At 72.7% G+C, this 56,060-nt stretch carries 53 protein-coding genes (1 of these 53 running past the window's edge); 25 read left to right on the top strand and 28 right to left on the bottom strand.

Translation table 11 applies throughout. From position 1 onward, the window contains the following. Nucleotides 1–141, top strand: the 3' end of a protein-coding gene (locus tag C7C46_RS02335; protein ID WP_110665069.1) for a VOC family protein. 474 nt of this gene lie to the left of the window's left edge; the window shows 141 of its 615 coding nt (coding positions 475–615); its start codon lies off the left edge, out of view; it ends in the stop codon at nt 139–141. An 87-nt stretch (nt 142–228) separates the two neighbouring features. Here C7C46_RS02335 and C7C46_RS02330 read toward each other — a convergent pair whose 3' ends face one another. From C7C46_RS02330 to C7C46_RS02320, 3 genes are read right to left on the bottom strand one after another with little or no spacing between them, the layout of a single operon-like run. After that, the gene (locus C7C46_RS02330; RefSeq protein ID WP_110665068.1) at nt 229–429 is read right to left on the bottom strand and encodes a DUF397 domain-containing protein; all 201 of its coding nucleotides are present in this window, start codon (nt 427–429) and stop codon (nt 229–231) included. A gap of 33 nt (nt 430–462) precedes the next feature. Continuing rightward, the gene (locus tag C7C46_RS02325; RefSeq protein ID WP_110665066.1) at nt 463–675 is read right to left on the bottom strand and encodes a DUF397 domain-containing protein; all 213 of its coding nucleotides are present in this window, start codon (nt 673–675) and stop codon (nt 463–465) included. Continuing rightward, a complete protein-coding gene (locus C7C46_RS02320) occupies nt 672–1,496 on the bottom strand; it encodes a helix-turn-helix domain-containing protein (protein ID WP_110665064.1) in 825 nt (274 codons plus the stop codon). Before C7C46_RS02320 ends, C7C46_RS02325 begins: the two co-directional genes overlap by 4 nt. Before the next feature lie 121 nt (nt 1,497–1,617). Between C7C46_RS02320 and C7C46_RS02315 the strand changes: the two genes are divergently transcribed. The 3 genes from C7C46_RS02315 to C7C46_RS34150 all read left to right on the top strand — a co-directional run bounded on the left by C7C46_RS02315 (nt 1,618) and on the right by C7C46_RS34150 (nt 2,329). Next, on the top strand, nt 1,618–1,857 hold the full coding sequence (locus C7C46_RS02315; RefSeq protein WP_110665062.1) for a hypothetical protein: 240 nt from the start codon (nt 1,618–1,620) through the stop codon (nt 1,855–1,857). Nucleotides 1,858–1,949: 92 nt separating this feature from the next. Then, nucleotides 1,950–2,141, top strand: coding sequence for a hypothetical protein (locus tag C7C46_RS34155; protein ID WP_146258965.1), 192 nt, complete (start codon nt 1,950–1,952; stop codon nt 2,139–2,141). Between the two features lie 8 nt (nt 2,142–2,149). Beyond that, nucleotides 2,150–2,329 (top strand): hypothetical protein, encoded by a 180-nt coding sequence (locus C7C46_RS34150; protein ID WP_146258964.1) that lies wholly within the window; start codon nt 2,150–2,152, stop codon nt 2,327–2,329. Here C7C46_RS34150 and C7C46_RS02310 read toward each other — a convergent pair. After that, the gene (locus C7C46_RS02310; protein WP_110665060.1) at nt 2,310–2,861 is read right to left on the bottom strand and encodes a hypothetical protein; all 552 of its coding nucleotides are present in this window, start codon (nt 2,859–2,861) and stop codon (nt 2,310–2,312) included. The two genes, C7C46_RS34150 and C7C46_RS02310, sit on opposite strands and share 20 nt — an antisense overlap. A gap of 342 nt (nt 2,862–3,203) precedes the next feature. Between C7C46_RS02310 and C7C46_RS02305 the strand changes: the two genes are divergently transcribed. After that, complete coding sequence (locus C7C46_RS02305; protein ID WP_110665058.1) at nt 3,204–5,099, top strand: RICIN domain-containing protein; 1,896 nt, start codon at nt 3,204–3,206, stop codon at nt 5,097–5,099. Here C7C46_RS02305 and C7C46_RS02300 read toward each other — a convergent pair whose 3' ends face one another. Beyond that, entirely contained in the window at nt 5,100–6,050 is a 951-nt protein-coding gene (locus C7C46_RS02300; RefSeq protein WP_110665056.1) for a helix-turn-helix domain-containing protein, read from the bottom strand. It lies immediately after the preceding gene. Nucleotides 6,051–6,223: 173 nt separating this feature from the next. On the opposite strand from C7C46_RS02300, the gene C7C46_RS37185 reads away from it, so the two are divergent. Next, nucleotides 6,224–7,996, top strand: coding sequence for a glycoside hydrolase family 35 protein (locus C7C46_RS37185; RefSeq protein ID WP_110665055.1), 1,773 nt, complete (start codon nt 6,224–6,226; stop codon nt 7,994–7,996). Nucleotides 7,997–8,015: 19 nt separating this feature from the next. Here the strand turns inward: C7C46_RS37185 and C7C46_RS02290 are convergent, their stop codons facing one another. Beyond that, the gene (locus tag C7C46_RS02290) at nt 8,016–8,777 is read right to left on the bottom strand and encodes an SDR family oxidoreductase (protein ID WP_110665052.1); all 762 of its coding nucleotides are present in this window, start codon (nt 8,775–8,777) and stop codon (nt 8,016–8,018) included. Nucleotides 8,778–8,928: 151 nt separating this feature from the next. Between C7C46_RS02290 and C7C46_RS02285 the strand changes: the two genes are divergently transcribed. From C7C46_RS02285 to C7C46_RS02270, 4 genes are all read left to right on the top strand, one after another. Further along, nucleotides 8,929–9,486 carry a methylated-DNA--[protein]-cysteine S-methyltransferase gene (locus C7C46_RS02285; RefSeq protein ID WP_245984037.1) on the top strand — a complete coding sequence of 186 codons (558 nt, stop codon included), beginning with the start codon at nt 8,929–8,931 and terminating at the stop codon, nt 9,484–9,486. Nucleotides 9,487–9,695: 209 nt separating this feature from the next. Next, on the top strand, nt 9,696–11,129 hold the full coding sequence (locus tag C7C46_RS02280) for a family 2B encapsulin nanocompartment shell protein (RefSeq protein WP_110665050.1): 1,434 nt from the start codon (nt 9,696–9,698) through the stop codon (nt 11,127–11,129). A 298-nt stretch (nt 11,130–11,427) separates the two neighbouring features. Continuing rightward, nucleotides 11,428–12,528, top strand: a complete 1,101-nt coding sequence (locus C7C46_RS02275) for a family 2 encapsulin nanocompartment cargo protein polyprenyl transferase (protein WP_281278512.1) — start codon at nt 11,428–11,430, stop codon at nt 12,526–12,528. Between the two features lie 101 nt (nt 12,529–12,629). Then, the gene (locus C7C46_RS02270) at nt 12,630–13,391 is read left to right on the top strand and encodes a bestrophin-like domain (protein ID WP_110665045.1); all 762 of its coding nucleotides are present in this window, start codon (nt 12,630–12,632) and stop codon (nt 13,389–13,391) included. Nucleotides 13,392–13,460: 69 nt separating this feature from the next. Here C7C46_RS02270 and C7C46_RS02265 read toward each other — a convergent pair whose 3' ends face one another. Both C7C46_RS02265 and C7C46_RS02260 read right to left on the bottom strand, forming a co-directional pair. Continuing rightward, the gene (locus C7C46_RS02265) at nt 13,461–14,486 is read right to left on the bottom strand and encodes a Rossmann-fold NAD(P)-binding domain-containing protein (RefSeq protein ID WP_110665043.1); all 1,026 of its coding nucleotides are present in this window, start codon (nt 14,484–14,486) and stop codon (nt 13,461–13,463) included. 243 nt (nt 14,487–14,729) lie between these two features. Further along, complete coding sequence (locus C7C46_RS02260; protein ID WP_146258963.1) at nt 14,730–16,523, bottom strand: BACON domain-containing protein; 1,794 nt, start codon at nt 16,521–16,523, stop codon at nt 14,730–14,732. 139 nt (nt 16,524–16,662) lie between these two features. Here C7C46_RS02260 and radA point away from each other — a divergent pair, with 139 nt between their 5' ends. Continuing rightward, the gene (gene radA, locus C7C46_RS02255) at nt 16,663–18,168 is read left to right on the top strand and encodes a DNA repair protein RadA (protein ID WP_110665038.1); all 1,506 of its coding nucleotides are present in this window, start codon (nt 16,663–16,665) and stop codon (nt 18,166–18,168) included. A 168-nt stretch (nt 18,169–18,336) separates the two neighbouring features. After that, nucleotides 18,337–19,395: a DNA integrity scanning diadenylate cyclase DisA gene (disA, locus tag C7C46_RS02250; RefSeq protein ID WP_181442152.1), complete on the top strand. Its 1,059-nt coding sequence runs from the start codon at nt 18,337–18,339 to the stop codon at nt 19,393–19,395. Nucleotides 19,396–19,507: 112 nt separating this feature from the next. Here disA and C7C46_RS34700 read toward each other — a convergent pair whose 3' ends face one another. After that, nucleotides 19,508–20,404, bottom strand: a complete 897-nt coding sequence (locus C7C46_RS34700) for a hypothetical protein (protein WP_181442146.1) — start codon at nt 20,402–20,404, stop codon at nt 19,508–19,510. 128 nt (nt 20,405–20,532) lie between these two features. Between C7C46_RS34700 and C7C46_RS02235 the strand changes: the two genes are divergently transcribed. Next, a complete protein-coding gene (locus C7C46_RS02235) occupies nt 20,533–21,429 on the top strand; it encodes an HhH-GPD family protein (RefSeq protein WP_110665031.1) in 897 nt (298 codons plus the stop codon). Between the two features lie 119 nt (nt 21,430–21,548). Here C7C46_RS02235 and C7C46_RS02230 read toward each other — a convergent pair whose 3' ends face one another. After that, complete coding sequence (locus C7C46_RS02230) at nt 21,549–23,147, bottom strand: MDR family MFS transporter (protein ID WP_110665029.1); 1,599 nt, start codon at nt 23,145–23,147, stop codon at nt 21,549–21,551. A gap of 176 nt (nt 23,148–23,323) precedes the next feature. Between C7C46_RS02230 and C7C46_RS02225 the strand changes: the two genes are divergently transcribed. The 3 genes from C7C46_RS02225 to C7C46_RS02215 all read left to right on the top strand — a co-directional run bounded on the left by C7C46_RS02225 (nt 23,324) and on the right by C7C46_RS02215 (nt 26,208). After that, nucleotides 23,324–23,938 (top strand): TetR/AcrR family transcriptional regulator, encoded by a 615-nt coding sequence (locus C7C46_RS02225; protein WP_110665027.1) that lies wholly within the window; start codon nt 23,324–23,326, stop codon nt 23,936–23,938. 39 nt (nt 23,939–23,977) lie between these two features. Then, on the top strand, nt 23,978–25,174 hold the full coding sequence (locus tag C7C46_RS02220; protein WP_110665025.1) for a threonine aldolase family protein: 1,197 nt from the start codon (nt 23,978–23,980) through the stop codon (nt 25,172–25,174). Between the two features lie 173 nt (nt 25,175–25,347). Then, entirely contained in the window at nt 25,348–26,208 is an 861-nt protein-coding gene (locus C7C46_RS02215) for a hypothetical protein (protein ID WP_146258962.1), read from the top strand. A gap of 52 nt (nt 26,209–26,260) precedes the next feature. On the opposite strand, the gene C7C46_RS02210 is transcribed toward C7C46_RS02215, so the two are convergent. Then, on the bottom strand, nt 26,261–27,022 hold the full coding sequence (locus C7C46_RS02210) for an AfsR/SARP family transcriptional regulator (RefSeq protein ID WP_110665021.1): 762 nt from the start codon (nt 27,020–27,022) through the stop codon (nt 26,261–26,263). 418 nt (nt 27,023–27,440) lie between these two features. Here C7C46_RS02210 and C7C46_RS02205 point away from each other — a divergent pair, with 418 nt between their 5' ends. Both C7C46_RS02205 and C7C46_RS02200 read left to right on the top strand, forming a co-directional pair. Continuing rightward, on the top strand, nt 27,441–30,410 hold the full coding sequence (locus C7C46_RS02205; RefSeq protein WP_146258961.1) for an AfsR/SARP family transcriptional regulator: 2,970 nt from the start codon (nt 27,441–27,443) through the stop codon (nt 30,408–30,410). Nucleotides 30,411–30,578: 168 nt separating this feature from the next. Then, a complete protein-coding gene (locus C7C46_RS02200) occupies nt 30,579–30,761 on the top strand; it encodes a hypothetical protein (RefSeq protein WP_110665017.1) in 183 nt (60 codons plus the stop codon). Between the two features lie 86 nt (nt 30,762–30,847). On the opposite strand, the gene C7C46_RS02195 is transcribed toward C7C46_RS02200, so the two are convergent. The 14 genes from C7C46_RS02195 to C7C46_RS02130 form a co-directional block, all read right to left on the bottom strand. Beyond that, nucleotides 30,848–33,364 carry an ATP-dependent Clp protease ATP-binding subunit gene (locus C7C46_RS02195; RefSeq protein WP_110665014.1) on the bottom strand — a complete coding sequence of 839 codons (2,517 nt, stop codon included), beginning with the start codon at nt 33,362–33,364 and terminating at the stop codon, nt 30,848–30,850. Between the two features lie 630 nt (nt 33,365–33,994). Beyond that, the gene (locus tag C7C46_RS02185) at nt 33,995–34,345 is read right to left on the bottom strand and encodes a histone-like nucleoid-structuring protein Lsr2 (RefSeq protein WP_110665012.1); all 351 of its coding nucleotides are present in this window, start codon (nt 34,343–34,345) and stop codon (nt 33,995–33,997) included. Between the two features lie 137 nt (nt 34,346–34,482). Next, a complete protein-coding gene (locus C7C46_RS02180) occupies nt 34,483–35,010 on the bottom strand; it encodes an amino-acid N-acetyltransferase (protein ID WP_110665011.1) in 528 nt (175 codons plus the stop codon). Nucleotides 35,011–35,132: 122 nt separating this feature from the next. Beyond that, nucleotides 35,133–35,291, bottom strand: coding sequence for a hypothetical protein (locus C7C46_RS34695; protein WP_181442145.1), 159 nt, complete (start codon nt 35,289–35,291; stop codon nt 35,133–35,135). A 7-nt stretch (nt 35,292–35,298) separates the two neighbouring features. Next, entirely contained in the window at nt 35,299–36,885 is a 1,587-nt protein-coding gene (gene lysX / locus C7C46_RS02175; RefSeq protein WP_110665009.1) for a bifunctional lysylphosphatidylglycerol synthetase/lysine--tRNA ligase LysX, read from the bottom strand. A gap of 77 nt (nt 36,886–36,962) precedes the next feature. Continuing rightward, a complete protein-coding gene (locus C7C46_RS02170) occupies nt 36,963–37,622 on the bottom strand; it encodes a hypothetical protein (RefSeq protein ID WP_110665007.1) in 660 nt (219 codons plus the stop codon). A gap of 126 nt (nt 37,623–37,748) precedes the next feature. After that, nucleotides 37,749–38,525 carry a type III pantothenate kinase gene (locus tag C7C46_RS02165; RefSeq protein ID WP_110665005.1) on the bottom strand — a complete coding sequence of 259 codons (777 nt, stop codon included), beginning with the start codon at nt 38,523–38,525 and terminating at the stop codon, nt 37,749–37,751. Nucleotides 38,526–38,565: 40 nt separating this feature from the next. After that, the gene (gene nadC, locus C7C46_RS02160; RefSeq protein WP_110665003.1) at nt 38,566–39,534 is read right to left on the bottom strand and encodes a carboxylating nicotinate-nucleotide diphosphorylase; all 969 of its coding nucleotides are present in this window, start codon (nt 39,532–39,534) and stop codon (nt 38,566–38,568) included. Further along, complete coding sequence (locus tag C7C46_RS02155) at nt 39,534–41,222, bottom strand: L-aspartate oxidase (RefSeq protein ID WP_110665001.1); 1,689 nt, start codon at nt 41,220–41,222, stop codon at nt 39,534–39,536. The genes nadC and C7C46_RS02155 overlap by 1 nt, the downstream gene beginning before the upstream one ends. Before the next feature lie 9 nt (nt 41,223–41,231). Continuing rightward, on the bottom strand, nt 41,232–41,651 hold the full coding sequence (gene panD / locus C7C46_RS02150) for an aspartate 1-decarboxylase (protein WP_110664998.1): 420 nt from the start codon (nt 41,649–41,651) through the stop codon (nt 41,232–41,234). A 66-nt stretch (nt 41,652–41,717) separates the two neighbouring features. Next, a complete protein-coding gene (gene panC, locus C7C46_RS02145; RefSeq protein ID WP_110664996.1) occupies nt 41,718–42,614 on the bottom strand; it encodes a pantoate--beta-alanine ligase in 897 nt (298 codons plus the stop codon). Then, complete coding sequence (locus C7C46_RS02140) at nt 42,614–43,546, bottom strand: Rossmann-like and DUF2520 domain-containing protein (RefSeq protein ID WP_110664993.1); 933 nt, start codon at nt 43,544–43,546, stop codon at nt 42,614–42,616. Before C7C46_RS02140 ends, panC begins: the two co-directional genes overlap by 1 nt. 80 nt (nt 43,547–43,626) lie before the next feature. Next, on the bottom strand, nt 43,627–44,316 hold the full coding sequence (locus tag C7C46_RS02135) for a response regulator (RefSeq protein ID WP_110664991.1): 690 nt from the start codon (nt 44,314–44,316) through the stop codon (nt 43,627–43,629). Nucleotides 44,317–44,331: 15 nt separating this feature from the next. After that, complete coding sequence (locus tag C7C46_RS02130) at nt 44,332–45,540, bottom strand: sensor histidine kinase (RefSeq protein ID WP_110664988.1); 1,209 nt, start codon at nt 45,538–45,540, stop codon at nt 44,332–44,334. Between the two features lie 92 nt (nt 45,541–45,632). Here C7C46_RS02130 and C7C46_RS02125 point away from each other — a divergent pair, with 92 nt between their 5' ends. Together C7C46_RS02125 and C7C46_RS02120 are read left to right on the top strand one after the other, a co-directional pair. Next, nucleotides 45,633–46,622, top strand: a complete 990-nt coding sequence (locus C7C46_RS02125) for an SAM-dependent methyltransferase (protein ID WP_110664986.1) — start codon at nt 45,633–45,635, stop codon at nt 46,620–46,622. A 5-nt stretch (nt 46,623–46,627) separates the two neighbouring features. Beyond that, nucleotides 46,628–47,791, top strand: coding sequence for an NADH-quinone oxidoreductase subunit D (locus C7C46_RS02120; RefSeq protein ID WP_110665211.1), 1,164 nt, complete (start codon nt 46,628–46,630; stop codon nt 47,789–47,791). A 7-nt stretch (nt 47,792–47,798) separates the two neighbouring features. Here C7C46_RS02120 and C7C46_RS02115 read toward each other — a convergent pair whose 3' ends face one another. Both C7C46_RS02115 and C7C46_RS02110 read right to left on the bottom strand, forming a co-directional pair. After that, a complete protein-coding gene (locus C7C46_RS02115) occupies nt 47,799–48,659 on the bottom strand; it encodes a DUF3109 family protein (protein WP_110664984.1) in 861 nt (286 codons plus the stop codon). Between the two features lie 16 nt (nt 48,660–48,675). Beyond that, nucleotides 48,676–49,431: an alpha/beta fold hydrolase gene (locus C7C46_RS02110; RefSeq protein ID WP_110664982.1), complete on the bottom strand. Its 756-nt coding sequence runs from the start codon at nt 49,429–49,431 to the stop codon at nt 48,676–48,678. A gap of 117 nt (nt 49,432–49,548) precedes the next feature. Between C7C46_RS02110 and C7C46_RS02105 the strand changes: the two genes are divergently transcribed. The 5 genes from C7C46_RS02105 to C7C46_RS02085 all read left to right on the top strand — a co-directional run bounded on the left by C7C46_RS02105 (nt 49,549) and on the right by C7C46_RS02085 (nt 54,683). After that, nucleotides 49,549–50,490 carry a Ppx/GppA family phosphatase gene (locus tag C7C46_RS02105; RefSeq protein ID WP_110664980.1) on the top strand — a complete coding sequence of 314 codons (942 nt, stop codon included), beginning with the start codon at nt 49,549–49,551 and terminating at the stop codon, nt 50,488–50,490. 152 nt (nt 50,491–50,642) lie between these two features. Further along, complete coding sequence (locus C7C46_RS02100) at nt 50,643–51,446, top strand: sugar phosphate isomerase/epimerase family protein (protein WP_245984048.1); 804 nt, start codon at nt 50,643–50,645, stop codon at nt 51,444–51,446. A gap of 31 nt (nt 51,447–51,477) precedes the next feature. Then, on the top strand, nt 51,478–52,242 hold the full coding sequence (locus C7C46_RS02095) for a class I SAM-dependent methyltransferase (protein WP_110664976.1): 765 nt from the start codon (nt 51,478–51,480) through the stop codon (nt 52,240–52,242). Between the two features lie 103 nt (nt 52,243–52,345). After that, nucleotides 52,346–54,190 (top strand): dihydroxy-acid dehydratase, encoded by a 1,845-nt coding sequence (gene ilvD, locus C7C46_RS02090; RefSeq protein ID WP_110664975.1) that lies wholly within the window; start codon nt 52,346–52,348, stop codon nt 54,188–54,190. Between the two features lie 13 nt (nt 54,191–54,203). Continuing rightward, on the top strand, nt 54,204–54,683 hold the full coding sequence (locus C7C46_RS02085; protein WP_110664973.1) for a hypothetical protein: 480 nt from the start codon (nt 54,204–54,206) through the stop codon (nt 54,681–54,683). Nucleotides 54,684–54,690: 7 nt separating this feature from the next. Here C7C46_RS02085 and C7C46_RS34145 read toward each other — a convergent pair whose 3' ends face one another. Next, nucleotides 54,691–55,953, bottom strand: coding sequence for an SCO2583/SCO2584 N-terminal domain-containing protein (locus tag C7C46_RS34145; RefSeq protein ID WP_146258960.1), 1,263 nt, complete (start codon nt 55,951–55,953; stop codon nt 54,691–54,693). Nucleotides 55,954–56,060 lie beyond the last annotated feature (107 nt).

Here is a 56,060-nt window from a genome sequence, read left to right as displayed (position 1 = left end):
CTGGGCCTGTACCGCCGCAAGGCGCTGGCCAAGGACGCGGGCGTGCCCGCCGCCGGGGCCGGCTCGCACCGGATCACCATCGGCGGCGGCACGGCCGGGTTCACCGACCTGGACGGCTTCGCCTGGCAGGCGGCGGCGTAGTACCGCGTAGTGCTACCTGGGCCGGGGCGAGCACCAGGAAGCCGGCGGCCTGCCGGACGGGCCGGACCGCCGCCGCGTAGGACCAGGTCAGCTGAGGGCGCGCAACCTGAGAGCGGTGAGGAAGGCGGCGAAGGAGGGGCCGGGGAAGGCGAGCGACGGACCGTCAGGGTCTTTGGAATCGCGGACGGGGGTGAGGCCCGCGAGGTTGTCGGCGATCTCGACGCATTGGCCGCCGTTGGTGCTGTGGGTGGACTTGCGCCAGTGTGCGCTGGTCAGGTCGGTGCTCATGCCTTCCCCGGCCTCCTTCAGGAGCGAGCGGAATCAGATGGAGCCGAACTCGCCCATCTTTACCCCGGAGACGAAGGCCGCGAACGCGGTGGCGGTGAAGACGAGGGCGGGGCCCTCCGGGTCCTTGGAGTCGCGGACCGGGGTGACGCCGGGGAAATCGGGGGCGACCTCGATACAGGTGCCGCCGTTGTTGCTGTAGCTCGACTTGAACCAGGAGGCGCCGGACAGGTCCACGCGGGAGGTCATGGAGAGAGTTCCTTTCGTGCCTTGCGGATCAGTTCCAGGGAGGCCGTCTTCGACAGCGCCTCCACCTGGAGCTGATGGTAGTCCCTCTCCCAGGACCGGACCTTGGTCAATTCGCGGTCCAGGAACCCGCGCGCTTGAGCCTCCGAGTAGGCCACAACAGAGCGGTCAGGAAGTGCCAACAGCTCCACGACCATCGTGAACGGGACGTGCTCACCCAGGCTGTAGGGAGCCACCTGGAGGGTCACGTTCGGCCGGGCCGCCATCTCCTCCAGGTGGTCGAACTGGCGGGACATCACCTCCGGTCCTCCTACCGGCCGGCGGATGCAACTCTCGTCGAGCACGGCGTGCAGCAGCGGCGAGCGCTCCAGGAGCTGCTGCCGCGCCGCGTGGAACTCCAGCCGCTGCTCGGCCTGCTCCTTGCTGATGCTGCCGCGCTGTACCGCAGCGGTGACCAGGGCCCGCGCGTACTCGGTGGTCTGCAGCAGGCCCGGGATGATGCCCAGCTCGAAGAGCCGGATCTCCAGGGCTTTGCGCTCCAGGGCCGCGAACTCCGGGAAGCCCTGCAGCAGCGCGGTGTGGTTGATGGCCCACCACATCAGCTCCAGGGTGCCGCCGGTCTCCAGGATCTCGTCGCACGCGATGGCGAAGTCCAGTGTGGGATTGCGTGTCGCTCGTTCGACGCACGAGATGAAGCTGTCGCTGAACTTGATCAGCACGCCCAGCGCGACCTGCGTGAGCCTCTTCGACTCACGGGACCTGCGGAGTTGCACGCCGAATGCGGCGAGCGGAGATGACGAGGGGTCAAGTTTCGTTCGGCGCATGTTCGAACGTCCTTAGGTGCATGAGTCCCACCACGCCCAAGTGCCCAGTTGGGATGCTTTCGATCGTAACTCGGAAGGAGCATTCTGTGTAGCGGAACGACTACACAGAGGAGTCGAAAATATGTCCAGGCTCAGCGACGCCGTCGCCGCCTCACGCAGCCAAGCAACCGCAGCCGAATGCAAGTTGCGCGCCGCACTCGCGCGCGCCGGGGTGGTGCTCCCGTCGCTGTGCGTGGACCGCACCGGGATGGTGACGGGGGTGACCTTGGTCGAACTCGGCCGGGCCACCGCCGAGACCACCGAGGTGCTCGCGGACCTGATCCTCGAAGGGGTGAATGCCCGCAATGGACGGACGAATTGAGCCGCGGATGGTGGCCGGTCCGCCGCCGTCCCGTCCGGGCCTGCCCGCTGGGCTGGCCGAACTGCCCTCTGTGCGCGACGAGCTGAGGGGCCATGGCGAGCACGCGTAGGCGCCCCAGCGCGCTCACCATCAGGGTCTACCGTCTCACCGAGGACGGCCGCCGCCAGGAGCTCAGCCGGGTCCGGGTGAAGTCCGGCGAGCCGTACCACGGTCCGATCGGCGGCGAGTGGCCCGCCTGCCGCTGCCCGCGCCACCAAGTGCCGCCCGCCCGGGGGCCGCGATGACGACGGCCATGACCCTCCGGGTCTACCGGATCGCGGCGGCCACCGGTGAGCGGACCGAGCTGCGGCCGCGCGCCGAGGTGGCGTCCAGCACCTTCTGGGAGATCCACACGGCGCTGGACTGGCCGCCCTGCCGCTGTCCGCGCTGCTCTCCGCCCCTGGTTCGGCGGCTCAGCCCAGCGGCAGAGTGACCTTCGAGGTTTCCAAGGCCGTCAGGGTGCCGTTGCCGGCGGTCTCGCACAAGCTCCGTACCGGCAGCAGGCCCTGGACCAGCACCTCGACGCCCGCGCCGCTCGGGTACTCGAAGTACAGCTCGCCGAGCAGCTCGCCGTCCGGCCTGATCGCGGGGCAGCCGCCGCTGTGCGGTGCCTGATCCAACGCGGTGACCAGGGAGGCGAGTTCGGCGCCCCGGACCTCGACGGAGTCGCGCAGTTTCCAGTCGTCGGGGCGGGTCGGCTCGTCGTAGCGGCAGAAGGTGGCGACTGCCGGGTGGTCGGGGACCAGGTGGTTCGTCACTCCGCGCCGGCTCGACGGGGCGGCGGCCACCTTGAACGGCCGGGTCGCCGGGCAGGGGTGTGCCGCCACGTCCGCCGGATTCTTCGCGGATGGCTCGCTGGCCCGCACCGCGAACGCCGTGCCCGCCGCGGCGAGCACCAGCACTCCGGCGACGATGAACAGGGCGCGGCGTCTCGACGTGGGGCGCTGCTGGGACTGTTGGAGCATCGGGCTCTCCTGACGGTTCGACGGCTTGGGCCGAGCGGGGCCAACTGGCCGGGGTAGGAGAGCCGCGTTGGCGGTACGAGTGCGGGGCTCCCAGGTGGAGCGGCGCAAGAGAGCTCAGGTTGCTGCCCGTCAGCTGTACGTGAACAGACGGGGTGCCAGGTAGCGGTAAGAGGCGTGGCTTCCCCTTCGCGGGTTCCGGTTCGGGTTGCCGCCGGCCGCGGGCCGGCGCGCGGTGCCCGAAAAAATCTCCGCGACCGGGGCAACCTTTCCGGGGGCGGCGACAACTGAGGGGTGTCCGGACAGGCGGTCTGGTCAAGGTACCGGTTGAAAGAGAGCACCGACATGTTCCCTCGCCCATCCACGTCGCAGGAGGCCTCGCCCGGCGGCCGCGGCCGCCGTGGTCGCGCCTCGTCCCGCTCGGCCGCAGCGGGGCAGCGGACGCACCGCAGCCGCAAGGTCTACCAGCGCCGGGGCTTCTGGGCGGCCGTCGGCCTGACGGTCCTGGGCGGCTCCGTGGTCGCGGTCAACACGGCCTCGGCAGGAACCGTGGCCGTGGACACGAGCTCCTGGTACCTCCTGGTCAACCGCAACACCGGTGAGGTGCTGGACAACCTCGAGTACGGCACCGCCGACGGTGCTCCGGTGGTGCAGTGGACCCGCAACGGCGGGGACAACCAGCAGTGGAAGTTCGTCGACTCGGGTGACGGGAACTACCGGCTGCAGAACCGGAGTTCCGGCAAGGTCCTCGACGACTTCAACTGGTCGAAGAACGAGGGTGCCGAACTGGTGCAGTGGCACGACCTGAACGGCGCCAACCAGCAGTTCCACCTGGAGAAGTCGTCGGACGGCTACGTCCGTCTGATCAACCGCTCGAACGGCAAGGCCGTCGAGGTCCCGCTCGGTTCCAAGTCCGACGGGGGCCGCATCGCCCAGTACCACGACTGGAACGGTGCCAACCAGCAGTGGCAGCTCGTCCCGGTCGGCAGTGCCGGCGGCACCGGGAACGCGGGCGCCTCCGGCGGCAGCGCGGCGCCCACCACGTCCGCCAAGCCGGGCAGCAGCGCTGCGCCGAGCCAGACCCCGAGCGGCAACCACCCGACGTCGGCGGCGCCGACGTCGCCCCCTGCTCCGGTGCCTGCGGCCGGCGGCGGCAGCAGCTCGGGGAAGACCTTCATGGGCAGCACCACGGTGCTCATCGGCGGCTCGGTGTCCGACGCCTCGGCCGGCGCCGCGCCGTTCGACGCGCAGTACGCCTACGTGCACAGCCAGCCCGCACCCTCCTCGGACTACTACACGGCGGCCCGCTGCCAGGACGCGTGGACAGGCTGGTGGGGATGTTGGAACGGCAGCACCACGGCGCCCGGCACGTACGTGACCTGGCGGGACGCCAAGGCGGCCCAGGAGACCTACCAGGGCAAGCCTCGCCCGCAGAAGTTCCTCTGGACCTGGTACTCGCTGCGCGACCTCGGCGACGCGGCGGGCCAGGGCGACGGTCCGGGCGAGGTCAAGGCCATCAACCGGGCCGACCTGCTCACCCGGTACCTGAACGACTACCGCTTCTTCCTCCAGAAGATCGGCACGTCGCACGACATGATCGACCTCGAGCCCGACTTCTGGGGCTACGTCCGGTCGCTCGGTGACCCGCACCAGGTCGCCGCGCAGGTCAAGGCCGCGAATCCGACGGACTGCGGCTCGCAGGAGAACAGCGCCGCCGGACTCGCCCAGTGCCTGATCTCGATGGGGCACAAGTACGCACCGAACGCCGCCGTCGGAATGCACCTGTCCTGCTTCGACTGGCAGCAGAACACCCCGCAGTGCGTCAAGGACTACGCGAGCCTCGGCGCGCAGAACGCCGACTTCCTGGCCACCGACGTGTCGGACCGCGATGCGGGCTGGTACGCGCAGCCCGCCCACGGCGGCCTCGACAAGTTCTGGAACGACCAGTCGGCCGCCGCCCAGATGGGGTTCTACAAGACGATGGCCGAGTCCGTGGGCAAGCCGGTGGTCCTGTGGCAGATCCCCGTGGGCAACATGGCGCAGAACAACACCCTCAACCACTACAAGGACGACAAGGTCGACTGGTTCTTCGCCCACATGGACCAGGTGGCGAACGCGCACATCGCCGGCCTGATGTTCGGCCCGGGGCAGCAGGAACAGACCTCGGCCGAGACGGACGGCGGAAACCTGATCAACAAGACGACCGCGTACCACAACTCGGGCGGCACGCCGCTCAAGTAGTCACCCGCCGGAAGTGAGTCCCGGGCCGCCGGTCCGGGACTCACCGGCAACTGGCGCCCCGTCAACTGCCGCCCGTTCAGCAGCCCGCCTCCCGAACCCGCCCCCGCCCCCGCCCGAGGAACCCGCTCCGGCCTCGCGAACCCCTCCGGCAGAGCGCCGGAACTCGGTCGGCGCCGCCCCGACCCGCCGGGTGAACAGCCGGGTGAAGTAGGCCGGATCGCCGTACCCGACCGCCTGGGCCACCTCCTGCACCGGGCGGTCCGTGGTGGAGAGCAGCCGCTTGGCGCGGGAGAGCCGGGCCCGCAGCACGTACTCCTTGGGCGTGGACCCGGTGGCCCGCTGCACCTCGTCCCGGAGCGCGGCCTCGGTCAGGCCCAGGCGGCGGGCGTGGTCGCCCACGGTGAGCGGCTCGACCGCGTGCTCGTCCAGGTAGCGGACCACCCGGGACAGGTCCGCGTCGACCCGGCCGACCAGCAGCTCGGCGAGCAGCTGCTGCACCAGCGCGGCGGCCACCACGTCGCGGTGCGGGGCGCCGGGCTCCACGGCGGCGCCGAGCCGGTCGAAGAGCCGGACCAGCGACTGCACCGCCGGACCGAGCGGGACCACCGGCGCGTTCCGGTCCAGGCCGCCGAGCCGCTCGTGGGCGGCCGCCGCGGGGCCGTCGAAGAGCACCCAGCGCTCGCTCCAGCCCTGCGGGTCGGGCTGGTACGCGTGGTAGAGCCCGGGGAAGACCACGAAGGCGGCCGGCGCCCGGACCGGCAGCCGGCGGCGCGGCCGGTCGCCCCATTCCAGCCAGCCGCCGCCGCGGGTCACCAGCATCAGCCCGTAGCAGGCCAGCACCCGCCCGTCGAAGCTCACCCGGCGCACCTGCTGCGCGCCCGTGCCCAGGCAGACCAGGCCCAGCTGCCGGTGCTCCGGAGCGGGGGTGAGGTAGCGCGCGAAGCCGGCCACGGATGCCTCGGAAAGTCCAATCGACGGTCTGCGGAGCCAAAACTGTACAGCTCAGCGCGCCCTCGGCAGCCCGTGGAAAAGTCCATGTTCTGCTGGAGAGGAGTTCAACCGCGTGGGGGCCCGGTCGCGGACGATGGGCGGACCCCACCCCGAGGAAGAAGGAGCACCCCGCGATGTCCAGCCTGACCCACGACCGTGACGGTTTCGCCCTGGACGGCCGGCCGCTGCGGATCCTCTCCGGCGCGCTGCACTACTTCCGGGTGGTCCCCGAGTACTGGGAGCACCGGCTCGGCCTGCTGCGCGCGATGGGCCTCAACACGGTGGAGACCTACCTGCCGTGGAACCTGCACGAGCCGAGCCCGGGCGAGTTCGACTTCACCGGGCGGCTCGACCTGGTGGCCTTCGTCCGGGCCGCCGAGCGGGCGGGGCTCCAGGTGCTGCTGCGGCCCGGCCCGTACATCTGCGCCGAGTGGGAGTTCGGCGGGCTGCCGGCCTGGCTGCTCAAGGACCGCAACCTGCGGCTGCGCTGCGCCGACCCGGCCTACCTGGCCGCCGTGGACCGCTGGTTGGACGCGGTGCTGCCGCTGGTGGTGCCGCTGCTGGCCGAGCAGGGCGGGCCGGTGCTCGCGCTCCAGGTGGAGAACGAGTACGGCTCCTACGGCACCGACACCGCCTACCTGCGCCACCTCGCCCAGGGTCTGCGCCGGCGCGGCGCCGACTGCCTGCTCTTCACCTCGGACGGGCCGACCGACGCCATGATGCAGGGCGGCACTCTGGCCGGGGTGCTGCCGACCGCCAACTTCGGCGACCGGGCCGGCGAGGCCTTCGAGGTGCTGCGCGGCTACTCGCCGGACGGGCCGCCGGTCTGCATGGAGTACTGGAACGGCTGGTTCGACCGCTGGGGCGCGCCGCACCACACCCGGGACGCGGCGGACGCGGCCCGGGCGCTGGAGGAGATGCTGGCGGCCGGCGGCTCGGTCAACCTCTACATGGCGCACGGCGGCACCAACTTCGGCCTGCTGAACGGCGCCAACCTGGTGGACGGGCTGCTCCAGCCCACCGTCACCAGCTACGACTACGACGCGGCGATCAGCGAGGACGGGCAGCTCACCGAGAAGTACTGGGCGTTCCGCGAGATCCTCGGCAAGTACACCGAACTGCCGCCCGCGCCGGCGGACCTGCGGCTGCCGGTGCTGGCCCCGCGCCGGCTCGAACTCGGCCAGCCGGTACCGCTGCTGGACCTGGTGGACGACCTGGCGGAGCCGGTCTGCGCCCCCGCCCCGCTGAGCATGGAGGAGCTGGACCAGTCCTACGGCTTCGTGCTCTACCGGACCTGGCTCACCGGGCCGCGGGAGTCGGCCGAGCTGGTGGTGGAGGGGCTCGGCGACCGGGCCCAGGTGTTCCTGGACGGGCAGCCGGTCGGCATCCTGGACCGCACCGGGCTGTCCGGCGGGCCGGTCGAGCTGGCGGTGCCGGCCGGCGGGGCCCGGCTGGAGCTGCTGGTGGAGAACCTGGGGCGGATCAACTACGGCCCGCAGCTGGCCGACCGCAAGGGGATCGCGGGCGGGGTCCGGCTCGGCGACCAGCTGCTGCACGGCTGGCAGATGCACTCGCTGCCGCTCGACGAGGTGGGTGAACTGCCTTTCGTCGGCGGGGCGCTGCCCGGTGCCGCGGCGGGGCGGCCGGTCTTCCGGCGGGCCGAGTTCGAGGTCGAGGAGCCGGCCGACACCTTCGTGCTGACCGAGGGGCTGGGCAAGGGGCTCTGCTGGATCAACGGGTTCCTGCTCGGGCGGTTCTGGGAGATCGGGCCGCAGCAGACGCTCTACCTGCCCGGGCCGCTGCTGCGGTCGGGCGGCAACGAGCTGCTGGTGCTGCAACTGGACGGGCCGCGGCGGGAGTCGGTGGAGCTGGTGGGCGAGGCGGTGCTGGACCGGATCCGGGACTGACGGCGCGTCAGAACCCCGGTCAGGCCTGGCGGGTCGGCAGCAGCACGGCCTGGCGCAGGTTGACGCCCCGGCGGCGGCTGGCGGTCCAGGCGATCAGGTCGGCGACGTCCTCGGCGGCCAGCGGCGGGATCAGCCGGAACATCCCGGCCAGCTGCTCGGCCAGCTCGGGGTTGTCGATCTGCCGGCCCAACTCGGTCTCGGTCAGGCCCGGTTCGACGTTGGTCACCCGGACGTCCAGCGGGCCGAACTCGGTCCGCAGGCCGGCCGAGAGCTGGGTGACGGCGGCCTTGGTGGCGCCGTAGACCGCGTAGGACGGGAAGGGGACGTGCGCGCCGATCGAGGAGACGTTGACCAGGTCGGCGGTGCGGCCCGCCGCGGCGGCTGCCACCAGGTCGGCGCGGAACGCGTCGATCACCCGCAACAGGCCGGTGAGGTTGGTGTCCACCATCTTGGCCCACTCGTCCGCGCGGCCGGCGGCCAGCGGGTTGGGCAGCATCACGCCGGCCGCGTTGACCAGCAGGTCCACCGGGCCGGCCCAGTCGCGTACCTGGTCGGCGGCCCGGGTGAGGGCGGCGGCGTCGGTCACGTCCACCGGCACCGGCAGGGCCTGCCCGCCGGCCGCCGCGATCTCCTCGGCCAGCCCTGCCAGCCGCTCCGCCCGGCGGGCCAGCAGCGCCACCCTGGCACCGTTGGCGGCCAGCAGCCGGGCGGTCGCGGCACCCATGCCGGAGGCGGCGCCGGTGACCGCGGCGGTACGGGTGGCCAGAGCGGGGTAACTCACGGGGGGCTCCTCGGTGGGGACTTAGGCTGGGGGTTGTGGAGATCAGGCTGCTGGACGGTGCGCGGCGGGGCCCGGAGCGGCGCGCCGGGGTCGCTGGAGCGGGTGACGGGGGCGGGCGGCACTGTGGCAGGTCGTCCGAGGGCGGGGAGGGGTGAGCGCGGTGGACCGGATCGAGTGGCTGGCGGTGCCCAGCCCGCTGCCCAGCGGCCCGCTCGCGGTCGGGGTCACCGGGCAGGGGGTGGCGGCGGTGCAGTTCCTGGCGGCGGAGGTGCCGGCGGGCGCGCCGCGCTGCGCGGACCCGCACCGGGCGGACGCCGTGACGCAGGCCTTCGCGGCGTACTTCGCCGGGCACAGCCGCGGCTGGACGCTGCCGCTGGACTGGCGGCTGGTCGGCACCGAGGGGCAGCGCACGGTGCTGGAGACGCTGTACCGGACGGTGGGGTACGGGGAGACGGTGACGTACGGGCGGCTGGCCGAGCGCAGCGGGGCCTTCGCGGACCTGGCCGGGAGCCCGGGGCTGGCCGCCCGGGCGGTGGGCCAGATGATGGGGAACAACCCGCTGCCGGTGGTGGTGCCGTGCCACCGGGTGGTGGCGGCGGACGGGCTGGGGGGCTTCGGCAGCGGGCGGGTCGGGCTGGACGTGAAGCGGTGGCTGCTGACCCTGGAGGGGTGGCTGGCGCCGACGCTGGACTGGGACGGGCCGGGCTGAGCCACCGTCAGCCGGGAAAGCCTTGGTGAAATCCCTGAGACGGGATCGAATCTGCCCGGAAATGCCCCGAACAGAAATCGAATGAGGACGCTAAATATTCTCATGGACCCACTGCTCCAATCACCCGTCCGAGTGATTGCGCGGCGGGTCTGCGGGGCCCCACTCTGATTGCAGTACTTCCGAATCATTGTGTGGGGGAGGGCCCTGTTATGACCACCGAGACCGCTGTCGGTATTCCGGCGCCGAGCGCCGGTCCTGATGCCCAGTCCGATCAGCGGCAGAGCCTCGGCACTGCCGCGGCCCGCAATCTTGCGACCACCACCAAGTCCGCGCCGCAGATGCAGGGCATCAGCTCGCGCTGGCTGCTGCGGATGCTGCCCTGGGTCCAGGTCTCCGGTGGCACCTACCGGGTCAACCGCCGCCTCAGCTATGCCGTCGGCCGCGGCCGGGTCTCCTTCGTGAAGACGGGTGCCGAGGTCAGGGTCTTCGGCCCCTCGCTGACCGAGGTCCCCTCGCTGCGCGGCTTCGAGGACGAGGCGCTGCTCACCGAGCTCGCCGGCCGCTTCGTCCAGCGCGACTTCGCCGCGGGGGAGACGTTGGTCGAGGCCGGCCGGCCGATCGCCGAGGTCTTCCTGATCGCGCACGGCAAGGTCAACAAGATCGGCACCAGCAAGTACGGCGAGTCCTCGGTGGTCGGCACCCTGGCCGACGGCGACCACATCGGCGACGAGGCGCTGTTCGTCGAGGACGGCCGCTGGCCCTACACGGTGAAGGCCGCCACCGCCGGTACCGCGATGGTGCTGGCCTGGCCCGCCTTCCAGGAGCTGGTGGACCGCTCCCCGGCCCTGCAGGCGCAGATCACCCAGTTCATCGCCGATTCGCAGCTGCCGCAGTCCAAGCACGGCGAGGCCGCGATCGAGCTGGCCGCCGGCCACGAGGGCGAGTTCGACCTGCCCGGCACCTTCGTCGACTACGAGGTCTCCCCCCGCGAGTACGAGCTCAGCGTCGCGCAGACGGTGCTGCGGGTGCACAGCCGCGTCGCCGACCTCTACAACGAGCCGATGAACCAGATCGAGCAGCAGCTCAAGCTCACCGTCGAGGCGCTGAAGGAGCGCCAGGAGCACGAGCTGGTCAACAACCCCGAGTTCGGCCTGCTGCAGAACGCCGAGTACGAGCAGCGGATCCAGACCCACTCCGGCGCCCCCACCCCGGACGACATGGACGATCTGCTCAGCCGCCGCCGCGGCACCAAGTTCTTCCTGGCCCACCCGCGGGCGATCGCCGCCTTCAACCGGGAGTGCAGCGCCCGCGGCATCTACCCGACCCCGGTGGAGGCGGACGGGCAGACGGTGCCCGGCTGGCGCGGGGTCCCCATCCTGTCCTGCAACAAGATCCCGATCGTCGACGGCCACACCACCTCGATCCTCGCCATGCGCACCGGCGAGGACAAGCAGGGTGTGGTGGGTCTGCGTCAGGCCGGCATCCCGGACGAGATCGAGCCCAGCCTCTCGGTGCGGTTCATGGGGATCAACGACAAGGCCATCATCTCCTACCTGGTGAGCGCCTACTACTCGGCTGCCATTCTGGTGCCGGATGCCATTGGTGTGCTGGAGAACGTGGAAATCTCCCGTCCTCGAAGCTGAAAATCTGATTATCGCTTTTGCGCTGCTCCGGGATTCACGGATCCCGGAGCAGCCACCGGGGGATTCCGTGCCGCACGACCCGAACTCGCGCACGACCCGAATCTGGGGGGCCTACACCGTGGGTATCGAGACGCTCAGCCGAGGTAGCCAGGAGAACCAACCCGACCAGCCGGAGCACTGCCAGGATCCCGGCTATCAGGACCCCGGCCACCAGGACTCTGACTACCAGAAGCCCGACTACCAGCAGCCCGAGTACCAGGAACCCAGCGCCGACAGCTTCGACGAACTCGCCGCCGAGCTGCTGATCCGCTCGCGCAACGCCGTCGATCCGGTGCTGCGGGCCGCCGTCGACTCCATGCCCGAGTCGATGGCCCGGATCGCCGCCTACCACTTCGGCTGGCGGGAGGCCGACGGTTCGCCGGTCGCCGCCGACTCCGGCAAGGCGATCCGGCCCGCCATGGTGCTGGCCGCCGCCCGGGCCTGTGCCGCGGAGCCCGCCGTCCCGGCCCCGCGCTCCGGCTCCGGGCCGGGCCCCGGCGCTCCCCTGGCTCCTGGCGCTGTTCCGGCGCCCGGGTCGGCCGCCGTCCCGGCCGACCCGGCCAGGGCGGTGCTGGCCGCGGCCGCCGCCGTCGAGCTGGTGCACAACTTCACCCTGCTGCACGACGATGTGATCGACCGCGACGAGACCAGGCGCCACCGCCCCACCGCCTGGCGGGTGTTCGGCTCCACCGAGGCGATCCTGGCCGGTGACGCGCTGCATTCGCTCGCCCTGCGCACCCTCGCCGAGGACGCCCACCCGGCCGCTCCCGCCGCCATGCGCCACCTCGCCCAGTGCGTGGTCGAGCTGTGCGCGGGCCAGCAGGCGGACTGCGCCTTCGAGCAGCGCAGCAACGTCACGCTGGCCGAGTGCCTGGCGATGGCCGAGGCCAAGACCGGCGCCCTGCTCGGCAGCGCCTGCGCGATCGGCGCGCTCTACGCCGGCGCGGGCGAGGAGGCGGCGCAGGCGATGGACGCCTTCGGGCGGCAGATCGGCCTCGCCTTCCAGCTGATCGACGACCTGATCGGGATCTGGGGCGATCCGGCCGTCACCGGCAAGCCCGCCGGTGCTGATCTGCTGGTGCGCAAGAAGTCCTTGCCCGTGGTGGCGGCACTGACCTCCGGCACCCCGGCCGCCGCCGAGCTGGCCGAGATCTACGCGCTCGACCGCCCGCTGACCGAGGCCGAGGTGCGCCGCGCCGCCGAGGCCGTCGAGCGGGCCGGCGGCCGGGCCTGGGCCCAGGGCGCCTCCTGCGAGCGGATGGCCGCCGCGATCGAGCACCTGGCCACCGCCGTGCCGGACCCGGCCGCAGCCGACGAGCTGCTGGCACTGGCGGAGCTGGTCACCCGTCGCAACCACTGAGGGTCCGTCAACTCATCTTCCAGCCCTTGACTTTCCGTTCACCGCTTTCCCGTCGCCGGCTCGCTCGGCCGGTCGCTCCCCTCACCGAGAAGGCTGTACGCATGACTGTTGAGGACATCAGCATCCTCCTGATCACCATGGTCCTGCTGGCCGTGGCCCTGAAAATGCTGCAACGCTGGGTCCCGCACCCCATCCGGGAGTCCCACAACGACGTGGCGGGGTTCATCTTCGCCGCCGTCGGCGTGCTCTACGCGGTGCTGCTCGGCTTCGTGGTGATCACCGTCTGGACGGGCAACGACGCGGCCCGCAAGACCACCTTCGAGGAGGCCGACGCGCTGGCGGGGATCTACTGGATCTCCCGCGAACTGCCCGCCCCGCTCGGCCCGCAGCTGGAACAGCAGACCCTCGCCTACGCACGGACCGTGCAGGACACCGAGTGGCCGCTGATGGCCGACCACCACAGCAGCCCCGCCGCCACCAAGCTGGTCTACGACATGCGCAGCTCGGTCTTCTCCATCAACCCGGCCACCAGCCAGCAGCAGGTGCTCTACGAGCACGCCGTCTCGCACCTGGAGAGCCTCGCCTCGGAACGCCGGGCCCGGCTCAACCAGGTGGACGACGAGGTGCCGGTGCTGCTCTGGGTGGCGCTGATCGTCGGCGGGGTGCTGACGGTCGGGTTCACCTTCCTGTTCGGGCTCTCCAACACGCTGGCGCACAGCCTGATGGTGCTCTCGCTCGGCGCGCTGGTGGTGGTCTCGCTGCTGGTGATCAAGGAGATGAACTTCCCGTTCGCGGGGGCCACCGCGGTGAAACCGACGGCCTTCGACGTCTTCCTGCAACGACTACCGGCCCCGCGCAGCTGAGACGCTGACGGCTGACGGTGGGTCACCCCTGTTTCTGGGGTGGCCCACCGTCGGTTTGGCCCGGCGGGTTCAGTTGGCGGCGAGGAACTCCTGGAGGATCCGGCGCTCCTTCTCCGGGTCGATGCCGAGCGGCTCGCCGCCCTGGGTGTAGGGGGTGTCACGCGGGCCGCGCTCCTGGATCCAGGCCCAGGTGGCGGCCACCGTCTCCCGCAGCGGGCGGCAGCGCAGGCCGGCCGCGACCGCCTTGCTGCTGTCCGCCTGCCAGATGCCGATCGGCTTGCCGTCCTCGAACTCGGCGGCCCAGAGCGGGATCTCGCTCCAGGTCTCGATCTTGTGGGCGACCAGCAACTGGTCCGGCACCCAGACGAACTCGGCGTCCGAGCCGGTCACCTCGCGGCAGGCGGCCAGCAGGTCGCCGTAGCTGCTGGAGCCGGGCAGCGCGGTGGTGACGTAGCTGCCGGCCGCCCCGCGCTCGGCCAGGTCGAGGCCGAAGACGGCGAAGTCCGCGGCGTCGATCAGCTGGATCGGCAGGTCCGGGCGGCCCGGGGCGAGCACCTGGCCGCCGCGGGCGATCCGCTCCAGCCACCAGGGCAGCCGGCCGACGTTCTCGTGCGCGCCGATCAGCAGCCCGCAGTTGAGCAGCAGCGAGCGGTCCGGGCCGAACTCCGCGAGCACCGCGCGCTCGCAGCCCGCCTTGAGCGCGGTGCTGAACGGCAGGTCGGCCGGCGAGTCGGCGGAGCACTCGTGAAGCGGGGACTCCTCGCTGACCGGTTCGGCGGGCCAGCCGGCGAAGGCGTGCACCGAGGAGACGAACAGGTAGCGGTCGGCGTGGTCCTTGAGCAGGGCCGCCGAACGGCGGACGGCGTGCGGCTGCTGGCCGCTGGTGTCGATCACCAGGTCCCAGTGCTCCCCGCCGGCCACCAGGGCGTCGAGGTCCTGCGCAACCGTGCGGTCGCCGCGCCGGGCCTCCACCCCGGGCAGGTCGGTGCCGGAGCGGCCGCGGTTGAAGGTGGTGACCTGGTGGCCACGGGCAAGGGCCTCGGTCACGAAGGCGCGACCGAGGAAGACGGAACCACCGAGCAAGAGGATTCGCATACGCGCAGCCTGCCCCGCACCGGGGCCCCGCGTCCCACCCGTTCGCCCTTGGCGCAGCCGGTTCGCTCCCCGCGAAGCGGGGGCCCGGGGTGGCAGGGGTGCACCTACGTGGGGGTGGCCCGCCCCGGGGAACCTGCGCGGGCCACCCCCAGCTGACGCAGCGCGCGGGCTTTAGCTGAATTTTTATGTGCGGCGCGCAACATGACGCCGCGCCGCGCAGTCTTGATAAGTGGCTGACCGGGGTCAGCGCTTGGGTGACGAGGATGACGACGGGGAGACGGACGTGCTTGAGCTCGGCGAACTCGGAGAAGCGGTGGGCGTCGGTGAGCCGCTGGCCGAGGGGCCCGATGTGGGGTTCGCACTCGGGCTCGCGCTGCTGCTCGGCGGGCTGCTGGCGCTGCTGCCGGAGCTGGGCGTCTCCGAGGGGGTCGGGTTCGCGCTGCCGCTGGGGTTCGCGCTGGCGCTGGGCGTGGGCGAGGAGTCCGGGGACGGCAGGCCGCGCCGGTCCCCGCCGCCCTCCAGCGTGACCACGGCCTCGGAGGGCGGCAGCGCGATCTGCGCCGTCCAGTGGTCGGACGGGGCGCGCTGATCGTCCACGGTGACCGTCACCGTGAGCCGCTGACCGGGTGCCAGGGTCCCTGAGTCCCGGCTCAGCCGCAGCCAGTCGCAGCTCACCACGGCATGCCAGTCCAGCGGGGCGTTTCCGGTGTTGGTCAGAGTGAGCACGGTCCGGTTGCCGTACTCACCGGCCGCCACGTCCAGCCGCGCGCCCGCGCCGGCCCCGGGAGCACCAGGCGCACCGGGAGCACCCGGAGCCCCCGGGAGCAACGTTTCTGCACCTGGCGCCACCGGCCCCCGCACCACGGCCGCCACCAGCCCGTGCCCCGTCCCGAACGCCGGTCCGAGCGGCTGCTGCGGTGCGGCCCCGTCGCTCCCGGGCAGGGGAGCCACCGGCACGGGGGCCGGGTCGGCCGCGCCCCGGGGGTCCACCCGCACCGAGGAGACGCTGGCGGTCGTGGCGCTGCCCGGTGTGCCGTCCTGATGCGCCAGCCAGAGCGCGACCGGCGGTGCGGAGAGCACCGCGGCCAGCACCCCGGTGGCCAGTGCCCGCTGACGCACCAGCACGGTGCGTTCGTGCAGGTCGCCGCCGGGGCGGTGCCGCTCCAGCAGGCTCGGCGCCCGGTGCCGGGGGAAGCCGGTGCGGTCGAACCGGGGGAGCACCTGGGTGGGCTCCGCCCGGGTGGACTCCGGTCCCGCCTGGCCGGACCCACCGCCTGGCAGCGGCAGCAGCGCCAGCGGTGCCCCCAGCCCGGTCAGCTCGCTGCCCACCCGTTCCGCGGTGCCGCGACAGGTCGGGCAGGCCACCACGTGGTGCAGCAGCTCGCGCCGCAGCGCCGGACCCAGCACCCACTCCCGCCAGTGCTCCGCGCCCGCGCCGCCGAGGCGGGCCAGCTCCGGACAGTTGCCCACGCCCAGCACGGCCAGGGCGCGCCGGGTGCGCACCACCTCCTCGGTGGCCGCCGCCAGCAGCCGCTGGGCCTGCTCCGCCCCGAGGCCGAGCACCGCGGCCACCTCCAGCGGCGTGAGCCGGTGCCGGGCGGCGAGTTCCAGGGCCTCGCGCTGCTCCGCGGTGGTGCCGGCCGCCTCGGGCCAGGCGAGCGCGGCAAGCTCGCGGCGCCGCCCCCGCAGGTCGGCCGGGCCGGCACCCTGGGCGCCCCGGGCCTCGCGGGGGTCCCGGGCTTCCGGGGCTTCCCGGCCCCCCCGGGTCTCGCGGGCCTCCCGCCCGTTCCCGCCGCCGGACTCCCAGACCCCCCGGGGCTCCGCGAGGCGCCGGAGGCAGGCGTAGCGGGCCAGCGAGTACAGCCACGCGCGCTCCATCCCGGCAGCGGCCAGCCGGTCCTGGTTGGCCAGCGCGAGCTCGCGCACCTCGCCGACCGTCGCCACGGCTGCGTCGCGCTCGCAGAGCACCGAGAGGCAGTACGTGTAGAGGCCGTCGGCCAGTCGCCCATACGTCGTCAGCACCGAAGGAGCAGTCACGAACCCGAACATAGGGATTCGACCCGGCCGACTTTCAGTTCATCGGCCCCTTTGTCCTTCTTTCGGGTAACAGCACCGCGTCACCCGTAACCAATGCGGGAAGCGGGCGCTGTCACCGGCACCAGCTACGGTGGCCCCCATGGCAGCCCGTACCTCGAAGACCACCGCCAAGCCGCGCCCGGCCTACCGCTGCACCGAGTGCGGCAACCAGTTGCCCAAGTGGGTCGGTCGCTGCCCGGAGTGCAACGCGTGGGGCACCGTCGAGGAGTACGGCGCCGTCCCGATCCGCACCACCGCGGCCGGCCCGGTCAGTGCCCCGGCCCGTCCGATCGGCCAGGTCGACGGTCAGGTGGCCACCGCCCGGTCGACCGGCGTGCCGGAGCTGGACCGGGTGCTCGGCGGCGGCCTGGTGCCCGGTGCCGTGGTGCTGCTGGCCGGCGAGCCCGGCGTCGGCAAGTCCACCCTGCTGCTGGACGTGGCCGCCAAGGCCGCCTCCGCCCAGCACCGCACCCTCTACGTCACCGGCGAGGAGTCGGCCGGCCAGGTGCGGCTGCGCGCGGACCGGATCAACGCCCTCTCCGACCACCTCTACCTGGCCGCCGAGCAGGACTTGGGCGCGGTCCTCGGGCACATCGACCAGGTCGGCCCGGGCCTGCTGATCCTGGACTCGGTGCAGACCATCGCCTCCGCCGAGCTGGACGGCGCGCCGGGCGGCCCGGCCCAGGTGCGCGAGGTGGCGGGGGCGCTGATCCGGGTCTCCAAGGAGCGCGGCATGGCCACCCTGCTGGTCGGCCACGTGACCAAGGACGGCCAGATCGCCGGCCCGCGCCTGCTGGAGCACCTGGTGGACGTGGTGCTCAGCTTCGAGGGCGACCGGCATGCGCGTCTGCGGATCATCCGCGGCGTCAAGAACCGCTACGGCGCGACCGACGAGGTCGGCTGCTTCGAGCTGCACGACGAGGGGATCGAGGGCCTGGCGGACCCCTCGGGGCTGTTCCTGACCCGGCGTGACAAGCCGGTCCCGGGCACCTGCCTGACCGTCACCCTGGAGGGCAAGCGCCCGCTGGTGGCCGAGGTGCAGGCGCTGATGGTGGATTCGCAGATCCCCTCGCCGCGCCGCACCACCTCGGGTCTGGAGTCGCCGCGGATCGCGATGATCCTGGCGGTGGTCGAGCGGCACGGCGGGGTCAAGCTCGGCAAGCAGGACATCTACACCGCCACCGTCGGCGGGGTGAAGCTGACCGAGCCCTCGGCCGACCTGGCGGTGGCGCTCGCGGTGGCCAGCTCCTCCACCGACACGCCGCTGCCCAGCAACCTGGTGGCGATCGGCGAGGTCGGCCTGGCCGGCGAGGTGCGGCGGGTGACGGGGGTGCAGCGCCGGCTGGCCGAGGCGCACCGGCTCGGCTTCACCCACGCCCTGGTCCCGCCGGACCCGGGCAAGGTTCCGCCGGGCATGAAGGTGGTCGAGGTGGCGGACATCGGCGAGGCGCTGCGGGCCATCCCGGGCCGGCGCGGCCGGGCCGCCAAACCCCGTACGGAGCAGCGGCCGCAGGGGGGCCAGACGCCGCCGGTCCCGGCTCCGGCGGCCTACCCGGAGGAGCTGATGGGCGGCTGGGAACCGGTCGATTCGGACGAACTGGTCTGACCGAAGCACCGTCAGTGCGGCCGCACCGTAGACTTTGCCCTGACCAGTACCAGATCGGGCAGTAAGCAACGAGGGGCCGGGGCCACAGCGGTGAGCGGTCCGGGCAGCCGGAGGAGTCACGTGGCAGCGAGCGACCGGGCGGAGAAGTCGCCCCGCGAGGAGGCCCTGCTGCGCTCTTCGCTGCAGGCGATCGCCCCGGGGACCCCGCTGCGCGACGGCCTGGAGCGGGTGCTGCGGGCCAACACCGGCGGGCTGATCGTGCTCGGCTTCGACAAGACGGTGGAGTCGTTGTGCACCGGCGGCTTCGTGCTGGACGTCGAGTTCACCGCGACCAGGCTGCGCGAGCTGTGCAAGCTGGACGGCGCGGTGGTGCTGGACAAGGACATCACCAAGATCGTGCGGGCCGGCGTGCACCTGATGCCGGACGCGAACATCCCCACCGACGAGACCGGTACCAGGCACCGCACCGCGGAGCGGGTCAACAAGCAGACCGGGTTCCCGGTGGTCGCGGTCTCGCACTCGATGCGGCTGATCGCCATGTACGTCAACGGCGCGCGCCGGGTGCTGGAGGATTCCACCACCGTGCTCTCCCGGGCCAACCAGGCGCTGGCCACCCTGGAGCGGTACAAGCTGCGCCTCGACGAGGTGGCCGGCACCCTCTCCGCGCTGGAGATCGAGGACCTGGTCACCGTCCGGGACGTCACCGCGGTGGCCCAGCGGCTGGAGATGGTCCGGCTGATCGCGGCCGAGATCGCCGGCTACGTGCTGGAACTCGGTACCGACGGGCGGCTCCTCTCGCTGCAGCTGGACGAGCTGATCGCGGGCGTGGAGCCGGAGCGCGAGCTGGTGGCCCGGGACTACTTCCCGGAGCGGGCCGCCAAGCGCGGGCGCACCGTGGCCGAGGTGCTGGCCGACCTGGAGACGCTCACCCACGCCGAGCTGCTGGATCTGCAGACGGTGGCCAAGACGATCGGGTACTCGGGCTCGCCGGAGTCGCTGGACTCGGCGGTCTCGCCCCGCGGCTACCGCCTGCTGGCGAAGATCCCGCGGCTGCCCAACACGGTGATCGAGCGGCTGGTCGAGCACTTCGGCGGGCTGCAGAAGCTGCTCGCGGCGAGCATCGACGACCTGCAGGCAGTCGAGGGCGTCGGCGAGACCCGCGCCCGCTCGGTCCGCGAGGGGCTGTCCCGGCTGGCCGAGTCCTCGATCCTGGAACGCTACGTCTGACCCGGGCAGCTGACGGACCGTTTCACCAACACCCCGTCAGCCCCGCTGCCCCGGCGATGTGCGCAGCGCCGGGGGTCGGACAGTCCCCGGTACCGCGTCAGGTGTCGACGGCTCAGGGGTCCAGCCGGGTCGAGGTGCGGGCCGGGACGGGGCCGCCGGACGGGCCGGTCAGTTCGGCCTGGACCAGGTAGCTGCCGGTCGGGGCGGGGCTGGTGTCGGTGGGGGTGGCGCACTGCGGCTTGCTGCGGGTGCGGTCCCAGACGAAGGTCTCGGTCAGCGCGGTGGCGGGGGAGACCTGCACCCAGCGGCCCTGCTTGTCGGTGACGCAGTCGGCGGAGGACCAGATCCGCTCGTTGGCGGCCGAGCTGACGGTGATCGCGGCGGCGGCCTGGCTCAGGTCCACCCGGCACTGGTTGCCGGAGGCGTTGCGGATCTTCAGCTCGAAGGTGGGCTTGTCCTTGGGCTGGTAGGCGTTCTGGGTCCCGGCCAGCTCCAGGGTCAGCTGCGAGGCGGTGCAGACCGGCAGCGCCATCACCTCGCCGGTGTTGATCGGCGGAGTGCCCCCGCCACCGCCACCGGAACCGCCCGAGCCGCCCGAGCTGCCGGAACCCCCGGTGCCACCGGCACTGCCGCCACCGTTCGCCGCGCCGCTCGGGTCGCCGGTCGCCGGGGAGCTCGGGGAGCCCGTGCCCCCGGTGCCGCCGCCCGTGCTGCTGCCGCCGGTACCGCCGGTACCGCCGGTACCGCCGCTGCCGCCACCGGTGCCGCCCGGGCGGCTGGAGATGGCGGGGCCGGTCGGCGGGGCGCCGGGGGTGATCGAGCCGGCCGCGCTCGGCGTGCCGCCGCTCGGCACCGGCTTGCCGCTCGCCTGCTTGCTGCCGCTGCCCTGACCCGACGTCAACCAGAACACCAGTGCTGCCACCGCGGCGAAAGCGGCGAGCACAACCACCCGCCGCCGCCAGTAGATCGAGGCGGGCAGCGGTCCGACGGGCTGACGCAGAGAAGGCACGACCAAACTCTACGAGAGCCGGAGCACCGCTTGTCGCACCAACACCTCGGTCGCCTGTCGATCTTTCTGATGATCCGGAATTTCCGCTGTTCGGGGGAGGTGGCCGACTGTGCGAGGATCGACGGACCATGGCGACTTCGACGCTTCCCACCCCGGCTCCGCTGCTCCATTCGATCGTGCTCGACTGGTACCGGGAGCATGCCAGGGACCTGCCCTGGCGCACCGAGCAGGCGACGCCCTGGGCGGTGATGGTCAGCGAGTTCATGCTCCAGCAGACTCCGGTGAAGCGGGTGCTGCCGGTCTGGGCGCTGTGGCTGGAGCGCTGGCCGACCCCGGCCGCGCTGGCCGCCGAGCCGGCGGGGGAGGCGGTGCGGGCCTGGGGCAGGCTCGGCTACCCGCGCCGGGCACTGCGGCTGCACGCCGCGGCGAGCGCGATCGTGGAGCGGCACGGCGGCCTGGTGCCGGAGGACCACGCGCAGCTGCTCGCGCTGCCGGGGGTCGGCGAGTACACGGCCGCGGCGGTGGCCTCCTTCGCCTTCAAGCAGCGGCACGCGGTGCTGGACACCAACGTGCGCCGGGTCCTCGCCCGGGCGGTGGGCGGGGTCGAGTACCCGGCCAACGCGACCACGGCGGCCGAGCGGAAGCTGGCCGCCGAGCTGCTGCCGCAGGCGCCGGAGGTGGCGGCGGAGTGGGCGGTGGGCGTGATGGAGCTGGGGGCGCTGGTCTGCACCGCCCGTTCGCCCGAGTGCGGCGGCTGCCCGCTGTTCGAGCAGTGCGCCTGGCAGCGGGCCGGGTGCCCGCCCCACCAGGGTCCGCCGCGGCGCGGGCAGACCTACGAGGGGACCGACCGGCAGGTGCGCGGCAAGCTGCTCGCGGTGCTGCGGGCCCAGCACGGGCCGGTGCGGCGCGGGCAGCTGGACGTGGTCTGGCCGGACGAGATCCAGCGGGCCCGGGCCCTGGACGGGCTGGTCAGCGACGGGCTGGTCGAGCCCCTGGCGGACGGGCACTACCAGCTGCCGCGATAGCCGCGCCCCAGCACCTCCCGCACTCCCACTGCCCCACCCCCCGGCACCCCCTGCACCAACGCAGAACGGCAGGGCCCGAAGGCCCTGCCGTTCCGTCGTTCCCGGGAGGTGACGCCAGGTCAGTGCGCCGGGGCCTCCAGCGCGGCGCCCTCTGCGGCGCCCTCGCCCGCCGGCTGGCCGGCGCCGCGCAGCGGCAGGCCGCGCAGGAAGAGCGAGGCGGCGATGGCGATCAGGCTGATCACCGCGGCCCAGAGGAAGACCGAGTGGATGCCGTTGGAGACGGCGTGGTGGATCGCGTCCCGGTACTCCGGCGACAGGGTCTTCAGCAGGGCCGGGGTCAGCTCGGCGCTGTTGCCCGACGACGTCGGCAGGTGCGCCGCTTCGATGGTCGACGTCATCCGGTTCGCGTAGATCGTGCCGAACAGCGCCACGCCGAAGGAGCCGCCGATGGTGCGGAACAGGGTGGCGGTGGAGCTGGCCACGCCCATGTCCTTGAGCTCCACGCTGTTCTGCGCCACCAGCATGGTGATCTGCATCAGGAAGCCCATGCCGGCGCCGAGCACGGCCATGTAGACCGCGGAGGTGAGCCGGGTGGTGTCGGTGCCCAGGGTGGAGAGCAGCAGCGCGCCGCCGCCCATCACGCAGGTGCCGATGATCGGGAAGATCTTGTACTTGCCGGTCTTGGTGACGTACTGGCCGACCACCAGCGAGACCACCAGCATGCCGAACATCATCGGCATCAGCAGCAGGCCGGAGTTGGTGGCCGAGGCGCCCTGGACGAGCTGCTGGTACTGCGGCAGGAAGGTCACGCCGCCGAACATCTGGAAGCCGACGATGAAGCCGACGATCGAGACCACGGTGAAGTCGCGGTTCTTGAACAGGCCGAGCGGCAGCATCGGCTCCTCGACCCGGGCCTCCACGTAGCAGAAGCCGATCAGCGAGGCGATGGCCAGCACACCCAGGCCGATGATGTGCTTGGAGGTCCAGCCGTAGTCGTGGCCGCCCCAGGTGGTCAGCAGCACCAGCGAGGTGATGCCGGTGGTGAGCAGCGCGGCACCCACGTAGTCGATCTTCGCCTTGGCCGTGACCTTCGGCAGGTGCAGCGTCACCACGACCACGGCCAGCGCGACCGCGCCCAGCGGGATGTTGATGTAGAAGATCCAGTGCCAGCTGAAGTGGTCGGTGATGAAGCCGCCGAGCAGCGGGCCGCCGATGGTGGCCAGCGCCATCACGGCCGCGAACAGGCCCTGGTACTTGCCGCGCTCGCGCGGCGAGACCAGCGCGCCCATGATCGACATCACGCCGACCATCAGACCGCCGGCGCCCAGGCCCTGGAGGGCGCGGAAGCCGATCATCTCGTTCATGTTCTGCGACAGGCCGGCCAGCGCCGAGCCGATCAGGAAGATGACGATCGAGGTGATGAAGGTGCCCTTGCGGCCGTAGAGGTCGCCGAGCTTGCCCCAGATCGGGGTGGCCGCGGCGGTGGCCAGGGTGTACGAGGTGACCACCCAGGCCAGGTGGTCGGCCCCGTGCAGGTCACCGACGATGGTGGGCATCGCGGTGCCGACGATCAGGTTGTCGAGCATCGCCAGCAGCATGGTGATGACCAGACCGATCATCACCAACCGGACCTCGCGCGCCGAGCGCTGCGGGCGCTCGTCCTGTGTCGCTGGGGCGGGCGGGTTGTCCGCCGTCGCCTCGACCTGCTGTTGTGCCATGGTGCGTCTCCCGGAAGCGCCCGTGGGCCCGCGCGACGCGCGGGCCGAATTTCTTGCTTACTTGCCGACCGGCTAGTTATCCGTCCGAGGGCACGGTAAGGTCTGCGTAAGCTGGGCGTCAAGCCGAATACGGTGTGCCCCTCCCTCGGTAGCAAGCTAGGCAGGCCACGAACCCCATGAGTACGACGCAGAGCCCTCGCAGCGACACCCGCACCAGGATCATCGCGGTGGCCCTCGAGCTGTTCTCCGAGCAGGGGTACGAGAAGACTTCGCTGCGGGAGATCGCCGACCGGCTAGGGGTCACCAAGGCCGCGCTCTACTACCACTTCAAGACCAAGGACGACATCGTCCACGGCATCGTCCAGACCATGGCCGCGCCGATCGACGAGACCATCGCCTGGGGCGAGCAGCAGCAGTGGTCGCCCGAGGTGCGCGACGAGCTGATCCGCCGGTTCGCGGCCGGGATGGCCGAGCGGGCCCCGCTGCTGCGGTTCTTCCACGAGAACCAGCCGGCGTTGCGCGAGTCCTCGGCCGGCCTGGAGTTCAAGGACCGGATGATCCGGATGATCCGGCTGGTGCAGGGCCCGGACGCCTCCTTCGAGGACCGGCTGCGCGCGACCATGGCGCTGTTCAGCATCAACTCGGCCTTCTTCCTGCTCAAGAACGACCAGGAGGGCCTGGCCCAGCACCTGGTCGACCCGGGCAACGAGGCCAAGGTGCATTCGGTGCACGAGGCGATGGACGCGGCGCTCACGGTGGCCACCGAGATCAGCGGACTGATCAAGGGCTGACCCGTTCCCGTCGCCCGGTGCCGGGCGGACCATCGGGGGATGACCCAGGAACCGAACGTCTCCCCGGCGCCCTACCAGGGCGTCGACGACCGCCGTTTCGCGCTCTGGCGCGGCAGCAGTCGCATCCTGTCCGGGCCGCGGCCCGCCACCCTGCACGAGCGCCTGGCCGAGCTGGGCGCCGACGCCCGCGCCTGCGTCGGCCCCGCCGAGCGCCCGGACAGCTACGGCGACGGGCTGGTGGCCACCCTGGAGCAGCGGGTGGCGGACCTGCTCGGGTACCCGGCCGCCGTCTTCTTCCCCACCGGCACCATGGCCCAGCAGGTGGCACTGCGCTGCTGGGCGGCCCGCCGGGGCAGCCCGGTGGTGGCCGGCCACCCGCTGGCCCACCTGGAGACCCACGAGCGGCGCGCCTTCAACCGGCTGACCGGCCTGCAGAGCATCTGGCCCACCACCGCGCCCCGCCACCCAACCGCCGCCGAACTGCGCGCCCTGGACGAGCCGTACGGCGTGCTGCTGGTGGAACTGCCGCTGCGGGCAGCCGGCTTCGTGCTGCCGGACTGGGCCGAACTGGTCGCGCTGGTCGCCCAGGCCCGGGCGGCCGGCGCCGCCGTGCACCTGGACGGCGCCCGGCTGTGGGAGGCGGCCGCGTACTACGGCCGCCCGCCGGCCGAGCCGGCCCGGTTGGGCGACTCGGTCTACGTCTCCTTCTACAAGGCACTGGGCGCGATCAGCGGCGCCGCGCTGGCCGGCCCCGCCGACCTGGTGGCCGAGGCAAGGGCCTGGCGGCACCGGTACGGCGGCCAGTTGTACCAGCAGTGGCCCGCCGCGCTGTCCGCGCTCGGCGCCCTGGTGCGCGAACTCCCGCGACTGCCGCAGTACCTGACGCAGGCCCAGGTGCTGGCGGAGGGACTGCGGCGGGCCACCGCCGCCGTTCCGGGCGCCCGGATCCACCCCGATCCACCGCAGACCCACCAGTTCCAGCTGTGGCTGCCGTACCCACGCGAACTGCTCGCCGAAGCGACGCTGCGTCAGGTCGAACGCAGCGGCGAGGCGCTGTTCGGCACCTGGTGGGAGAGCGGTATTCCTGGTCTGAGCATGACGGAGATTTCCGCCCTGGCGCCCTCGCTGAGCTGGACCGCCGACCAGGTCGCGCAGGCGATGGGCCGGTTCCTGGAACTGCTCGACGGCCCGGGGTCCGCAATTTCCGCAAAAGCGGTGGCGCCCACCCTGTACTAGGGCGCTTATGCACTAGGACACTTCGCCATCGATGCGGGACCGTTGCGTGTTCACGCACTTATTCGATTTGAAAGGGGGGATCCTGGTGAGCGGCGCATGATGGGTGCAGGGCAGGTCTTTCATAGGCCTGTCCGGGAAGCTCGTTCCGTAGCCACGACAGAAGGCGGTTCGAGATGGCGACGGAGAGCATGGGCTGGGAGGACTGGCCCCTCCAGGTGTCCGAACCGGCAGGTCGAGACCTGCGGGCCGCGCTGGCCCGCGGCACCGGTCCGGCCGGTCGGGCCGGCGCGCTGATCGCCGCCGCCGAGGCGGCGGCCGTGCTCGGCGGCCGCTCGCTGCGCGCGCTGCCGGCCGAGGCCGAGGTGGTTCGCGCCGTGCTGCCCGTGACGCTGCCCCAACTGCTGGTCCCCGGGCTCTCGCTGGCCGCCGTCGAGCCGCTGGTCGGCTACTTCCCGCAGCTGGTGCGCGGCTTCGCCGCCGAGACGGTCGACCAGGCCGGGCTGGCCGCCGCGGTGCTGGGCGCCGACCTGCCGCCGGAGCCCGCCGAGCCGGTGCCGGCCCGCGGCGGCTGCAGCGCGGTGCAGGCGCTGCCGGCGCTGCTGCGCACGCTGCCCGGGCGCGGTGCGCCCAAGCCGGTGCTGGACGGCGCCAACGCGCTGCTGGCGGCCGGCGACGAGCTGCACCGCCGGATGGCGGAGACCCGCTCGGTGGCCGACCCGGCCGCCAGGGCGCTGGCCGAGGCCTACGGCACCCTGTACGCGGGCGCGGCCAGCCTGCACCTGTGGGCCGCGCACGCCGACGCCCGGGCCGCGCACCCGCTGTGGACCCAGGCCGGCTGGCTGCAGGCGGCGCTGACCGAGCTGGCGGTGCGGCTGTCCGGGCAGTTGGGCGAGCCCATTCCGTACGCACTGGAGGCGCTGGACGGGCGGCGGTACGGCGCACTGCTGGTGCTGGCCGCCCGCACCCACGCCCCGCTCACCCCGTTCGGCCGGCCGGCGCCGCAGCGCCCCGGTGCCGAGCGGACCAGCGGGTGAGGCCCCGGCGGGCCGACCGCCGGGGCTGTGGGTTTGCTGGGAGCCCTGTGAATCAGGCGAGTTGATGCGGCATCAGGCTGCGCACCTCGCCGCTGAGGATCGCCTCGTAGGTGCGCACCAGCAACCGGCCCGGCTCCACGCCGAGTTCGTCCACCAGGATGCGCCGCCCGTCCCGGTACAGCGACATCGCCTCGGCCTGCCGCTCGGACCGGTAGAGCGCGGTCATCAGCAGCGCCCGGAACCGCTCGCGCATCGGGTTGCGGGTGACCTGCCGGGTCAGCTCCGGGATCAACTGCCGGTGCCGGCCCAGGATCAGCTCCGCCTCCACCCAGCCCTCCAGCACCTCCAGCCGGGCCTCCTCCAGGGCGGGCCGCTCGGCGTCGATCAGCAGGTCGGTGGTGTCGGCCAGCGCCTCCCCGCGCCACAGCGCCAGCGCCGCCGCCAACTCCTCGGCGGCCAGCGGGTACTGCTGGGAGCGCAGGGCGGCCAGCCCGGCCCGGCTGTGCTCGGCGAACCGCCGGTGGTCGCAGACCGCGCCGGGGCCGACCACCAGCCGGTAGCCGGCCCGGCTGCGCAGCAACTGGCTGCCCGGGGCCAGTCGGCGCCGGATCCGGGAGGCGTAGGTGTGGATCTGCGCCGCCGCGGTGGCCGGCGGGCGGTCGTCCCACAGCAGGCGGCCCAGGTAGTCGTCGCAGACCGCACGGCCGTCGGCCACCGCCAGCGCGGCGAAGGTGGTGCGCTGCTTGGTGCCGCCCAGGGTGTCCTCCTGCCCAGCCGTCCCGATCTGGACCGGTCCGAGGATCCGGTACTCCATGGTCTCGCCTGCCCTCCTGAGGAGCCGGGCCCGCCATGGGCCCAGGCAACACCAGGAAGACTAGGAAGTACCCGCATCGACCGGTTATCGCCTCGTTATCGCCGCTGACCTGGCACGTTGTCGCAACGGCAGCCGCCGGGCGGCGGCGCTGCGGCGGCATGGCCGCGATTTAGCCCCCACCGGGCCGAACTGATGGACTTTCAGACGTCACCCGTTGTCAAGAGAACATCTTCACGCGGTAGCGACGCTTCACAGGATTCCCCGCTACGCTGCCTCCCTGCGCGCCACGACCTAACGTAGTCTGAGCAAGGTCGCGCCGCCGCTCCGCGCCACAGAACAGACGAGATATATCGCGCCGATCTTCTCGGGGGGGATTGTGAACGGCGGGCTCGAATTCGGGGTGCTCGGTCCCTTGTCGGTGGCCACCGGAGGGCGACGGATCACCGTGGGCGGCGCCCGGCAGCGCACCATTCTGGCGCTGCTGCTGCTGGCCGCGGGGCGGATCGTCTCGGTGGACACCATGGTGGAGGCGGTCTGGCAGGGCGATCCGCCGGCCACCGCGCGCACCCAGGTGGCGATCTGCATCGCGGCGCTGCGCAAGACCTTCAAGGCCGAGGGCTTCGGCGAGGATCTGATCAGCACCGCCCACCCCGGCTACCAACTGGACCCGGCCGGCCACGAGGTGGACCTGCTGGTGGCCACCGGACTGGTCCACCAGGGCGAGCAGCTGGTCGAGCAGGGCGCCACCGGCGCGGCTGCCGAGCGCTACGAGCAGGCGCTGCGGCTGTGGCGCGGCCCGGTGCTGGCCGGGGTGACCGGGCGCCGGGTCGAGGAGGAGGCCGAGCGGCTGGAGGAGTGGCGCCTGGTCCTGCACGACGAGGCGATCGCGCTCCAACTGGCGCTGGGCAACCACCAGGAGCTGATCGGCCGGCTCACCGCGCTGGTGCGCGAACACCCGCTGCGCGAGCGGACCAGGCACTCGCTGATGCTCGCCCAGTACCGGGCCGGGCGGCGGGCCGAGGCGCTGGAGACCTTCCGGGACGGTAGACAGGTGCTGATCGAGGAGCTCGGCATCGAGCCCGGTCCGGCCCTGCACGAACTTCACGACGCGGTGCTGCGCGACGACGCGGCGCTCACCCTGGCAGTGGCCCAGGTCGCCGAGGAACTGCCCGAGCCGACCCCGGCGGCCCCGCCCGAACTGCGGGTCACCCCCTCCGACCTGCCGCCGAACGTCCCCGCCTTCACCGGCCGCGGCGAGGAGATCGCCGAGTTCGACGCCATGCTCACCGAGCGCCGGGACGACGAGGCGCCGGCCATCGGCTTCGTCACCGGGGTGGCCGGGGTCGGCAAGACCGGGCTGGCGGTGCACTGGGCCCACCGGGCGGCCAAGCACTTCCCGGACGGCCGGCTCTTCGTCGACCTGTGCGGCCACGACGAGGCCAACGAGCCGGTGGCCGCCGCCGAGGTGCTCAGCCGCTTCCTGCGCTCGCTGGGGGTGCCCGCCGAGCAGATCCCGCCCGGCCTGGAGGAGCGGGTCTCGCTCTACCGCAGCATGCTGGCGGACCGCCGGCTGCTGGTGGTGCTGGACAACGTCCGTTCGGTGGCCCAGATCCGCCCGCTGCTGCCCGCCAACGGGCGCTGCTGCGTGGTGGTCACCAGCCGCGACCCGATGGAGCAGCTGATGCTGCGGTACGGGGCGGTGCGGGTGCAGCTGGCGGTGCTGCCGCCGCCGCAGGCGATCGAGCTGCTGGCCCGGATCGTGCCGGCCGAGCGGATCGCCACCGACCCGGAGCAGTCCGCCCGGCTGGCCGAGCTCTGCGACCACCTGCCGCTGGCGCTGCGGATCGCCGCCGCCCGGCTGGCCTCCAAGCCGCACTGGACGGTGCGCCACCTGGTCGGCCGGCTGGCCGACGAGCGCCGCCGGCTGGACGAGCTGAGCCAGGGCGAGTCCCAGGTGCGGGCCGGCTTCGCGCTCAGCTACCGCTACCTCTCCTTCGACGCGGCCCAGCTCTACCGGCGCCTGGCCCTGCTGCCGGTGCCGGACTTCGCGGTCTGGGTGGGCGCCGCCCTGCTGGACTGCGACCAGTTCGAGGCCGAGCGGCTGGTCGAGCACCTGGTGGACGTGCAGCTGCTGGAGGCGGTCGGCTCGGACGCCACCGGGCAGCTGCGCTACCGCTTCCAGAACCTGCTGCGGCTGTTCGCCCGCGAGCGGGCGACGCAGGAGGAGCCCGAGGAGCAGCTGGCCGGTGCCCGGGACCGGGCGCTGCGGGCCTGGCTGACCATCGCGGCGCAGGCCCACGACCAGGAGATGGGCGGGCCGTACTCGGTCATGCACGGGGACACCCCGCGCTACCCGGTGGACCCGGACCTGGTGGCGGACCTGCTGTGCTGTCCGCTGAACTGGTTCGAGGCGGAGCGGCTCGGCCTGGTCGCACTGGTGGACCAGGCGGCCGGACTCGGCGAGCACGAGCTGGCCTGGGACCTGGCCGGCACCGCGATCCTCCTGTTCGACGTGCGCAACTACGCGGAGGACTGGGAGTTCTGCTGCCAGCGGGCGCTGACGGCCTGTCGGCAGGCGGGCAACGAGGTGGGCGCCTCGCACATGCTCTCGGTGCTCGGCGCCAGCCGGATCCGGGTCGGCTCGATCGAGGAGGGACGGCGCTACCTGGAGTCCGCACTGGAGATCGACGAGCGGACCCGGAACGTGCACTGCCGGGCGATGACCATCAACCACCTGGCCCGGGCCGACCGGCTGCAGGGCCACCTCTCGCAGGCCGCCACCCGGCTGCGCGAGGCCGCCGAGCTGTACCACCGCAGCGGCGACCGGGTCGGGGAGGCGCAGACCCTCGGCCAGCTGTCCCTGGTGGCGCTGGCCACCGGTGAGGTGGACGAGGCGGTCCGGCTCGCCTCGCGGGCGGTCCAGGCGGTCGGGGTGACCGGGGAGACCCGCACCACGGCGCAGGCCACCTACTGGCTGGGGCGGGCCCACGCGGCCCGGGGCGAGCTCCAGCAGGCCGCGCGCGACTACGAGCGGGTGCTGGAGATCGTGCGGGCCAAGGGCGACCTGCTGGGCACCGCGCACATCCTGCTCAGCCAGGGCGAGCTGGCACTCGAACAGGGCGAACTCCCGGGGGCCCGGGCGAAGCTCCTGGAGGCGTTGGAGCTGGGCCAGGGCCTGGGCAACTGGCACGTGTGCGGCTGGAGCCTGCTGCGGCTGGGCGGGCTCGAGCGCGATGCCGGAGACCTGGCCACCGCGCGGCACCACTACCAGCAGGCCTGCGAACTGCTGACCCGGGCGGACTCGCTGGTGATGCTGCAGCAGGCCGAGCGGGCGCTGGCCGAACTCTCCCGTCCGGCCGCCGCACCGGCCCCCCAGCACAGCGCTTAAATACCTCTCAGCGATGCCGTCCGAGGCTTCGCCAACGATTTAATCGCGGTCGGTAATACCGATATCACCGCAGGTCAGGGCCTTAATGAAGAGGATAATAAACCGAAGCAGCCCCTTCCTAGTGTTTTCCCCGTCAGCACGGCACACGGACTCGGAAGAGGTCGGACAATGCAGCGCACGGGTATCTCGGTCAAGCAGCAGGTCGCTCTGGTTCTCGCCGCCGGCACCGCAGTGGTGGCCGCCGGGGTCGGGCTGCTCTCCTCGGCCGGCACGGTGAGTGCGGACGGGAGCACCGGGGCCGCCCCGACCGCCAGCGCCAGCCCCAACGGCGGTCCGAACGACTGGAGCTGAACCCCCGCTGCTGACCGACGACGCACTTCGGCCCCCGCGGTCCGGGGACCGAGGGGGCCGAAGCGGTGACTGGCTCAGCCGACCTGTCAGTTGCCCAGGTCCGGGCCGGTGGCGGCGACGGCGGCCGGAGTGTCGGCCACGGCCGACTTCTCCTCGCCGCGGAAGGTGAACTTGGCTTCCTTGCCCTCACCCTCCACGCCCACGACCACGATGTGGCCGGCCCGCAGCTCGCCGAAGAGGATCTTCTCGGAGAGGTGGTCCTCGATGTCGCGCTGGATCGTGCGACGCAGCGGCCGGGCGCCCAGCAGCGGGTCGTAACCGCGCTTGGCCAGCAGCTTCTTGGCCTCGATGCTGAGCTCCAGGCCCATGTCGCGGTCCTTGAGCCGGCCGTCCACCTTGTCGATCATCAGGTCGACGATCTGGATGATGTCTTCCTCGGTCAGCTGGTGGAAGACCACGATGTCGTCGACACGGTTGAGGAACTCGGGGCGGAAGTGCTGCTTGAGCTCCTCGCTGACCTTGGCCTTCATCCGGTCGTAGCCGGTCTGGGTGTCCCCGCTGGCCGCGAAGCCCAGGCCGAAGCCCTTGGAGATGTCCCGGGTGCCGAGGTTGGTGGTCATGATGATGACCGTGTTCTTGAAGTCCACGACCCGGCCCTGGGAGTCGGTCAGCCGACCGTCCTCCAGGATCTGCAGCAGCGAGTTGAAGATGTCCGGGTGGGCCTTCTCGACCTCGTCGAAGAGGACGACCGAGAACGGCTTGCGGCGCACCTTCTCGGTGAGCTGGCCGCCCTCCTCGTACCCGACGTAGCCGGGGGGCGAGCCGAACAGCCGCGAGACGGTGTGCTTCTCGCTGAACTCCGACATGTCGAGGGAGATCAGCGCGTCCTCGTCGCCGAAGAGGAACTCGGCGAGCGTCTTGGAGAGCTCGGTCTTACCGACGCCCGAGGGGCCGGCGAAGATGAACGAGCCACCGGGGCGCTTCGGGTCCTTGAGGCCCGCACGGGTGCGCCGGATCGCCTGGGAGAGCGCCTTGATGGCGTCCTTCTGGCCGATGACGCGCTTGTGCAGCTCGTCCTCCATGCGCAGCAGGCGGGAGGACTCCTCCTCGGTCAGCTTGAAGACCGGGATGCCGGTGGCGGTGGCCAGGACCTCGGCGATGAGCTCCTCGTCCACCTCGGCCACGACATCCATGTCGCCGGCCTTCCACTCCTTCTCGCGCTTGCCCTTCGCGTTCAGCAGCTGCTTCTCGTCGTCACGCAGCGAGGCGGCCTTCTCGAAGTCCTGCGCGTCGATCGCGCTCTCCTTCTCGCGGCGGACCTCGGCGATCTTCTCGTCGAACTCGCGCAGGTCCGGCGGCGCGGTCATCCGGCGGATGCGCATCCGGGAGCCGGCCTCGTCGATCAGGTCGATCGCCTTGTCCGGCAGGAAGCGGTCCGAGATGTACCGGTCGGCCAGGGTGGCGGCGGCGACCAGGGCGGCGTCGGTGATGGACACCCGGTGGTGCGCCTCGTACCGGTCGCGCAGGCCCTTGAGGATCTCGATGGTGTGCGGGAGCGAGGGCTCGGCCACCTGGATCGGCTGGAAGCGGCGCTCCAGCGCGGCGTCCTTCTCCAGGTGCTTGCGGTACTCGTCCAGCGTGGTGGCACCGATGGTCTGCAGCTCGCCGCGGGCCAGCATCGGCTTCAGGATGCTGGCGGCGTCGATCGCGCCCTCGGCGGCGCCCGCACCGACCAGGGTGTGCAGCTCGTCGATGAACAGGATGATGTCGCCGCGGGTGCGGATCTCCTTGAGCACCTTCTTCAGGCGCTCCTCGAAGTCACCGCGGTAGCGCGAGCCGGCCACCAGGGCGCCCAGGTCCAGCGTGTAGAGCTGCTTGTCCTTGAGCGTCTCGGGGACCTCGCCCTTGACGATCGCCTGGGCCAGGCCCTCGACGACCGCGGTCTTGCCGACGCCGGGCTCACCGATCAGCACCGGGTTGTTCTTGGTGCGGCGGGACAGCACCTGCATGACCCGCTCGATCTCCTTCTCGCGCCCGATCACCGGGTCGAGCTTGGTCTCGCGGGCGGCCTGGGTGAGGTTGCGGCCGAACTGGTCGAGCACCAGCGAGGTCGACGGGGTGCCCTCGGCGGGCCCGCCGGCCGTGGCCGACTCCTTGCCGCCGCCGGAGTAACCGGAGAGCAGCTGGATGACCTGCTGGCGCACCCGGTTCAGGTCGGCGCCCAGCTTCACCAGGACCTGGGCGGCGACGCCCTCGCCCTCGCGGATCAGGCCGAGCAGGATGTGCTCGGTGCCGATGTAGTTGTGGCCGAGCTGGAGCGCCTCGCGCAGCGAGAGCTCCAGTACCTTCTTGGCCCGGGGGGTGAACGGGATGTGGCCGGACGGGGCCTGCTGGCCCTGTCCGATGATCTCCTCGACCTGCTGGCGGACCGCCTCAAGAGAGATCCCGAGGCTCTCCAGGGCCTTAGCGGCGACACCCTCGCCCTCGTGGATCAGGCCCAGGAGGATGTGCTCGGTGCCGATGTAGTTGTGGTTGAGCATCCGGGCTTCTTCCTGAGCCAGGACGACAACCCGCCGCGCGCGGTCGGTGAACCTCTCGAACATCGTTAATCGCTCCTCAGAGCGGTCGGGCAGTTCGGGGACTGTCCCCGCCCTGTCCTTCCGCATGCTAGTCCCGCTCAGCGGCGCGGCTCACGTGGTTCCCCGCACGGGTGCGGGGAAATCAAGCTGCGCGACCAGCCGACACCCTTCCCAACCTGGTGCTGGGAGACGGTGTTCCCGCCGGTGCGGCCGATGCACCAGTTGCCGCTACGCCAATGGCGAACACGCTCCGGGCCCAGACCCTCCGGTGACCCCGAGGAGCCTCCGGATGACCGTCCCACCTGCATTCATACCGGAAATTCCGGCTGTTCTCGTGCAGTTTCCGGGGTGGTGTTGTTCGCCTGGCGAGAAGTCTCCCGGAGCCGGGTCCGGGTGACGGGCGCTCAGGGGTGGGGCCGAACGGGGGGCTGGGGCGCAGGGGTTGTCCCGGACGCCGTGACCGTGCCGCAGTTCCAGCGTTGCACATCCCGTGAGCGTTCCTCCGGTGCCCCGGGCCGCCCGGCCCGCCCGCCGCCGCCCGGCCCCGCGGTGGCGCCGCCCGGCGACCTGCCCGGGGACGGCCACGGGGCGCGGAGGGAGGCCCTCCGCGCCCCGTCGTGGCCGCGCCGGGTCCTGCCGGTGGGGCAGGGGTGCTCAGGAGGCGTTGGCCGCCTCGTAGGCCTCGCGCACGTTGCTGGGGACCCGGCCGCGGTCGTTGACGTTGTAGCCGTTGTCCTTCGCCCAGGTGCGGATCTTCGCGGTGTCCGCACTGCCGGCGGCCGGGCGGACGGCGGTGCGGCCGCCGGTGCGCCGGGCGCTGGTGAGCCGGCCGCTCTGCTTGCGGCCCTTTTCGACGTACGGAGCGAGCAGGTTGCGCAGCTTCTCCGCGTTGCCGGACTTCAGGTCGATCTCGTAGGCAACGCCGTCGAGGGCGAACGTCACCGTCTCGTCCGCCGAACCGCCGTCGAGATCGTCTTCAAGAATGACCTGCACCCTCTGTGCCACGGGACTCCCTTTCCGCTTAACGACCCAATGCCTTGGGGAAAGGAAACCGCCTTTTCTCGAAAAACACAAACCCCGCTCTGTTCGGCCGGCCGCAGCATGCGCAGTACGGCAAGTCGCCGGGCGGTTCACGGCGCCGATCAGAGGTGCAGCAGCATGCGCGAGTTGCCCAGGGTGTTGGGCTTCACCCGCTCCAGGTCGAGGAACTCCGCGACTCCTTCGTCGTAGGAGCGAAGGAGTTCTTCATACACTTCCGTAGCGATGACGGCCGGGTCTGTCGTACCATCATCGGTTTCCCCGATCTCGACGAACCCGTGTTTCGAGAAGAACGCCACCTCGAACGTCAAGCAGAAAATCCGACGGACGCCGAGCCAGCGCGCGGTCTGCAACAGCTTCTCCAACAGGATGTGCCCGATCCCGTGGCCGCGGCAGACCGGGTCCACCGCGAGGGTGCGTACCTCGGCCAGATCCTCCCACATCACGTGCAGCGCGCCACAGGCAACTACTGTGCCGTCGTCGTCGCGTTCCACCACCCAGAACTCCTGGATGGATTCGAACAAGGTGACCGTGGGCTTGTCGAGCAGAATGCCGTCGCGCGAGTAGGCGTCGATGAGCCGCCGAACGGCCCGCACATCACTGGTCCGCGCCCGGCGGATGGTGACCTCCATGGCGAGACGCTATCGCGCCCGGCGCGGCGGCTTGCTATCGCGTCCGCCCTTGCGTGCGGGTTTCGATAAAGGAACAGGCGCCGCCCCGGAATCCGGGGCGGCGCCTGGCGCCTGTTGCGGGATTACTCGGCGGGTGTCCCGGTGGCGCGGGCCAGCGCCTCGGCGGCGGCGTCCTCCTTGCCCTTCTGGGCCCCGCCCTGGCTGCGGATGATCGCCCGCACCAGGAACCCGAAACCGATCGCCATCACCAGCGGCGGCACGATCGCGCTCACGTACTGCATCGCTACCTCACTCCTTCTCAGCCTGGTCGGTGTCCGTTGCTGCCTTCTCGGCGGCCCTCCCGGCTTCCGCCCTGCCGCCCTGATCAGGCCGTACGAGGGGGAAGAGCACCGTCTCGCGGATGTTCCGGCCGGTGAGCAGCATGATCAGCCGGTCCACGCCCAGGCCCAGGCCGCCGGTGGGCGGCATCGCGTACTCCAGGGCGCGCAGGAAGTCCTCGTCCAACTGCATCGCCTCCGCGTCGCCGCCGGCCGCCAGCAGCGACTGGGCGGTCAGCCGGGCCCGCTGCTCGACCGGGTCGATCAGCTCGGAGTAGGCGGTGCCGATCTCGGTGCCGAAGATCACCAGGTCCCACTTCTCCGCCACGCCCGGGATCGAGCGGTGCCGGCGGGTGAGCGGGGAGACCTCGGTCGGGTAGTCCCGCAGGAAGGTCGGGCGGACGGCGTGCTCCTCCAGCAGCCGCTCGATCATCTCCAGCACGAGCTGGCCGTGGCCCCACTCCTTCTCGTAGGGGACCTGGACCCGGTCGCAGATCGCGCGCAGCTCCTCGACCGTGCTGTCGGGGGTGACCTCGGTGCCGACCCGGGCGGAGATCCCCGGGTAGACGCTGATCTCCTCCCACGGCTCGGCCAGGTCGATCTCGTGCTCCACCCCGTGCGGGTCGGTGCCGCGCACCACGGTGGTGCCCAGCGCGTCCCGGGCGGCGTTGACGATGATCGCCCGGATCAGCTCGGCCTGGGTGTCGTAGTCGCCGTAGGCCTCGTACGACTCCAGCGCGGTGAACTCCGGGTTGTGGGTCGCGTCGGCGCCCTCGTTGCGGAAGTTCCGGTTGATCTCGAAGACCTTCTCGGCGCCGCCGACCACCAGCCGCTTGAGGTACAGCTCGGTGGCGATCCGCAGGTACAGGTCGATGTCGTAGGCGTTGATGTGGGTGACGAACGGGCGCGCGTTGGCCCCGCCGTGGATCGGCTGCAGCATCGGCGTCTCGACCTCGAGGTAGCCGCGGTCCTCGTAGGTGCGCCGGATCGAGCGGATCACCCGGGTGCGCAGCTGGAGCAGCTCGCGCGCCTCGGGGTTGACGATCAGGTCCAGGTACCGCTGCCGGACCCGGGCCTCCGGGTCGGTCAGGCCCTTGTGCTTGTCCGGCAGCGGACGCAGGCACTTGGCGGTCAGCGCCCAGGAGTCCACCAGCACGCTCAGCTCGCCGCGCCGGGAGGTGATCACCTCGCCCTCGACGCCCACCTGGTCGCCCAGGTCGATGTCGCTCTTCCAGGCGGCCAGCCGCTCCTCGCCCAGCTTGTCCAGCGAGAGCATCACCTGCAGGTCGCCGGAGCCGTCGCGCAGGGTGGCGAAGCACAGCTTGCCGCCGGTGCGGGCCAGCACCACCCGGCCGGTCACGCCCACCCGCTCCCCGGTCGCGGTGTCCGGCGCCAGCCCGGGGTGCGCGGCCCGCAGGTCGGCGATGGTGGTGGTGCGGGGGAAGCCGACCGGGTACGGGTCGACACCGGCCGCGCGGAGCCGGTCGAGCTTCTCGCGCCGCACGCGCATCTGCTCGGGAAGGTCGTCCACCGCGGGAACGGCGCTCTGTTCGCTCACCGCACCAGGGTAGCGAGCCTCCGGCACTGCCCCGGTACCGGCCGAGCCGGCACCGGGGCGGCGGCTGCCCCAGGCGGTCAGCCCGTCCCGGTGGCCAGCTCCTCCTCCAGTTCCTCCGGGGGTGCTGTCTCGGAGGCGGGCGGGGTCGGGGGCTTGGGGCGGCGGGCGAAGAGGTCGGCGGGGGGGGGGATCCGGGCGGCGGCGGCGCGGTCCGGGGCGGGCATGGTCATCAGTCCTCCTGCGGGTGCGGGGCTCGGGACGGCCGTCAGGTGCCGCGGGGCGCGCTCCAGGCGCTCGCGGACGGCGGCTTCCGCCAGGGCGTGGCAGCGGCCGGCCAGGCGGGAGCGGCGGGTGCGTTCGTAGGGGCCGCAGGGCTGGCGGCTGAGCGAGCGCAGCGCCGAGAGGTCGTCCGGCTCAGGCAGGTAGCCGTCGGTGACGGCCTCCTCCAGGCGCTCCAGGTAGCCGCGGGCGCTGCCGGGCAGGGCGGTGCGGTAGCGGGCCAGCTCGGCCAGCAGGAAGCCGCGCAGCCGCCCGCCCTCCTGGACGGCCTCGTCGATCGCCTCGGCCAGTCGCAGCGCCTCCTGGACGTCCTCTGCCCAGAGGGCCGCCAGGTCGGCGCCCAGCGGCAGGTGGGCGGGGACAGTGGGGTGCAGGGCTTGGGCGAGGGCACGGCGCAGCACGCGCACTTCGTCGGCGCTGAAGGCCATGCCGCCGCGGGACCCGTGTGGCGTAGGCATGAGTTGACACTACGTGAGGAATATCCGATTTGTCGGAAGCCTCGCGCAGGATCGACCCGGTTGGCCCCGGGCGGCGTGCTCAGGCGGTCGGGTGTCAGGCGGCCAGTCGCTCAGGCGGCCAGTCGCTCAGGCGGTCTTGTTGCGCTCGTAGACCAGCCGCAGCCCGATCAGGGTGAGCCAGGGCTCGTGCACGTCGATGCTGCTCGCCTCGCCCAGCACCAGCGGGGCCAGCCCGCCGGTGGCGATCACCTGTACGTCCTCCGGATCGGTCGGGGAGAGCTCCTTCGCCATCCGGGTGACCAGTCCGTCCACCTGCCCGGCGAAGCCGAACAGCACCCCGGACTGCATGCCCTCCACGGTGTTCTTGCCGATCACGTTGCGCGGCCGGACCAGCTCGATCTTGCGCAGCAGCGCGCCGCGCCCGCTCAGCGCCTCGACCGAGATCTCGATCCCCGGGGCGATCGCGCCGCCCACGTAGTCGCCGCGCTCGTTGATCGCGTCGAAGGTGGTGGCGGTGCCGAAGTCGACCACCACGCACGGCCCGCCGTACAGGTGGTTGGCGGCCAGCGCGTTGACGATCCGGTCGGCCCCGACCTCCTTGGGGTTGTCCATCAGCACGTGCACCCCGGTCTTGACCCCGGGCGCCACCAGCACCGCGGGCACGTCGCCGTAGTAACGGCGGGTCACCTCGCGCAGCTCGTGCAGCACCGCGGGGACCGAGGAGCAGATCGACAGCCCGTCCACCCGCTGGGCCAGCGGCCCCATCAACCCGTTGAGCAGCACCGCCAGTTCGTCGGCGGTGCGGCGCGGGTCGGTGGAGATCCGCCAGTGTTCGGTGACCTCCTCGCCGTCGAACAGGCCGAGCGTGGTCTGGGTGTTGCCGACGTCGATGGTGAGGAGCATGGGGGATTTCTCCAGGGAGGTCCGGGCGGTTGACGCCGGGTCAGGAACGCAGGTCCAGGCCGATGTCCAGGATCGGCGCCGAGTGGGTCAGCGCGCCGACGGCCAGGAAGTCGACCCCAGTCTCGGCGACCTCGCGGGCGGTGGCCAGGGTCAGACCGCCGGAGGCCTCCAGCTTGGCCCGTCCGGCCACCAGCTCGACCGCCTCCTTGAGCTGGTCCACGGTGAAGTTGTCGAGCAGGATCAGGTCCGCCCCGGCCTCCAGCACCGGCGGGATCTGCTCCAGGGTGTCGACCTCGACCTCCACCGGCAGCTCCGGGTAGGCGGCCCGGACGGCCCGGAAGGCCTCGGCCACGCCGCCGGCGGCCACCACGTGGTTGTCCTTGATCAGCGCGGCGTCGCTGAGCGCCATCCGGTGGTTGGTCCCGCCGCCGCAGCGCACCGCGTACTTCTGCAGCGCGCGCAGGCCCGGGTGGGTCTTGCGGGTGTCGCGGACCCGGGCGCCGGTGCCCTCCAGCGCGTCCGCCCACTCGCGGGTGGCGGTGGCGATGCCGGACAGGTGGCAGAGCAGGTTGAGCGCGCTGCGCTCGGCGGTCAGCAGGTCCCGGGTGCGGCTGCGCACCGAGAGCAGCACCTGGCCGGCCGCGACCCGGTCGCCGTCCTCCACGTGCCGCTCGACCTCGAACTCCTCCTCGCAGATCAGCGAGACCACGGCTTCGGCGATCCGCAGCCCGGCCACCGTGCCGGCCTCGCGGGTGGTGAAGTCGGCGGTGGCCACCGCCTCGGCCGGCACGGTCGCCACCGAGGTGACGTCCTCGCCGCCGGCCAGGTCCTCGGCCAGCGCCAGGGTGGCGATGTCCTCGACCTCGACCGGGTCCAGGCCCGCCTGCTCCAGCAGCTCGGCCAGCGCCGGGTCCAGCCCGGTCTCGTAGCCCTCGCCGTCGCCGCAGGCGCAGCCGTCGCCGCAGCCCCCCTGGTCGGCCATCGGCAGGTCCTCGTGCTGGTGGGTCATCAGTTCTCCTCGGTGCTCTCGACGAGGACGGGGCCCTCGGCGAGCCGGATGCCGGTGTCGTCCAGAGTGGTGGTCAGGTTGCGGCGCCAGTGCGCATCGTCGCGCTCGGGGCAGTCCTCGCGCCAGTGGCAGCCGCGGGTCTCGGCCCGTGCGGCGGCGGCGGTCACCAGGGCGGTGGCCACCAGCAGCAGGTTGGCCGCCTCCCAGGTCTCCACCCGGGGGTCGGCCGGCTTCTGCTCGCCCGCGTGCGCCTCGGCGGCCCGGGCCAGCTCGGCCAGGCCGGCCGCGGCCCGCGCCATCGAGTCGGCCGAGCGCACCACGCCGGCGCCGCGCGACATCAGGTGCTGGATCGCCGCCCGGGCCTCGGGGGCCGGCAGCGGCACGGTGCGGTCGGCGCGGGCCGCTGCCACGTCCACCGCCCGCTCGGGCAGCTCGCCCGCGCGGTGCCGGTCGGTCAGGTCCTGCGCGATCCGCTCGGCGAAGACCAGGCCCTCCAGCAGCGAGTTGGAGGCCAGCCGGTTGGCGCCGTGCACCCCGGTGCAGGCCACCTCGCCGCAGGCGTACAGGCCCGGCACCGAGGTGCGGCCGTGCAGGTCGGTGCGGACGCCGCCGGAGGCGTAGTGCGCGGCCGGGGCGATCGGGACCAGGTCGGTGACCGGGTCGATGCCGTGCGCCAGGCAGGAGGCCAGGATGGTGGGGAACCGCTCGGCCCACATCGCGGCGCCGAAGTGCCGCCCGTCCAGGTACATCCGGTCGGTGTCCTGGAGCTGCATCTGACGGGTGATCGCCTTGGCCACGATGTCGCGCGGGGCCAGCTCGTTGAGCTCGTGCTGCCCCAGCATGAACCGGGTGCCGGCCGCGTCCACCAGGTGGGCGCCCTCACCCCGGACGGCTTCGGAGACCAGCGGCTGCTGGCCCTGCGCGTCCGGTCCCAGGAAGAGCACGGTCGGGTGGAACTGGACGAACTCCAGGTCGGCCGCGGCCGCCCCGGCGCGCAGCGCCAGCGCGACCCCGTCGCCGGTGGAGACCGCCGGGTTGGTGGTGGCCTCGAACACCTGGCCCATGCCGCCGGTGGCCAGCACCACCGCGCGGGCCCGGATCGCGCCCACCCCGTCCCGGGCGCCCTCGCCCATCACGTGCAGGGTCAGGCCGGCCGCGTGGCCCTCGGCGTCCTTGAGCAGGTCCAGCACCAGCGCGTGCTCGACCAGTTCCATGCCGGGGTCGCTGCGCACGGCGGCGACCAGGGCGCGCGATATCTCCGCGCCGGTGGCGTCGCCGCCGGCGTGCGCGATCCGGCGCCGGTGGTGGCCGCCCTCGCGGGTGAGCAGGATCTCGCCGGCCTCGTCGGTGTCGAAGCCGGCGCCGCGGGCGATCAGCCGGCGCACCGCGCCCGGGCCCTCGGTGACCAGCAGCCGCACCGCGTCCACGTCGCAGACCCCGGCGCCGGCCACCAGGGTGTCCGCCAGGTGCTGCTCGGGGCTGTCGCCCTCGCCCAGCGCGGCCGCGATGCCGCCCTGGGCCCAGCGGGTGGAGCCGTCGTCCAGCATCGCCTTGGTGACCACCGTCACCCGCAGGCCCGCCTGGCGGATGCCCAGCGCGGCGGTGAGCCCGGCCACCCCGGAGCCGACCACGACCACGTCGGTGGTGGCGGTCCAGCCCGGTGCGGGGGCGGTGAGACGGTAGTTCACGGCGCGCTCCTAGCGGGTGTGCACGGCGTCGCCGCGCAGGGTGTCCGTGCCCGGCAGGGCCTCGGCGGGGTCCGCCCCGGTGCCGGTGATCCGGTTCTCGGCATCCACGAAGACCACCTTCGGCTGGTAGGCCCTGGCCTCGGCGGTGTCCATCTGGGCGTAGGCGATCAGGATCACCAGGTCGCCGGGGTGGACCAGGCGGGCGGCGGCGCCGTTGATGCCTATCACCCCGGTGCCGCGCGGGCCCGCGATGGTGTAGGTCTCCAGCCGGGCGCCGTTGTTGATGTCGACGATGTGGACCAGCTCGCCGGGCAGGATGTCGGCGGCCTCCAGCAGGTCCTCGTCGACCGTCACCGATCCCACGTAGTGCAGGTCGGCCTGGGTCACGGTGGCCCGGTGGATCTTGGACTTGAACATGGTGCGGAGCATGGGTCACGCCTCCTTGGGGGTCCCCCGGCCGCAGGGCCGGGGGAGAGTGCATGCCTGAGGGTTCTACTACCGAACGATGATGCGGACGTTGTCGATCAGGCGGGTCGGGCCCACCTTGGCGGCGACGGCCAGCACCGCCTCGCCCTGGAAGCCGGCCGGCGCCTCGACGAAGTCGTGCGGGTCGATCAGGGCGAGGTAGTCGAGGTCGACGCCGTCGGCGGCGTCGAGCACCTGGGCGGCGGCCGCGCGGACCGCCTCGACGCCCTGGGCGGCCGCGTCGCGGCCGGCGAAGAGCGCCCGGGACAGGGCGAGCGCCTGCTCGCGCTCGCCCTCGGACAGGAAGCGGTTGCGTGAGGAGAGCGCCAGGCCGTCCGCCTCGCGCGCGGTCGGCACGCCGACGATCTCCACGTCGAAGTCGAGGTCGGCCACCATCCGCTGGACGATCGCCAGCTGCTGGGCGTCCTTCTCGCCGAAGAAGGCGTAGTCCGGGTCGGTGATGTGCAGCAGCTTGGCCACCACGGTGAGCATCCCGTCGAAGTGGCCGGGGCGGCTGGCGCCCTCGAACCGCTCGCCCATCGGACCGGCCGCCAGGCGCACCCGCGGCTCGCCGTTCGGGTAGACCTCCTCGACGCCCGGGGCGAAGACCACGTCCGCGCCGTTCTCCTCGGCCAGCTGCAGGTCCGCCTCCAGGGTGCGCGGGTAGCGGTCCAGGTCCTCGCCCGCCCCGAACTGCAGCGGGTTGACGAAGACCGTCACCGCGACCCGGCCGTCCCGGCCGACCTGCTTGCGGGCGGCCCGGATCAGGGTCGCGTGGCCCTCGTGCAGGGCACCCATGGTCATCACCACCGCGTTGTCCACCGGCTGCTCGTCCGGCCAGAAGGCGGCCTCGAACTCCTCCACGCTGTGGGTCAACTCGGCCTTGCGGACCTTGGGCGCCTTGCCGGCGGGCTTGGGGCGGGCCATCAGTGCTTCTCCTCGTTGAGTACGTCCAGCAGCGAGGCCGCCGCTTCGTCCTTGAGCGACCCGTTGGCCAGCGCCCGCTGGGCGGTGGCCCGGGCCATCGCCCGGTAGGCCGGGCCGATGTCCGGGGACACGGTACTGAGCTGGTCCAGGTGCCGGCGCACGGTCCCGGTGTCGCCGCGGGCGACCGGGCCGGTGAGCGCGGCGTCGCCGGAGCGCAGGCTGTTGTCGAGGGCGGCGCCGAGCAGCGGGCCGAGCAGCCGGCCCGGCTCGGCCACCCCGGCGGTCCGCAGCAGCTCCATGGCCTGCGCGACCAGGGTGACCAGGTGGTTCGCGCCGTGCGCCAGCGCGGTGTGGTAGAGCGGGCGGACCTGCTCGGGGATCCACTCCGGCTCGCCGCCCATCTCCACCACCAGGGCCTCGGCCACCGGGCGCAGCTCCTCGGGCGCGGTCACCCCGAACGGGCAGCCGGCCAGCCGGGCCAGGTCCACCGAGCTGCCGGTGAAGGTCATCGCCGGGTGCAGCGCGAGCGGCAGCGCGCCGGCCCGGGTGGCCGGCTCCAGCACCGCCACGCCGTGCGCGCCGGAGGTGTGCACCAGCAGCTGGCCCGGGCGGACCGCGCCGGTGGCGGCCAGGCCGGCGACCAGGTCGGCCAGCACGTCGTCCGGCACGGTCAGCAGCACCAGGTCGGTGGCGGCCAGCACCTGCGGCGGGGTGACCAGCCGGACCCCGGGCAGCAGCGCCTCGGCCCGCCGGCGGGAGGTGGTGGAGACGCCGGAGGCGGCCACCACCTGGTGGCCGGCCAGCTGCAGCGCGGCGCCGAGTGCCGGGCCGACCCGGCCGGTGCCGACCACGCCGACGGCGAGCCGGGCCGGGCGGTCGGCGGGATCGCGCGGATCGCCGGGGTGGGCGCTGGGCTCAGGGAAGTCGAACACGTACGTTCCAGTCCTCTACGGGTACCAGACGGTCCGCCCCATCCTACGGCCCGCCGCGGCCCGTGCGGCCGCCCCGGGGGTCACCCGTGGCCGCCGGCCCGCAACAGGCCGGCCTCGTAGGCGAGGACCACGGCCTGGACCCGGTCGCGCAGGCCGAGCTTGCCCAGGATCCGGCCCACGTGCGTCTTCACGGTCGCCTCGGACAGGGTCAGCCCCTCCGCGATCTCGCCGTTCGACAGGCCCTGCGCGACCAGCAGGAACACCTCCCGCTCCCGCTCGGTGAGCGGGTCCAGCGCGGGCGGCCCGGCGTCCGGCCGCGCCATCGGCAGCACGTCGGCGAACCGGTCGATCATGCGCCGGGTGGTGGTCGGCGCGACCACCGCGTCGCCGGCGTGCACGGCGCGGATCGCGGCCACCAGCTCGGGCGGCGGCACGTCCTTGAGCAGGAAGCCGCTGGCGCCGGCCTTGAGTGCGGCGAAGGCGTACTCGTCCAGGTCGAAGGTGGTCAGGATGAGCACCTTGGGCGCGTCGGGCAGGGGCAGCCCGTCCTGGTCCAGGCAGATCCGCCGGGTGGCCTGCACGCCGTCCATCCGCGGCATCCGGACGTCCATCAGCACCACGTCCACCTCGGCCTGCCGCAGCACCTCCACCGCCTGGGCGCCGTCGCCGGCCTCGGCGGCGATCTCGATGTCGGGCTGCGAGGCCAGCACCATCCGGAACCCGGTGCGCAGCAGTTCCTGGTCGTCGACGAGCATCACGCGCACGGTCATGGGGGGAGCCCTCTCTCACTTGCCGGTCTTCAAGGGGAGCACGGCCCGGATCCGGAAACCGCCGCCCGGGCGCGGACCGGCGTCCAGCGAGCCGCTGACCATGCCGATCCGCTCGCGCATGCCGATCAGCCCGTGGCCCATGCCGTCGACGCCGCCGCGGGTCAGCTGCTCGTCGGTGCTGCCGCGGCCGTCGTCCTCGATCAGCACGTTCAGGTCCCGGTCGCCGAAGTCCACCGCGACCCGGGCGCTGACGTTGGGACCGCCGTGCTTGCGGACGTTGGTCAGGGCCTCCTGGACGATCCGGTAGACCGTCAGCTCGACCCCGCGGGGCAGCTCGCGCGGGGTGCCGGAGCTGGAGAACTCCACCGGCAGGCCGGCCGTGCGCACCTGGTCCAGCAGCTCGGGCAGCTCCTCCACGCTGGGCTGCGGCACGTACTCCTCGGCGGTGTCGGTGGTGCGCAGCACGCCGAGCAGCCGGCGCATCTCGACCAGCGCCTGCCGGCCGGTGGCGGCGATGGTGCCAAGTGCCTCCTTGGCCTGGCCCGGCGAGCTGTCCATCACATAGGCGGCGCCGTCGGCCTGGACGATCATCACCGAGACGTTGTGCGCCACCACGTCGTGCAGCTCGCGGGCGATCCGGGCCCGCTCGGCGGCCACCGCCACCTGGGCCTGGGCGTCCCGCTCGCGCTCCAGCCGGGCGGCCCGGTCCTCCAGCTCGGTCAGGTAGGCCCGGCGGACCCGGGTGAGCCGCCCCCAGGCCCAGCAGAGGATGAACGGGGTGGACATCAGGCCGGAGACGAAGAGCCGCTGGGCCAGGCTGTGGCCGCCCGGGGTGTCGTTGCCGCCGCTGAAGCCCTCGAACCGGGCGATGGTGGCCGGGCCGGCCAGCAGCGAGCCGGCCAGCGCGAGCCGCGAGGCCCAGCGGGCGCCGAAGGCGGCGCCGGTGTAGGCGAAGACCAGGTAGCCGATCGACGAGGCGTCCGGGTAGATGTGCAGCGTGAGCTGGCCGAGGGCGAGCGCCGCGCCGGTGGCGACCGCCAGGTCGGGCCAGCGGCGGCGGACCGTCATCATCAGGCCGATGACCACCGTGACCAGCGCGTACCCGGCCAGCCGCCAGCCGTGGTTGGTCTGGCTGGAAACCGCCGCCAGCAGCATGACGACGGCCGCCCAGGCGCCGTCGACCACCATGGGGTGTCTGCGTAGCCAGGTGTTGAGTCGATGCACGTACCAAGCGTAGGCAGTCGGATCAGCGCCCCCCTCCACCGCGAGGGCGATCCGGTCTCGTCCCCAGGTCGGACCCCGGTACCGTCACGGCCATGAGCTGGATGCGCTGGCGGGACGCCATGGAGCGGGCGCTGTACGGGCCGCAGGGCTTCTACCACCGGGTGGAGGGGCCGGCCGGGCACTTCCGGACCTCGGTGCACGCCTCTGGGCAGTTCGCCGACGCGGTGGGGCGGCTGCTGCTGGAGGTGGACGCCGCGCTCGGGCACCCCGAGGAGCTGGCGCTGATCGACGTGGGGGCCGGGCGGGGCGAGCTGGTCGGGCAGCTGGCCGGGATGCTGCCGGGGCGGCTGCGGGCCTACGGGGTGGAGTTGGCGGCCCGGCCGCCGGGGCTGGCGCCCGAGGTGGTGTGGACGGACCGGGTGCCCGAGGGCGCGGCGGGGCTGCTGTTCGCCAACGAGTGGCTGGACAACGTGCCGCTGGACGTCGCCGAGCGGGACGCGGCCGGGGTGCTGCGCTACGTCGAGGTGGACCCACTGGGCAACGAGCGGCTGGGTGGCGAGCTGACCGCGGCCGACGCCGCCTGGGCGGCGCGCTGGTGGCCCGAGGGGGAGCGGGTGGAGCTCGGGAGCAGCCGGGACGCGGCCTGGGCGGCCGCGGTCGGCGCCCTGGAGCGCGGCCTCGCGGTGGCGGTCGACTACGCGCACCGGAAGCCGGACCGGCCGCCGTTCGGCACCCTGACCGGCTTCCGCGGCGGGCGCGAGGTGGCGCCGGTGCCGGACGGCGGCTGCGACCTGACGGCGCACGTGGCGCTCGACTCGGCGGCGGCGCCGGCCGTCCACAGCCTGTGGACAACGCAGCGGGAGGCGCTGCGGGCTCTGGGGGTGCACGGCGGGCGCCCGCCGCTCGCGCAGGCCGGTGCGGATCCGGCGGGCTACCTGCGGGCGCTGGCCGCGGCGGGCGAGGCGGCCGAGCTGACCGCCGCCGCCGGGCTCGGCGGCTTCGGCTGGCTGGTGCAGGCGGTCCGGATGCCGGTACCGGACAGCCTCGCGGGGCTGCCGGGATGGCAGACTCTGGGGGCATGAGCGCTCTGAGGGAGACCGTGGTCGGCGTCGGCGCGGGTGCCGAGACCTTGTCGAACACCGGCGGCCCCACCGACATGGTGCTGAACATCGGGCCGCAGCACCCGGCCACCCACGGCGTGCTGCGGCTGCGGCTGGTGCTGGACGGCGAACGGATCGTCAGCGCCGAGCCGATCATCGGCTACATGCACCGCGGCGCCGAGAAGCTCTTCGAGGCCCGGGACTACCGGCAGATCATCATGCTGGCCAACCGGCACGACTGGCTCTCCGCCTTCGCCAACGAACTCGGCGTGGTGCTGGCCGTCGAGCGGATGCTCGGCATGGAGGTCCCCGAGCGCGCGGTGTGGACCCGCACCCTGCTGGCCGAGCTCAACCGGGTGCTCAACCACCTGATGTTCATCGGCTCCTACCCCCTGGAGCTGGGCGGCATCACCCCGGTCTTCTACGCCTTCACCGCCCGCGAGGAGCTCCAGCACGTGCTGGAGGAGGCCAGCGGCGGCCGGATGCACTACATGTTCAACCGGGTCGGCGGCCTGAAGGAGGACCTGCCGGCCGGCTGGCTCGGCCGGGTCCGCCAGGCGGTGGCCGCGGTCCGCGCCCAGCTGCCGGTCTACCAGGACCTGGTGCTCGGCAACGAGATCTTCCGGGCCCGCACCGCCGGCGTCGGCGTGCTCTCCGCCGAGCACGTGCAGGCCTACGGGGTGACCGGCCCGATCGCCCGGGCCAGCGGGGTCGACTTCGACCTGCGCCGGGACGAGCCCTACCTGGCCTACGGCGAGCTCGGCGGGGTGCTGCGGGTGCCGGTGCGCCAGGAGGGCGACTGCCTGGCCCGGTTCGAGTGCCTGCTGGAGCAGACCGAGGTCTCGCTGGACCTGGCCGAGGCCTGCCTGGACCGGCTGGCCGGGCTGGCGCCCGGCCCGGTCAACCTGCGGCTGCCCAAGGTGCTCAAGGCCCCCGAGGGCGAGACCTACGCCTGGACCGAGAACCCGCTCGGGGTCAACGGCTACTACCTGGTCTCGCGCGGGGAGAAGACGCCGTGGCGGCTCAAGCTGCGCTCGGCGTCCTTCAACAACATCCAGGCGCTGACCGAGCTGCTGCCCGGCACCCTGGTGGCCGACATGGTGGCGATCCTGGGGTCGATGTTCTTCGTGGTCGGGGACATCGACAAGTAGCAGGCACTCAGGCCTGGGCGGGCTTCTTCCGCTTCGGGTCGGCCTTTCGGTTTCCGGCATCCGCCGGGTGGGGCGCCAGCTTGCGGTCGCCCTTGGCCGCGACCCGCTGCTCGCACAGCTCGGCCAGCACCGCGTACGCCTCGGCGCCCATCAGCTCGGTCAGCTCCGGCCGGTAGGTGACGTACACCGGGTCCACCGCCCGGTGCGCCTCCGGGCTGCTGGTGCACCACCAGTGCAGGTCGTGGCCGCCCGGGCCCCAGCCGCGCCGGTCGTACTCGCCGATCGAGACCTGCAGGTAGCGGGTGTCGTCCGGGCGGTCGACCCAGTCGTAGGTGCGGCGGATCGGCAGCTGCCAGCAGACGTCCGGCTTGGTCTCCAGCGGCTCGCGGCCCTCCTTCAGTGCCAGCGTGTGCAGCGCGCAGCCCTGGCCGCCGGGGAAGCCGGGCCCGTTGAGGAAGATGCAGGCCCCGCCGACCCGGCGGGTCTGGCGGTCGCCGTCCTCGTCCAGCATGGTGATGCCGCCGTCGATCTTGAGGCGGCCCTTCTTGTCGGTGCCCTCGGCGAAGTGCTGCCAGGTCTCGGGGGTCAGGCGGCGGGCGTGCTCGGTCACCCGCTGCTCGTCGTCCTCGTCCGAGTAGTGCGCGCCCAGGGTGCAGCAGCCGTCCGACTCGCCGCGGCCGGGCCGGATGCCGTGGCAGCCCTGCCCGAAGATGCAGCCCCAGCGCGAGGTGAGCCAGGTCAGGTCGCAGCGGAAGACCTGCTCCGGGTCGGCCGGGTCGGTGAACTCGACCCAGGCGCGCGGGAAGTCCAGGCCCACCTCGGGTGCGGGCCTGGTGCGGGTGGGGGAGGGGAGGTCGATGGCAGCCACCCGGCAAGGGTAAGCCTCAACCGGCCAGGAACCGCTCCAGCTCGGTGGCGAAACGGACCGGCAGCTCGTACATCGGGTAGTGGCCGGTGGCGGGCAGCTCGATCAGCTCGGCCTGCGGGAAGAGCTTGAGGAAGGTGGCCCGCATCACGTCGGCGGTCAGCGCCAGGTCCAGCGCGCCGACGAAGACGCCGACCGGCAGCTGAAGGCCGGTCAGCTTCTCGGTGTAGTCCTGGCCGGACCACTCGGCCAGGTAGGCGGCGTAGGCGTCGACCCGGGAGGTGGCGGTGGAGCGGGCCACCATCCGGTCCAGCCAGACGGCGCCGGCCTGCTGCCCGGTGACCAGGTCGAGGATCGCCCGGCGGGCCAGCGGGTTCTGCGGCGCGGCGTGGAACAGCTCGCCGGTCTCGCCCTCCAGCGGGAAGCGGCCGGCCGGCACCGGGCAGACCGCGGCCAGCCTGCGCACCCGCTCCGGGGCCAGGGCGAGCACCAGTTGGGCCGCCTTGGCCCCCATCGAGTGGCCGACCAGGGAGAACCGCTCCCACCCGAGCTCGTCGGCCAGCGCCAGCACGTCGGCGGCGATCTCGTCCAGGGTGAAGTCGCCCGGGACGTCGACCCGGTCGCCGTAGCCGCGGTAGTCGAGCATCGCGTAGCCGAAGGCCGAGCGGTCCAGGTAGTCCAGGAACGGGCCCCAGCCCGCCGTGGTGCCGAACCAGTCGTGCAGCACGATCACCTTGTGCTCGCCGGCGCCGACCCGGCGGTGACTGATCGTCATGTCGAGCTCCCTGAGGGGTGAGGGGTGGTCAGCAGACCAAGGCTGGCGGCAACCGGGTTGCTTCGGCAATCGAACACGGCGGATTTCCGCAGGTGCGGTGGCGTAGCGTGGTACGTCATGCGACTCGGTGTACTCGACGTAGGTTCCAACACGGTCCACTTCCTGGTGGTGGACGCCCACCCCGGGGCTGCGCCGGTGCCTGCCTATTCGCACAAGGCCGAGCTGCGGCTGGCCGAGCTGCTGGACGCGGACGGGGCGATCTGCGACGACGGGGTGCAACGACTGGTCGAGCACGTCTCCTCCTCGCTGCGGGTGGCCGAGGACAAGGGCGTGGTGGACCTGCTGCCGTTCGCCACCTCGGCGGTGCGCGAGGCGGCCAACGGCGAGGCCGTGCTGAAGCGGGTGCAGGACGAGACCGGGGTGGAGCTGCAGGTGCTCTCCGGGCAGGACGAGGCGCGGCTGACCTTCCTGGCGGTGCGCCGCTGGTTCGGCTGGTCGTCGGGCCGGCTGCTCGACCTGGACATCGGCGGCGGCTCGCTGGAGATCGCCTGCGGCATCGACGAGCAGCCGGACGCCGCGTTCTCGCTGCCGCTGGGCGCGGGCCGGCTGACCGCGCGCTGGCTGCCGGAGGATCCGGTGGACCCGGAGGCGGTGCGCGTGCTGCGCCGCCACATCCGGGCCGAGATCGCCACGGTGGTCGGCGAGGTGGCCCGGCTGGGTGCGCCGGACCACGCGGTGGCCACCTCCAAGACCTTCAAGCAGCTGGCCCGGATGACCGGTGCGGCGCCGACCGAGGCCGGCCCCCGGGTGCCGCGCAAGCTGACCCGGACCGGGCTGGCCGCCTGGGTGCCGCGGCTGGCCACGATGACGGCGGCCGAGCGGGCCCGGATCCCCGGGGTCTCCGAGGGCCGGTCCAGACAGCTGCTGGCCGGCGCCCTGGTGGCCGACGCCGCCATGGACCTGTTCGGCCTGGAAGAGCTGGACATCTGCCCCTGGGCCCTGCGCGAGGGCATCATCCTGCGCCGCCTGGACGGCATGGACGGCCAGTCCGGGCGCTGAGCACCGACCTTGGGAGTGTGCCTAACCTGATGGACGTGGACGCGGAGGACGAGAGCGGGCGGACCGGGCGCCGGGGCGGGCGCAGTGGGCGGGTGCGGCGCGCCCCGCTGCTGCGGACCACCGACCGGCTGGTGCTGCCCCGCCACCCCGAGCTGCACATCCCGGACACCAAGATCGCGCTGTCCACCGCCTCGGTCTACCCCGACAACACCGAGGTCGCCTTCGACCTGGCCGCCAAGCTCGGCTACGACGGGGTCGAGGTGATGGTCTGGAACGACCCGGTCAGCCAGGACCTGTCCGCGCTGCGCGAGCTCTCCGACCGGTACCGGGTGCCGATCCTCGCGGTGCACGCCCCCTGCCTGCTGATCACCCAGCGGGTGTGGAGCACCGACCCGTGGACCAAGCTCCAGCGGGCCCGGGCGGCCGCCGAGAAGCTCGGGGCGGACCCCGTGGTGGTGCACCCGCCGTTCCGCTGGCAGCGGGCGTACGCGCGCGACTTCGTGCTGGGCATCGACCGGATGGCGGGCGAGAGCGGGGTCCGGTTCGCGGTGGAGAACATGTACCCGTGGCGCTACCGGGACCGCGAGGTGCTCGCCTACGCGCCCGGCTGGGACGTCACCGAGGAGGCCTACCGCCACTTCACCGTGGACCTCTCGCACGTGGCCACCTCCCGGGTGGACGCCTTCGAGATGGTGGACCGGATGGGCGAGCGGCTGGCCCACGTGCACCTGGCCGACGGCTCCGGCTCCGGCAAGGACGAGCACCTGATCCCGGGCCGCGGCAAGCAGCCCTGCGCCGAGCTGCTGGAGCGGCTGGCCCGTACCGGTTTCGACGGCCACGTGGTGCTCGAGGTCAACACCCGCCGCTCCGGTTCGCCCGCCGAGCGGGAGGCCGACCTGGCCGAGGCGCTGGCCTTCACCCGACTGCACCTGGCGACCGGCTCGCGCGTACTCTGACAACAGAGCCGAACGCCTCGGGAGTCAGCCCATGACGGACCTTCAGCACCTCGCGCACGCCAACTCCTTCGGCGCCGTCGCCGCCGAGTACGACCGGGCCCGCCCCAGCTACCCGCCGGCCCTGTTCGAGGAGATCGAGCGGCTGGCCGGGCGCCCGCTGGCCGGGGCCGACGTGCTGGACGTGGGGGCCGGCACCGGCATCGCCACCCGGCTGCTGCACGGGCGCGGCGCCCGGGTGATCGCGGTGGAGCCGAGCCAGGGGATGGCCGACCAGCTGCGCGCGGTCAGCCCGCAGATCCCGGTGGTCCGCGGGGTGGGCGACGAGCTGCCCTGCCACGACGCCAGCGCCGACCTGGTCACCTACGCCCAGGCCTTCCACTGGACCGACCCGGAGCGCTCGGTGCCGGAGGCGATCCGGGTGCTGCGCCCGGGCGGTGCGCTGGTGCTGTTCTGGAACCTCAAGGACCGCTCGGTCGGCTGGCTGGGCGAGCAGGAGCGCCGGCACGCGGCAGCGCTCAGCTCCTACCACTACTACGGCACGCTGAACGCGGTCACCGAGCCGCTGGAGCGCCACCCGCTGCGGGTGACCCACACCAAGCTGCGCTGGGAGCGGACCATCGGGATCGAGGACGTGATCACCGACCTGCGCTCCAAGTCCTACTTCGCGGTGGCCGAGCCCGAGCTGCGCGAGCGGGTGCTGGCCGAGGAGCGGGAGTGGCTGACCGGGCTGTTCCCGGACGGCCGGGTGGTCGAGCCCTACACGGTGGACCTGACGGTGGCCCTCACCCCGGCCTGACCGGCGGCGATCGCCGCTGACCGGGATGCGGACGGTACGTCCGCCGGGCAGGGCGGCGGCGTAGGCTCGACGGTTGACAGCCGCCCAGGGAATGGAGAAGGCAGTGCCCGAGCTGAAGTCCCGTACGGTCACCCACGGTCGCAACATGGCAGGCGCCCGCGCGCTCCTTCGGGCCGCCGGCGTAGCCCGCGAGGACTTCGGCAAGCCGATCATCGCGGTGGCCAACTCCTTCACCGAGTTCGTGCCGGGCCACACCCACCTGCAGCCGGTCGGCCGGATCGTCTCCGAGGCGATCAAGCAGGCGGGCGGCATCCCGCGCGAGTTCAACACCATCGCCGTGGACGACGGGATCGCGATGGGCCACGGCGGCATGCTCTACTCGCTGCCCTCGCGCGACCTGATCGCCGACAGCGTGGAGTACATGGTCAACGCGCACTGCGCGGACGCGCTGGTCTGCATCTCCAACTGCGACAAGATCACCCCCGGCATGCTGATGGCCGCGCTGCGGCTCAACATCCCGGTGGTCTTCGTCTCCGGCGGCCCGATGGAGGCCGGCAAGGCCACCCTGGTGGACGGCACGGTGCGCCGCCTCGACCTGGTGAACGCGATCTCGGACGCGGTGAACGAGTCGGTCTCCGACGCCGACATCGCGATCATCGAGGAGAACGCCTGCCCCACCTGCGGCTCCTGCTCGGGGATGTTCACCGCCAACTCGATGAACTGCCTGACCGAGGCGATCGGCCTGTCGCTGCCGGGCAACGGCTCGGTGCTGGCCACCCACACCGCCCGCCGCGCGCTCTACGAGCGGGCCGGGCAGACCGTGGTGGAGATCACCAAGCGGTACTACGACCAGGACGACGAGTCGGTGCTGCCGCGCAACGTCGCCACCCGCGCCGCGTTCGAGAACGCGATGGCGCTGGACATCGCGATGGGCGGCTCGACCAACACCATCCTGCACCTGCTGGCCGCCGCCCAGGAGGCCGAGCTGGACTTCGACATGCGGGCCATCGACGCCATCTCGCGCAAGGTCCCGTGCCTGTCCAAGGTCGCCCCCAACGGCAACTACTACATGGAGGACGTGCACCGGGCCGGCGGCGTCCCCGCGATCCTCGGCGAGCTCTACCGCGGCGGCCTGCTGAACGAGGACGTGCACACGGTGCACGCGGACTCGCTGGCCGAGTGGCTCAAGGGCTGGGACATCCGCGGCGGCTCGCCGTCCGCCGAGGCGGTCGAGCTGTTCCACGCGGCGCCGGGCTGCGTCCGCTCGGCCGAGGCCTTCTCGCAGTCCGAGCGCTGGGAGTCGCTGGACACCGACGGGGCCGGCGGCTGCATCCGCAGCGTCGCGCACGCCTACTCGGTCGAGGGCGGCCTGGCGGTGCTCTACGGCAACCTGGCCGAGGACGGCTGCATCGTGAAGACGGCCGGTGTGGACGAGTCGATCTGGACCTTCTCCGGCCCGGCCGTGGTGGTCGAGTCCCAGGAGGACGCGGTGGACGCGATCCTGGCCAAGCGGGTCAAGGAGGGCGACGTGGTGGTCATCCGCTACGAGGGCCCCAAGGGCGGCCCGGGGATGCAGGAGATGCTCTACCCGACCTCCTTCCTCAAGGGCCGCGGCCTGGGCAAGGCCTGCGCGCTGATCACCGACGGCCGGTTCTCCGGCGGCACCTCGGGCCTGTCGATCGGCCACGTCTCCCCGGAGGCGGCCTCCGGCGGCACCATCGCGCTGGTCGAGGACGGGGACGTGATCTCGATCGACATCCCCGGCCGGACGGTCAACCTCGAGGTCTCCTTCGAGGAGCTGCACGAGCGCCGGCTGCGGCTGGAGGAGAGTAACGGCTACCGGCCCGCGCACCGCGAGCGGGTGGTCAGCCAGGCGCTCAAGGCGTACGCCGCGATGGCCACCTCGGCCGACAAGGGCGCGGTGCGGGACGTCAGCAAGCTGGGCTGAGTACCCTGCACGGGTGACAGAAGAGATCCGGCCCGAACCCGTCCGCTTCTTCGGCACCACCTGGGTGACCAGGGGCGGCGCCTACTGGCTGCGGCGGGTCGCGGTCTCGCTCGGGGCCCTGGCCACCACGGTGGCCGGGGCCTTCGTGCTGCGCTTCGCGGTCGGCGGGGTGCGGCTCTCCAAGTCCGGCGGCTTCGTCGACGCGCTGCTGGTGCTGGCGATCGCGGTCTGCTCCTTCCTGGCCGCGGTGCGCACCTGGAAGCAGCTCGCCGAGGGCCGGGACTCGCTCTCCGGCTGGATGGCCGAGGACCGGTCGCTGGGCGCGGTCTGGCTGATCGGCTGCGTCGGCTCGGCGGCCGCCTACTTCTGCCGCAGCCTGGTCGAGGCCCCGGGCGAGGCGGTGCGGCGGGCGGCCTGGGAACGCGAGACCGCCCGGGCGGCGCAGCGGAAGGCTGCGCGCGCCGGGCGGCCGGAGAAGCGGAGGAAGAAGTGACGCCGGATCAGGTGCGGGAGACGGTGCCGCACTTGCCGTCGTCCGGCAGGTCCTTGCTGCGGTCGTAGGGGTCCACGGTGTGCGAGGGGTCCGGGGTCTCGGTGCCGGGGGCGCTCGTGGTGGCGAAGTACGGCTCGAGCCAGCCGTCGTCCGCGCCGCAGTAGTTGTTGCCCTTGTCGACCTTCCAGCTCTGCAACGCCAGCTTGCCGCGCTGGACGTCGTAGTGGGCCGGGTCGTAGAAGCGGAAGTCCACCTGGCGCCGGACGATCTCCCGGGTGACCACGGCGTTCGGGTCGAGTCCGAGCAGGGCCACCGACTGGGCGCCGGGGGCGCCCGAGGGGCTCGGCCGGTACTGGTCCGGGCCCGGGACGACCGCGTAGACGAAGGTGTAGTCCGCGTGGATCAGCACGCCGTTCTTCCCGTCGCCCTCGAAGGTCAGCTCGCCCTGCAGCTTCACGTCGGTGACGGCCGGGACGGCGGTGCGGGGGTTGAAGCGGCTGAACAGGCCGTCCGGGTTGTGCTCGCGGCTCGGGTGCGCGAGCTCGTTCTGCACGTCGCTGCGGCTCTGCCGTTCCAGCAGGTCCAGGGCCTGCTGCGGGGTACCGCCGGCCAGGGTGGCCGGGTCGAGGTTCGCCGCGACCAGGAAGTCCTTGGCCTGCTGGAGCTGCTTGGCGACCTGGTCCTTCCCGAAGACCCCGGTCGCCTTCGCGTCGGGCAGCACGATCGCGTCCGCCCCGGTGGGCCAGGTGTCGGCGGGGGAGCCGGCCCACGGGCGGGCGGCGGTGGGGGTCTGCGGGGCCTCGGTGGAGGGCGCGGCGGTCGGCTTGGCGCTCTCCGGGGCCTGGGTGACCACCGGCCTGGGGCTGGCCGGCGCCGCCTGCGCTGCGGGGGACCCGTCGCTCCCGTAGTGGCTCTCGTACCAGTCGTGCAGCCCGTTCACGTTCAGGGCCGCGGCCACCACCAGGACGGTGAGCAGGACGAAGGCCACGGTGCGCACGGTGCCCTGACCGCGGCGGCGCTTGACCGGGTTGCCCCAGGGGTCGACCCGGCGGGCCTTGCGCTGGTACCAGCGGCGGCGGATCTCGGTCGGCGGGCGCCAGGCGGCCTCCGGCTCGGGGGGCTGCCGCTTCCACTTGGCGGCCAGCATCCGGGCACGGCCGGACTGCTCCTTCACGGTGGCGCCCTGGATGAACTCTTCGTCAAGGACCAGGTCCTTGAACGGGTCCGGCTGCTCGGCCGGGCGGGGCTCGGGGTCTTCGGCTATCGGCACGCGGTCAGTATGCAAGCCGGGTATCACACTTCACGCACCGGGCGGCGGATCGGCGCCCGCCCGGTGCGTGGTGTGTGGTGATTCCTCCTCGACTGACAGTGATGATG

Origin of the sequence: Streptomyces tateyamensis (assembly GCF_003205575.1) — a bacterium.
GTDB classification, from domain to species: Bacteria; Actinomycetota; Actinomycetes; order Streptomycetales; family Streptomycetaceae; genus Kitasatospora; species Kitasatospora tateyamensis.
Note: the sequence above shows the minus strand (reverse complement) of the source record. Positions and strands in the feature narration are given on the sequence as shown.

Bases quoted from the DNA above. Each gene is read 5' to 3' on its own strand.
- C7C46_RS02330 (WP_110665068.1), bottom strand. From the start codon at position 429: ATGAGCACCGACCTGACCAGCGCACACTGGCGCAAGTCCACCCACAGC.
- C7C46_RS02325 (WP_110665066.1), bottom strand. From the start codon at position 675: ATGACCTCCCGCGTGGACCTGTCCGGCGCCTCCTGGTTCAAGTCGAGC.
- C7C46_RS02320 (WP_110665064.1), bottom strand. From the start codon at position 1,496: ATGCGCCGAACGAAACTTGACCCCTCGTCATCTCCGCTCGCCGCATTC.
- C7C46_RS02315 (WP_110665062.1), top strand. From the start codon at position 1,618: ATGTCCAGGCTCAGCGACGCCGTCGCCGCCTCACGCAGCCAAGCAACC.
- C7C46_RS34155 (WP_146258965.1), top strand. From the start codon at position 1,950: ATGGCGAGCACGCGTAGGCGCCCCAGCGCGCTCACCATCAGGGTCTAC.
- C7C46_RS34150 (WP_146258964.1), top strand. From the start codon at position 2,150: ATGACCCTCCGGGTCTACCGGATCGCGGCGGCCACCGGTGAGCGGACC.
- C7C46_RS02310 (WP_110665060.1), bottom strand. From the start codon at position 2,861: ATGCTCCAACAGTCCCAGCAGCGCCCCACGTCGAGACGCCGCGCCCTG.
- C7C46_RS02305 (WP_110665058.1), top strand. From the start codon at position 3,204: ATGTTCCCTCGCCCATCCACGTCGCAGGAGGCCTCGCCCGGCGGCCGC.
- C7C46_RS37185 (WP_110665055.1), top strand. From the start codon at position 6,224: ATGTCCAGCCTGACCCACGACCGTGACGGTTTCGCCCTGGACGGCCGG.
- C7C46_RS02280 (WP_110665050.1), top strand. From the start codon at position 9,696: ATGACCACCGAGACCGCTGTCGGTATTCCGGCGCCGAGCGCCGGTCCT.
- C7C46_RS02270 (WP_110665045.1), top strand. From the start codon at position 12,630: ATGACTGTTGAGGACATCAGCATCCTCCTGATCACCATGGTCCTGCTG.
- C7C46_RS02265 (WP_110665043.1), bottom strand. From the start codon at position 14,486: ATGCGAATCCTCTTGCTCGGTGGTTCCGTCTTCCTCGGTCGCGCCTTC.
- radA (WP_110665038.1), top strand. From the start codon at position 16,663: ATGGCAGCCCGTACCTCGAAGACCACCGCCAAGCCGCGCCCGGCCTAC.
- C7C46_RS02235 (WP_110665031.1), top strand. From the start codon at position 20,533: ATGGCGACTTCGACGCTTCCCACCCCGGCTCCGCTGCTCCATTCGATC.
- C7C46_RS02230 (WP_110665029.1), bottom strand. From the start codon at position 23,147: ATGGCACAACAGCAGGTCGAGGCGACGGCGGACAACCCGCCCGCCCCA.
- C7C46_RS02225 (WP_110665027.1), top strand. From the start codon at position 23,324: ATGAGTACGACGCAGAGCCCTCGCAGCGACACCCGCACCAGGATCATC.
- C7C46_RS02220 (WP_110665025.1), top strand. From the start codon at position 23,978: ATGACCCAGGAACCGAACGTCTCCCCGGCGCCCTACCAGGGCGTCGAC.
- C7C46_RS02215 (WP_146258962.1), top strand. From the start codon at position 25,348: ATGGCGACGGAGAGCATGGGCTGGGAGGACTGGCCCCTCCAGGTGTCC.
- C7C46_RS02210 (WP_110665021.1), bottom strand. From the start codon at position 27,022: ATGGAGTACCGGATCCTCGGACCGGTCCAGATCGGGACGGCTGGGCAG.
- C7C46_RS02200 (WP_110665017.1), top strand. From the start codon at position 30,579: ATGCAGCGCACGGGTATCTCGGTCAAGCAGCAGGTCGCTCTGGTTCTC.
- C7C46_RS02195 (WP_110665014.1), bottom strand. From the start codon at position 33,364: ATGTTCGAGAGGTTCACCGACCGCGCGCGGCGGGTTGTCGTCCTGGCT.
- C7C46_RS02180 (WP_110665011.1), bottom strand. From the start codon at position 35,010: ATGGAGGTCACCATCCGCCGGGCGCGGACCAGTGATGTGCGGGCCGTT.
- C7C46_RS34695 (WP_181442145.1), bottom strand. From the start codon at position 35,291: ATGCAGTACGTGAGCGCGATCGTGCCGCCGCTGGTGATGGCGATCGGT.
- C7C46_RS02170 (WP_110665007.1), bottom strand. From the start codon at position 37,622: ATGCCTACGCCACACGGGTCCCGCGGCGGCATGGCCTTCAGCGCCGAC.
- C7C46_RS02165 (WP_110665005.1), bottom strand. From the start codon at position 38,525: ATGCTCCTCACCATCGACGTCGGCAACACCCAGACCACGCTCGGCCTG.
- nadC (WP_110665003.1), bottom strand. From the start codon at position 39,534: ATGACCCACCAGCACGAGGACCTGCCGATGGCCGACCAGGGGGGCTGC.
- panD (WP_110664998.1), bottom strand. From the start codon at position 41,651: ATGCTCCGCACCATGTTCAAGTCCAAGATCCACCGGGCCACCGTGACC.
- panC (WP_110664996.1), bottom strand. From the start codon at position 42,614: ATGGCCCGCCCCAAGCCCGCCGGCAAGGCGCCCAAGGTCCGCAAGGCC.
- C7C46_RS02135 (WP_110664991.1), bottom strand. From the start codon at position 44,316: ATGACCGTGCGCGTGATGCTCGTCGACGACCAGGAACTGCTGCGCACC.
- C7C46_RS02125 (WP_110664986.1), top strand. From the start codon at position 45,633: ATGAGCTGGATGCGCTGGCGGGACGCCATGGAGCGGGCGCTGTACGGG.
- C7C46_RS02110 (WP_110664982.1), bottom strand. From the start codon at position 49,431: ATGACGATCAGTCACCGCCGGGTCGGCGCCGGCGAGCACAAGGTGATC.
- C7C46_RS02105 (WP_110664980.1), top strand. From the start codon at position 49,549: ATGCGACTCGGTGTACTCGACGTAGGTTCCAACACGGTCCACTTCCTG.
- C7C46_RS02095 (WP_110664976.1), top strand. From the start codon at position 51,478: ATGACGGACCTTCAGCACCTCGCGCACGCCAACTCCTTCGGCGCCGTC.